A 57,671-nucleotide genomic window follows, 5' to 3' on the forward strand; every position below is an offset into this window, starting at 1 on the left:
TGGGATTTTTGATTTGTTTATTGGTTGCCCAAATCTCTTTCCAGCGCCATGGGCTGTCTAAATAACGCCCTGATATATCCCATAACGTATCGCCTTTTTTTACCGTATAACGGTTGGGAGCATCTGCCTTGATGGTTGGCGGTGGATTATTAGCGTGTGCAGTAGTCATCAGCAGCACACTACTAAAGGCGGTCATTAGCAGCGCTTTCGCCATGACATTTAAGCTTATTTTCATTATCATATCCATAACGGGTAAGGGTTGGCGCTGGCATTGTTGTCGTTAGTTACTTACAGAACATATTAGGTATACTGAAGCTTATGCCCATAACAATGTTTGAATTATAGTGACCAGCTACTACTTTCAGACTTTATAAAGATATGAACCATAGCACAATATTAAACACTTTTTTACAAAAGCGTAACCTTTATTAGAGCCAAATTAGTTAACGGAATAACTATCGACCCGTTATTTATTTTGCTGAGATTTCTGTCACTAAAAAAGGGCCTTGTTTCACGTGAAACAAGGCCCTTTATATAAAATAAACTTCTAAAATTTAAGCTACATTTGCTTTTACATGCTGACGGATTTGTTCCGCGACTAGTTCAGCATCATTATCTAGAATGACGACATGCTGCGCTAAATCCTCTAAGCCTTCAGTATGAGCGGGACGTTCAATTTCTATCTGACCAATCGCTTCAACGATAGTCTCAGAAAACTTCACCGGCAGCGCGGTTTCAGCACAAATAATAATCTCGCCTGCTTGCTGTAATTCTTTTGCCACTTTAATCCCATCAGCAGTATGCGGATCGACGAGTTCACCATATTGCTCATAGAGCGCTTTTATAGTTTGCAAACGATCGCTATGAGTTGACTTACCCGACGCAAAGCCGTAGCGCGAATTCACTGCTTCCATCAAATCAGGTAAGTCGAAACCTTGACCTGACTTCACCCCTTCAAACAACTCATGTACGCGGACGCTATCTTTATCTAGCAACATATATACAAAACGCTCAAAGTTAGAGGCTTTGGAGATGTCCATTGAGGGACTGGAGGTAATGTAGGTTTTAGCAGTTGGACGTGGCTGATAAGCGCCTTTATTAAAGAAGTCATTAAGTACATCATTTTCATTGGTGGCAACGATTAAACGCCCAATCGGCAAGCCCATTTCACGCGCAATGTGTCCGGCACAAATATTACCAAAATTACCTGATGGAATGCTAAAGCTCACTTGCTCGTCATTGCTGCTGGTCACGGCAAAATAGGCTTTAAAGTAATAAACAATTTGCGCCAAAATACGACCCCAGTTAATGGAGTTGACGGTGCCTAGATTATAGGCTGCTTTAAATTCAGCATCTTGTTGTAAGGCTTTGACGATATCTTGGCAATCATCAAACATACCATCAATGGCGATATTATGAATATTGGCATCAGTTAGGCTATACATTTGCGCGCGTTGAAATTCGCTCATTTTGCCATGCGGTGATAGCATAAACACTTCGATATTATCCTTACCGCGCAGCGCATATTCAGCTGCACTGCCGGTATCACCACTGGTTGCGCCAATGATAGTAATGCGAGCGTCTTTACGCTTGAGCACATATTCAAAAGCATTACCTAAGAACTGCATGGCCACATCTTTAAAGGCTAAGGTCGGCCCGTTTGATAATCCTAAAATATATAAATTATCTTCAAGCTTACGTACTGGAACAATATCAGCATGACCGAAAACGTCAGTGGTATAAGTACGCTCAACAATATCTTGTAGGTCAGCATAAGGAATATCAGTGGCGAAACGTTGCATAACTGCCAACGCTAGCTGTGGATAGCTAAGACTGCGCCACTCAGTGAGGGTTGCCTCGTCAATCTGCGGATAATACTCTGGCAGCATCAAGCCACCGTCTGGCGCAAGCCCCATTAATAGCACATCGCTAAAGTCCATCGGCGCGGTTTGTCCACGGGTACTGATATATTTCATAGTGTCCTCTTATACATTCTGCTGATTACTTGTTAGCTTAGTTAATTTAAATTATCTAGTAAAGATTAAAAAATCTGTTTATCGCTCATGAAAAATTATATCAATACACGATAAAAATAATATAAATGGGTGAACTAATACATTACTTGCTCATCTATTTCATTTATGTATTTTTTCCACCATATAATAGCTTCAGCTAAAATGTCTCGACAATCTTCCCCTGCATACACACCATCCTGAAAAGGTATATATATGCAACTAACCATCGTAGATGCTACAAAAACTGAATCTACATTTTCAACCACTAAATCAGTAGGTGAAAATAGCATTCCAAATTCATATTCTTTTAGGATTTGATTTCTTCCATTCTCAATAAAGTTAAAAAATATTTTATTTTCTTCTCTATTCTTATTTTCTTTAAGTTTTTTCCATTTTTGCTCAATAACAATTTTCATTGAGGCAGACTGTCTAGAGTCAACTTTATCTAGCATATGACCTACTGCTCTTGCAAGAGTAATAGCAGCCACCCACAGTACCCGAAATTTTATATAATCTTTTTCGATTTCTAGCATTGCATGTGATTGCTGTAAGTCATTTAAAACCTTCTTAGCTTGAGTCGTCACTATTTTTGCTTATGCAACAACGCATAGTAAAAACCGTCACCACTTTCGCTGTCTATTGGCAAGCACTGACGACCGACTTCTTGAGCGATACCCCAGCTACAGGCTTCAGTAAATTCAATAGCGGTAGCATTGGTATGATGGTTTAAAAAGGCTTGCATCTGCTCAACATTTTCTTGCTTCAATATCGAGCAAGTGACATATAACAAATAGCCGCCAACTTTTACTTGAGGCCATAGATTGTCTAAGATTTCTGCTTGCAATGAGGCGGTTTGCTCCACATCTTCTTCAGCACGTAACAGACTGATATCAGGATGGCGACGGATTACACCAGTGGCGGTACAAGGCGAATCCAATAATATAGCATCAAAAACAGGGGCGTTCTTATCAGCTTTTTGCTTTTTAGACTGAGCCATGCCTTGCCATCTTGTCGCATCGGTACAAACGATATTGAGATTAATTTGCTCAGATTTCTCTAAATTTAAACGCTCTAAATTCTCATGAATGCGGGTAATACGCGGTGCTTCATTATCAATAGCCGTTAACTGAATCGCACGACTATCTATCTCTTTACTAGCAGCAGCATTTTTATCATCAGTGCTGTCTTTTTGTTTCACATGAAACAATGCAGATTGCTTATCTGCATTTAACAGTTCTAACCAATGGGCAAGCTTACCGCCAGGAGCCGCACAAGCATCTAAAATATGCAGCTCAGCAGTGTTAGCATCGTCATTTTTAAGCGCATCAGCATTCCCTTTATTAATAAGCGCTTGATGAATTAACGGTGCAGCAAGCTGGGCATGCATGTCTTGCACACTGGCAGCGCCCTCTGCAAATGACGGTAAACCCGCAACCGCTGTCGTTTGCTCTAAACGTAACGATTGGGTGATTATGCTAGTAATTATATTGGCAGTTTCATTATCGGCTAGATTTGGCAGTTGTAACTCACTGACTAATTCAACCAAGTCAGCGCTAACATCGGCCTCAACTAGAGATTTTTGATAAGCATCCACTGAATTAATAGTGCTATTCACGCGTAAAAACATTGGTGCCGGCTGACGTAAGCCTTTAGTCAGGGCTGGATATTCTTCACTCCAATCTTGCTTCAGCTGATAGGCCAACCAATTGGGCAAGCTATGGTTTTTATCACATTTTTTACGGAACTTGTTGGTGTTCTTAACCACTTTACGCAAAATCGCATTAACGAGACCAGAGGCATGTGCAAAATCAATTTCTTTAACCGCTTCGACGGTTTCATGAATGGCAGCATGGTCAGCCACTTCTAAATATAATAACTGAGTTAACCCCACTTGAATGGTGGTACGCACCTCAACTTCATCGATATTATTATCTGCTAAGGTATCGAGTAGACGCTCAAGCGCATACCATTGACGCAAAGTGGTCAATAATAGCGCATGGGCAAAGCCTTTATCACCCTCATGCAGACTGTTTAATAAAGGGTCAAGCACACTAGATAATGACTGACCGTTTTGAATCGCCAGTAAGGTACGAATGACGCGCGCGCGTACACTACCCACCATCTTTAAGTTACTTGATGGCTTATTCTTATTATTTCTAGGACTGTTGGACGCGTTTGCGGGTTGTCTCATATTACTTAATTTCCTATGCCTGTTAAGGCGTTTGCGTTAGCTGATTAACTTGAAAAATTTATTTGAGTTATAGGTTTGAATCGTTAATTTAAATCATTGACTTAAATATTAGTAAATTGGTCGCCGTCATTAAGCTGGTTACCATGACAGATTTGCTCTGCTGTCACTGGCTTGCTACCAGCGAATTGCAAAGTAGTTATCGCTAACGTACTGGCTTGCTGGTCATTATTATCAGGTTTGTCATTTTTATTATAGTCAACGCCGCAAGCAACTAAAATAGCTTTACGCCCAACACTAATAACCGTACCAGCAGGCTTGTCAGTATGCTGGGTGTGATTAACAGGCAAGCTGGCTAAAATTTTAACCCGTTGACCGTCTAAAAAAGTATAAGCACCAGGCCATGGGGTTAAGCCGCGAATTTGTCTTTCAATAACGACAGCAGATTGCGCCCAATCGATAGCGCCTTCAGTTTTGACAAGTTTTTCAGCATAATTAGCAGCGCTGTCATCTTGTATGCTAGCTTGGGCTTGGTAGCTGGCCAAGTCTTGCAGCACGGTACTAATAGCAGACGCGCCTAGGTCTGCCAGCTTATCATGGAGGCTAGCAGCGCTATCATCAGCTTTAATCGCACAGCTAACTTTATAGAGCATATCACCCGTGTCTAACCCTTTATCCATCTGCATAATCGTAATGCCAGTGTTACTATCTCCAGCTAATAGCGCCCGATGAATAGGGGCTGCACCGCGCCAGCGTGGCAATAGCGAGCCATGAATATTCAGGCAGCCATAAGTTGGAATCGTTAAGACACCAATCGGCAAAATTAGCCCATAAGCAGCAACAACCATCACATCAGGATGATAAGTGCGTAAGGTTTCTCTAGCAGCAATACCTTCAGTCACTAACTTTTTAAAGGTCTCCGGTTGCTCAACGGGAATATCATGCGCCAAGGCCACTGCTTTGACGGCAGAGGTAGACAATTTTTGCCCGCGCCCTGCCTTGCGATCCGGCTGGCTATATACTGCAACTATTTCTATATTGAGCGCATCTTGCTGAGCGATAAGTGCCTGAAGGCTTATCGCTGCAAACTCAGGTGTGCCCGCAAATACGACGCGTAAAGGACGCAATCCATTAGTAGTCAAATGATTGTATAAAGGAGCGGTTGGCATAGTTAAATCAGAAGTCATTGTAGTTATAGCACCATACTAGATATTGTTGATATGTTTTCAGTATATTAGGGGTTAGCAATCGATACATTATAGGTAAATTTGTGCAGCTGTGCCATGCCAGCAATATAGCATAATAAGCTGGGCTAATAACGTTTGGCTTTATTTGAGCTTACTATCGGCGGGTGTCATTAAAAACAACCTATAAAGTTTAGTTTAAACCACATTCTAGCAGACGTCGGTGTAAAGCTGTGCTACTTTTAGACCGCGACTGTAGAAAGCAGATGCTAATGTGATGAGTAGATAACTGGTAGGCAGATACAGGATTGTGTTCTATGCAACAATTTCAGTCATTAAAACGTTTGCTTGCCTTTTATACCCTGACCTTGTTAATTATGTTGGTTTTGTATTATGCCATGATATTTTTAACGCTCAACACGAATAGACAAGAACACAGTCAAGCGGTCTTTGCTGATATAAAGCACGAACTATCTGAACATGTAGACACAACAGAGAATACTATTGAGGATATACTGACCAAGCCTTTTTTTCAAAACATCAGTTATCAGCTGATTTTGATGCAGCCCTCTGGCCAAACTTACGTATATCGTTATACGCAGCCGGGTGAACATAAATTTACCACGGTCGCGTTTCCTAACATCGAGCCACAGAATACTGATAGAACTAGACCCTATAAGCTGACCGCTCACAACTTGACGGGTATGCTCAAACTCGAAAATGGTCAACAACTCTATATTGTTCTACGTCATCAGCCGATTGATATTAACTGGGTCTCATACCAATATTGGCTCCCTTTAATAATAGCGATTATGCTATTTATTATTGCCCTGCTATATATGCTAAAGCGCCGTGCTAATTGGGAACAATTGCTGCAGTATACCGATAACTTAATGGCAACGGCTAAAGACGCTTATACCCCGCCACCGTTCGATGAAGCAACAAGCACGCCAGAGTTTTTACGCCTAGGCCATTCGTTGGGACGAATCAGCTACCAGCTCCATAATAAGCATCGGCGCATTAAGAGGCTTAGTCATCGCCTCGAGCGCTTGGTTGAACATGCCCCACTACCCATGCTGATGATTATGCGCCAAGGACACATCAGTTTTTTTAATCCTCGTTTTGAGCAAGTTTTTACCACTTCTTTCCAGCGCGATACCATTTATATGCTCACTGATTTTGTCAGCGGGAGCGACAAAGCAACCCAGCAGCAATTGCAAAAGCTAGACGCGCAGCGAGTCACCCGCACTTTGTTGGTGTATGGTTTGGAAGACAAACAAGCCTATCAGCTGCATATTACCCCATGGTTCGGTGAACATGATCAAATTCACGGTTTTACAGCGCTGTTTAATAACATTGACAAGCTGGTTTCCCAAAACACGGAACTACAGCAACAAAACCAGCAGCTGGATAAGCAAGTTCTAGAGCTAACCCAACTCAAAGCTATCATCGGACACGAGCTGCGTACCCCCTTAAATGCTATTATTGGTACGCTTGACTTAATAGAACCTCGAACTTTATCTGCTAAACAACAAGAAGTGCTTACCACTTTGACGCAATCGAGCCAGTCTATGCTGGCAATGCTCAATGATATGCTAGATATGGCAAAAATCGGGGCCGGCAAGCTAGATATTGTTCATGTACCCGTCGATATTTTTAAGGTAAGTCAACACGTCAGTGATTTGATGGTCGGTAGTGCTCGCCGCCAAGGTCTTGAGCTCTTATACTTTTTTATGCCTGATTGTCCGCGCTATATCAGCACTGACGGCAACCGCTTACGGCAAATCCTTCTAAACCTACTCGACAATGCAGTAAAATTTACCACTTCAGGCTATGTCGCCCTCATCGTCGAGCCCATTAGTTATGAGCAAATGCAGCAGGTTATTAAGAACAGCAAAGCTACCACATTAAATGCTAAGGCTAATTTACAGTTAGCACCTCAGCCCAATACTCAAGGTCTGGATAATACCAATAATAAACAGCCTTGGTTACACTTTAGTATACAAGATACCGGCATCGGAATTAACTCAGCAGAACATCGCCAACTGTTTGCCTATTTTAATCAAGCCAATCCTCAAATTAGTCAGCAGTTTGGCGGTACTGGTCTCGGTCTGGCTATCTCCAGTAGTTTTGCGCAGCTATTGGGCGGCTTTATTCAGCTGACCAGTGAAAAAGGGCTAGGCAGCACCTTTCATCTTTATTTACCTAGCTTATCGCCCACTTATCAGCCGGTTTATCATTTTCATGCCAACCTAAAGCATATCCACCTCATTGCTATCGTCAATCAATCCATTAGCGCCATTTATTTACAGCGCTTATGTCAGCATTTATCCATTCGTGCCAGTATTTATAGCAGTTTTGATGAGAATATATTGCAGCAACTCACCGATCAGCTTGCGCAACAACCGCAAACCCATGCGCCAGTATTACTGCTCGACTATGAGTACTACATTGCTAATATTCTTGAAGCCACAAACAATCGTTATCCTGACCAACTAAACTCGGTATATCCTATAGAGCTTAACGGTATGGATACCGCCCTTTATGACTTAGTACAATCAGCGACGCTACCAAAGATATTGCTGAGCATGAAGCCTGAGCGCGGCATCTCCTCTACTTTACTCGATAAATTCGATGGTTTTTTGAGCAAGCCGCTAGATATTGCTAGGTTATTGTCAGAGCTGATACGCTTAACCCAACCGACACTCAAAGCCTTAAAAATTGAGCTCGCTACTGACGATATTAAAAATAGTGGCGTAGACAATAAAATTAATAGTGGTGATAATAAAAAACAACCTGTAACTGATAAGAGCGCAGATGCCACTCCTTTGCCGCCAATAGACGCCGCGCCCAAACCACTTATTTTAGTAGTAGAAGACAATTTGACCAACCAAAAAATTACCTGCAAGCTATTGAGCAAGTTGGGGTATGACAGTGTAGTCGCAGCAGATGGCCTGCAAGCTTTGGATAAACTATCTGAGCAGCGGCAGGCGTTTGCGCTGATTTTAATGGATTGCCGCATGCCGGTTATGGATGGTTTGCAAGCGACGCAGGCTATCCGTAGCCAAGGCGACGATATCGCTATCATCGCCCTAACCGCTAATAACAGTAACGAAGACCGCGAGGCTTGCCTTGCTGCTGGGATGGATGAGTTTTTAACCAAGCCCATTAACAAAAACAAGCTCCAAGCGCTATTACAACAATTTATAAGCACAGAATAGCTTATGGTTGTTTGGCATAGAACATCAATAATTTAGCACTAAAAAAAAGTCTAAACTTTAAGATTAAGTAAACTGGCTTTTACTTCATAAAGCCATTATCTGCTAAGAAAGCTTCGGTAAGTTGACTGTGCGGATTAGTCATAGTATCTGCATTCATGGTGCCATTTTGAGTCTTATTAAGTAGACGCTCCAAATAGCGTGCCACAATATCGACCTCGACATTAACCTTGTCACCTACTAGCCAATGCTTAGCAATATTAGTAATTTTCGCGGTATGTGGAATAATATTAAGACAAACAATATTATCACGCACTAAATTGGTAGTCAGACTAATGCCGTCAAGCGTAATCGAGCCTTTAGTTGCAGTATAGTGCGCCAGCTCATGCGGAATCTCAATTTCAATATAAATAGAGCGCGCGTCTTGCTGTAATTTACGCACAATACCGACCCCATCAACGTGTCCAGCGACAATATGCCCACCGAAACGAGTGGTTGGTAGCATAGCTTTTTCTAAATTGACCATATGCCCCGCTTTTAAATCTTCTAGAGCCGTACGAGCGATAGTTTCACGTGAAACATCAACCGCGTAATAATTACTGCCCATATCGACTACCGTTAAGCAAATACCATTAGAGGCAATCGAGTCGCCTAGTGATACATCGCTAAAATCCAGACTATCTGATTCGATAGTTAGACGGATATCACCACCAACTGGCTGCATGGCCTTAACTTTGCCTACGCTTTCAATAATTCCTGTGAACATACAAACCTCTTATGATTATTCGATAGTGGTAAAGGGCGCCTTTAAATTTAATATTCCTAGCATAGCATTACCTAGATATATCAATAACAAAATCTATCAATCATTAGTATTGGTTATTCTAGCAATATAGACAGTGAATAGCGGGGATAAGTTGTGGATAACTAAGCTCTATCTATTCTATTTCAACCTAAAACTCTTATTATTAGGGAGTTATCCACAAGCTTTTTAGTTTTTAATTTATATAAGAATTAGCGTACTCAAATATAGCTAAACTACTGATATAATTATAGTTATCTTATAATTAATTTAAAGAATGCTTATCTATATGTTCCATGTGAAACATAATTATAAAAAGTTATACACAGTTTCATGTGAAACCTATTATTGAATAGCTTACTTATCCACATTCTAGTGGCTATATCTACTGTTGTGGATATCCCATCACTTATGCACAGTAATTTATACACAAGCAATTGTGAATGGCTATTTATGAAAAGAAGGTTTACGGAAATCAGGAAAAATTAGATAGGTAGTAAGGTTAGCTTGATATCAGTACCAACTTTTTCCAAGCTATGATAGTCAAAGCGCAGCTGCTGCGCTAACGATAACGGATTAAAATCAACCATAGCGCGCGCTTGTGACCCCAGCACACAAGGTGCTTGATAGACAATCAGCTCATCTACTAACTGCTGACTTAAAAAACTACCGGCGACGCTGGCACCTGCTTCTACCAATACTTCATGACACTGATGCTTACTGACTAACATTTTTAGTAGCTCATGCAGATTATCTTCACGCCAATAAATCGTATCAGCATGGCGGCATAAGTGATAATCAGACTGCAAATCGTGGCTTAAGCGCTCACGCCTATCGAGCACTATTATCATAGGGGTGGGAATTTGCTCCAGTACTACTCCCAACTGTGTTGAGCGTACATTTAACTGGGGATTATCGGAAATAACGGTGGCGCTGCCGGTAATGATAGCGCCGCTTTTCGCGCGTAGCTGTTGTACATCCTCGCGTGCCGCTGGCGATGTAATCCATTTTGATTCCCCTGTCGCCATGGCAGTGCGCCCATCTAAGCTAGTCGCTATTTTAAGGCGTACATACGGCATTTGGGTGCGCATCGCCTTTAAAAACCCACGATTGAGCGCTTCTGCTTGCGCCGTTAATATACCAACGCTAACCTCAATACCTGCCTCTTGTAACAGGCTAACCCCGCTTCCTGCCACTTGCGGATTGGGGTCAAGTCCGGCAATAACCACTCGTTTGACTCCGGCATTGATTAAAGCAAGGGCACAAGGCGGCGTACGTCCGGTGTGGCTACAAGGCTCCAAAGTCACATAAGCAGTGGCGCCTACTGCTTGCGCGCCAGCATCTTTTAGTGCAAATACTTCAGCGTGCGGCTGTCCTGCTTGTGGGTGAAACCCTTCTCCAACCACCTCGCTACCTTGTACCAACACACAACCTACTGCTGGATTGGGCCTAGCCGTGTACTGACCACGTTTGGCCTGCTCGATAGCAAGCATCATAAAATAGCTGTCTTGGGCAGCTTGGGCATGATTTGGAGTTGGCATAAGAGTCACACTTAATAGAGGAGTAACAGAGAATAGATAGGAAAGTAATAAGCAAAAACTTTACTTTGGACACTTATCGTCCAGTTTAAAGTTAAGGCAAGTTTTTATCAGTTGGGCGAATATTAGCGATTTCTTGATGAAAAGCGTCTATGTCTTGAAAGTCGCGATAGACACTGGCAAAGCGCACATAAGCAACATCGTCAAGGGTCTTAAGCTCACTCATGATAATCTCACCTAACACTTTGCTACTGATTTCGCGCTCACCCATTTGCCGAACCCGCTTCTCAACGCGGCTAATCATCGCTTCTTGCTCATCGATAGTAATCGGGCGTTTTTGTAGCGGTAGCTGAATAGAGCGCCGTAGTTTTTCATTATCATACGGCTCAATTTTTCCGCTAGACTTAATAATACGCGGCATCACCACTTCGACCATCTCAAAGGTAGTAAAGCGCTCTTGGCAACCACTGCACACGCGGCGGCGGCGTACTTGCGCCCCTTCTGCTGCAAGCCGTGAGTCAATTACTTTAGTCTCTGAGGCATTACAATATGGACAGTGCATTCCCTCTTCCTTTTTTTGATGGTAAATGTTTTATATAGTCAATTCACTTTAGAACAGATACAGTGCTACTGAGATAATTTTTTTGCAGCCTCTGTCACGCCTGCGAACAGCAAGCTAGAAAAATTTATCTCAGTAGCACGTTGTTATATCAGTTTAAACGTTAAATTGACGCTATTAATAAGTAAAGCGATTTTGTATAGCTCTGATTATTTACCAATACAAAAGCTACCAAATATTTTCCCTAGCAAGTCATCAGCACTGAATTCACCCGTGATTTCACCTAAGCTACGCTGTGCTTGCCGTAAACTCTCAGCGACCAGCTCCCCTGCTTGAAACACCACTAATTGTTCATGGGCCTCCACCAGATAATCGGCGGTACGTCTTAGTGCATCTAGATGGCGAGTACGCGCGATTAAGCTATTTTCAGGCGGATGAAAGCCCACTTTAGCACATAAAGCTTCTATTAAATTTTCTATACCAGCCCCTGTTTCACATGAAACATTCACTTGCTCATAGCCTAATTGTTGCATAGTACTTAGATTACTTATGATAGTTGCAGCATTAGAATCTATAGCATTACTCAATGAATCGCTTTCGTTCAACAAGTCACTTTTATTGGCAATAATCAATAAACGCTTAGCCGCAGGTAGCTCATCAAACAGCTGCTCAGCCAGCTTTAACGGCGTGCCATTGTCTTCAATATCACGCGTGACATCATAGACCATTAATAAGATATCAGCCTGCTTAATCGCTGTGCGCGCACGGGCAATACCGATACGCTCTACTGTATCTTCGGTGTCACGTAAGCCTGCAGTATCAGTTAAATGTAGCGTTAAGCCATTGAGAACTACCGTTTCTTGGAGGGTGTCACGAGTCGTTCCAGCCACTTCAGTGACAATGGCGCGCTCTTGACCAGCAAGACGGTTCAACAAACTAGATTTGCCCGCATTGGGTCTACCTGCCAATACCACATGAATGCCGTCACGTAGGAGCTGGCCTTGTTTAGCAGTTGCCAATACTTGCTGTATTTGTTCTTGAGTTTGCTCAAGCTTATTTTGAATAACACCATCAGATAAGAAATCAACATCCTCTTCATCTGGAAAATCAATTGCCGCCTCAACATGCAGACGCAAATGAATCAGTTGTTCTAGTAGCTGGTTAATCTTGTTTGAGAATTCACCGCTCAGCGAGCGGATGGCACTACTGGCCGCCGCGGCACTAGTGGCATCAATCGCATCAGCAATGGCTTCGGCTTGCACTAAATCTAACTTATCATTATCAAAAGCGCGATAAGAGAACTCCCCAGCACTTGCTTGCTTAGCACCAAGCTCGAACACGCGCGCTAACAGCTGATTCTGTAATATTATGCCGCCATGACCTTGCAGCTCAATCACATCTTCACCTGTAAATGAATGCGGCCCTTTAAAATATAACACTAAACCTTCATCGATAACGCCGCCAGCCGTTTGATAAAAACGGCAAAAGCTGGCCAATCTTGGCGTAAAGGCAGATTTGCCAGTTAATTGACAGGCAATTGCATAGGCTTTGGCACCTGAGAGGCGTATTATCCCCACCCCACCACGACCAAGTGGTGTGGCAATAGCAGCAATCGTGGTCTGTCCTGAGCTAACAGGCAGCTTAGATGAATCAGTTGGCGTTGCAGCCGCTTCGATAGAATCCACAGACATTGGCACTCTCAATCTTAATTTCGATAGCTAAAAATATCATTATAGACGGCTTAGTGACGACTAACAAAACAAACTTGATAGCGTCTTTTACAGTTTCATAAGCAACACTTATTTATTTAGCTTTAACAGATTATCTCTAGAGTCAACTTACCATAAAAAAACCACCGCAAGCGCGATGGTTTTTTTACTTAAAGACTTAATTTAGTATTAAGAAATAAGCACTAATCAAGAACTTTTACGGTACGCAATTTCTGTTCTTCTTGCACTTTTTTATTAACAATATACTGATGCGACATACTGAATAGGTTATTCACTGTCCAGTACAACACTAAACCTGCTGGGAAGAACAGCATGAAAGCAGTAAAGATAATGGGTAAAAACTTCATTACTTTCGCTTGCATAGGGTCAGTTGGCTGCGGATTTAATTGCTGCTGTACGAACATCGACCCACCCATCAATAGCGGTAGAATAAACCAAGGATCCATCGCTGATAAATCATGAATCCATAATATCCACGGTGCATGACGCAGCTCAACACTCTCAACCAATACCCAGTATAGCGCTAGGAAGATAGGCATTTGCATTAAGATGGGCAAACAACCGGCCATCGGATTTACTTTCTCTTCTTTATAGATGCCCATCATTTCTTGCGACATCTTCATACGATCGTCGCCATGCTCTTCTTTTAACGCGGCCAGACGTGGGGCAATAGCACGCATCTTCGCCATTGAGTAGTAGCTCTTGTTAGAGAACCACATCAACGCAATCTTAACCAAAACCGTCAATAGAATAATTGACCAACCCCAGTTACCAATAATTTTATGAATACCATCAAGGATCGCAAATAGAACTTTAGATATTGGCCATAATAGACCGTAATCAACGGTTTTATTAAGACCAACTGCCACGTCTTTCAGCTCAGACTGAACCTTTGGACCGGCATATAGAGTTGCCGTTAAAGTCACTTGCTTATTGGTTGCCACATTAATAGGCTGGCTGTTAAAACCAATAAAGTACTCATCGTCAGTTTCACGGCTAAAGAACTTACCCGTGAAGTTCTCAGGCGTCCATGCGGATACAAAGTAATGCTGAACGATGCCAACCCAACCTTTATCACTGGTAGTAGTCAGAGCACCATCATTAAACTTACCAAATTTCAGCTTATTATAAGGGTCATCAGGTGTTCCCCAAGCGCCGCCTAGATAAGTCGCCATACTTAGCGCCCCTTTATCTGACATGCCTGGATCTTTACTGCTATCACGCTTTAGCTGTGCAAACAGTTGACCTTGCCATGGTTGTGCTGAGGCGTTCTGAATTTGATAGCTAACATCAATAGGATACTTATCATGAGTAAAAGTAAAGGTTTTAGTAACCGTAACGCCGTCCTTTTTATAAGTCAGCGGTACTGATAATGTTTGCTGCCCATCTTGCATCTCATAACTATTAGCGCTATGACTATAATTAGCACGACCTTCTGCAGTATCAATACCATTTTGACCAATTAAACCAGACTGCGCAATATAGACACGATTGCTGTTGTTCTCAAGTAATACGAAAGGCGTCTCACTATCAAGGGTCGCATCATATTGTTTGAGCGCGGCATAAACGATATCCCCGCCTTCTGGATTGATTTTAATATCGTAGCGATCAGTGGTAACCGTGATGAGTCCTGCATCTTTAGCCGGCGCAGTGCCTACTGTTGCTGGCACATTGCTATCAGTCGGTAGCGTCTGTACCGGAATATCACTGGCAGTACCTGTAGTAGAGGGAATATCACCTCCTACTGAAATTGCTGATTCTGACACCGTGTCAACAACTGGCGCATCAGCATAATCATCTCGCCATGCCAAAATCAGCAGATAAGCGGTGATTAGCATCGCAATGATGATCATCACCCGAAATATCTTTTGCATAAACCTATCCTAGAGTGAAAAATTAGAGCGTGAGTCATGACAACAAGATTGCAGCGGTCCAAAGACTTACCACAATGTCAGTAATCATTTACATAAATTGTGCATCATTTTACTAAAAAAACACTTCAAATGATACCAACAGTGTGGATAACCTGTGGGTAACTTATAGCAGTGATAATTAAAGGCTTGTACTACGATCTCATTAAATAATTTAAGAGAGCAACATAACTTATATCATCACGATAGACGCCTAATCCTAAACCATTACATTTAGTAATAGATGGCATATTTATAGCAAGAGACGTAGAAGCAAGCACAGGAATTGGCAAGTAATAATAAATATAAGAAGCTAAAGGTAACGGCACAAAGTCAATACCGTGTCCCCCTAAAGGATGGCAGCTACCGATACGTTTTAATAATAACCAGCCACCTGCCCAGACGCCATGCCACTCTAAAGCTTGTTTGCCATAGTTTGAGCACGTAGGGTAATATCTGCAACGAGCAGGTATTATTGGACTGATTATTCTTTGATAGAATAGAATGATATATATAAAAAATTCATAAAAAATATAATTTAATTTATTTTTAACTAATCCATCTTTAAAAAATTTCATTTTATTTTTTTTCTATTTTCTTAAAAATTTTATTTATCTCATTTTTCAATTCTTTATTACTTAAACCTTTTACAGAATTTTTAACAATGAAAACGATATCTTTATTTTCTAATTTAGAAGCTTGTACACGAAAGTTTTCGCGTATTAAGCGCTTAATCAAATTACGGGTGACTGCAGTAGGTACTTTGCGTTTAGTAATAGCCATGCCCACCCGTGGTTGGTCGCACGCATTGCTATGTACAAAGGCCATCAGATGGCTTTGATGCAACTTACGGTCAGGGGCATCAAAAACCTCACGAAAAGCCACTGGCGTTAGCAGACGCTGTGCTTTAGTGAAACGTGCAGTAGGTATAGGTGCGGTAGAGTTAGACATAATACAACCTGGATTAGAATAGAAACTGGTTAGAAAAGATATGTTAGGCTCAACAAAATTTAGCAACAAAAAAAGCGCCGATGTGGGCGCTTTTGATATATAGCTAGGTGACGGTTGTGGTCAATGCTTCATAAATATAGATAACTGGGTTCCATAGATAATAGACGCACAACATGCACTACAGGCCATAGATATCGTATGTTACCGATAAATAAAACTATACGGTAAGACGATGACGACCTTTAGCGCGGCGACGTGCTAAAACTTGGCGGCCTTTTTTTGTTGCCATACGAGCACGGAAACCGTGAGTACGCTTGCGTTTGATGACGCTTGGTTGGAATGTACGTTTCATAACTCACCTATCAAATAATGGACTAAATTCGTAATAACGCAGGATTATATCATCGCAACTGGTTTTGGTCAATAAACTAATTTAGCGTTGTCTGTGCTGCTGATAATTATTTCTTTTGCTTGGCTAAGTTTCTTGCCGTTTGGTTATCTAATTTTAATATTGAAAATGGCATAGTCTTGTTCAGCAATATTATTTTTGAGAAACTCACTATGAAATATAGATTATTTACTCTATTTTTTAGCTGCTGTGGATTAATTTTATTGAAAATAGATTAAGTATCGGTAGTGTTTGCCAAAGTTATCCACAGAAATTGGCGAATTCAATAATAATAATTATTAATGTATATATATATATTGTTGTTGTTGGGGGCTCTGATATCTGTGGTTAAGTCAAATTTATTTAATTAAATCAAAGTTTTGGACTATGGGTAAGCCTGTGGATAACCTGTGCACAGAATATGGATAACTTTTTATTTGAACTTATCCCCATAACTATCCACAGGGTTATCCCCAAAAAATAGGATGTTATCCACAGGGTATTGTGATAAATTAGCGCCCAGTTCAAAGTAAAGTTTATATTATCTTTATTTGTAGGCAAAGTAGGTCTTAAAGCTTTTGCTTGCTGCCTAAATATAAACGTTACGATAGATTAATCACTTTAGATTATGAGGTCATAATTCTCCATGATAGATACAGCTACGCTTTGGGACAAATGCTTAGAAGATTTGCGTTACAGCGTTAAAGACAACGTCTTTACCATGTGGTTGAGACCGTTATCAGCGCATCAAGAAGCGCAAACTTTGATTGTGCGCGCCCCCAATGATTATTTTGTCTCATATATAAAAAAGAATCACTTAAATGACATTGAGCAGCTGGTAGCCAAACACAGCCAAGGTAGTATCGAAGAAGTTGTAGTGCATGTTGATAATGCCAGCCATAGTGCTCATCTTGATCTTGAAATAGACGCTAAAAACGTTATTGATCAAGCGTCTAACTCTTTATTTTGTGAAAGCCTATTCCCCGAAGATAGTATCAATCCCTCCCCTACCCCAGGGTCACAAAGGTCTCAAATCAGCAGTACCATTGCCAATAGTATCAGCGTTGATAGTGAAGCTCAGAAAGCTGCTTTTGCCGATGCGGCTGATGCTAGATCATTAAGCTATTTGAACCCAGACTTTACTTTTGAGACTTTTGTTACTGGAAAATCGAATAACTTGGCCTACAAAGCCTGTTATGAGCTTAGTAAACCGCAATCAAAAAATCGTCACAATCCTTTATTTATATATGGTCCTTCAGGTTTGGGGAAAACTCATTTAATGCATTCGGTAGCAAGTCGCTATTTAAAAAACAATAGAAGTTTTTATTATTTCACTTCTGAAAAATTTATTAACCAATTAGTTTACTCATTAAGAAATAATAAAATAGAAGATTTCAAAAAGAAAATAAAAAAAGTTGATTTATTAATTGTAGATGATATTCATGTATTAGCGGGCAAAACCAAAAGTAGTAATGAGTTCCTAACTTTATTTGCTGATTTTACTAGCGGGGATAAGCAACTTATTTTGGCATCGGATCGTCATCCATCGCAAATGACTGAATTCGATGAACGCTTTCGCTCACGCTTCTCTTGGGGTCTGACCGTCGCTGTTGAACCGCCTGAGATTGATACCCGTGTGCAAATCTTACAAAAGAAAGCAGCTTGGTTTGGCATGACGCTACCCAAAGACTGTGCGCTATTTATCGCTCAGAATGTAGTTTCTAACGTCAGGCGATTGGAGGGTGCGTTAAATCAAGTATTTGCTAATGCCAACTTAACGGGTGCGCCTATTACACTTGAGATGGTGCAATACGCGTTAAAAGATATCGTAGCTATGCGCGTGCAAGCCGTTAATATGGATAATATCCGTAAAATAGTCGCAGAATATTATGATGTGTCGGTTAAAGATATTATGGGACGTAAGCGGACGCGCAGTATTGCTAGACCACGCCAGATAGCGATGGCATTATCAAGAGAGTTAACCGGTGATAGCTTTCCCAATATTGGTCAGTCATTTGGCGGCCGCGATCATACGACAGTGATGCATGCTTGTGATAAAGTGGCACAGCTGCGGGCAGCAGATCCGGCCTTTGATAAGGATTACAAATCCCTGTCGATGATGTTGCAAGCAGCTTAGTGGATAGCCGCCATAAAGTGTCTTAGTAGGCAAATATGGTTTATAATGCTTTATAATGAAATAGGGCTAAATAGTGACTATTGGTTTCCTAACTACCGATATAAGTTAATTTTTTTTATAAAAATACTATGTTAGCACCAAGATACTGCGTTAATACCAAGATACTGAAATAATAGTCATTTAAATAAGAGTAACCCAGCATGCAATTATCGCTTAGTCGAGAGTCGTTATTAAAAGCCATTAACTTAATCGCCAAGGCCGCTGACAAGCGCCATAATATGGTGATTTTAGGTAATATTAAGCTGCAGCTGACTGAGTCTGAGCTGATTTTGACTGCATCTGACTTAGAAGTAGAGCTAACTTCGACCTTAAAATTGCCAGCTGGTGCTTGCATAGAAGCCGGTTCGCTGACTTTACCGGCGATAAAATTAAAAGATATTTGCAAATCATTACCAGTGCAAGCACAAGTGAACCTTGCCAGCCAAGAAAATGAGCGTTGTCTGCTCACCAGTGGTAAGAGCCGTTTTACCTTAGGAACCCTGCCAAGCGAGGACTATCCAAGCTTAGGTAATCCTGAGAATGTCACTGCCTTGACTATTCAACGTAGCCGTCTAATAGATTTAATTCACAAAACCCAGTTCGCTATGGCGATTCAAGATGTGCGCTATTATTTAACGGGTATGTTGTTTGATGTGTCACAACAGCAGTTAACTACCGTCGCTACCGATGGTCATAGATTGGCCTTAGCCCGTAGTGTGATTGACGTTAGCGCTGATTTAAACATGCAGGCTATTCTGCCGCGCAAAGCGGTGATTGAGCTTGAGCGTTTAGCCACTGAGCTGGGAAAAATGCTTGGCGACCAAGACAATATGGTGACTCTAAGCTTTGGCCGCGAATTTTTACAGGTCAGCCTACCGTTTGGTGAGGTTGATAGTACAGGGCAAGTGAGCCAAGATTTAATGGTGACGTTTACTGCACGTCTTATCGATGGTAAGTTCCCTGATTACCGCCGCGTTATGCCCAGTAATACTGATAAATTAGCGCTGTTTAACCAAGAAAAAATGACTGATGTGCTGCGCCGTGTGGCTATTTTAAGTAATGAGAAGTCGCGCGGCGTGGTGTTTAATTTTGCCAGTGATGGCATGGTTGAAGTACGCGCCAATAACGCGGAGCAAGATGAAGCCGTTGAGATGATTCAAGCCAAATATCAAGGCGAACCGATGGAGCTGTCTTTTAATGCGGCCTATCTGCAAGACGTGCTAGGTGTTATCCAAGGCGACTTACAAATGCACATGAGTCAGTCCAATGCTTCAGTACTGGTGAATCAGCTTAATGATGAATTTCATCAATATGTCATTATGCCCATGCGTATATAGTGGTTAGTATTTATCACCAAAGTTAAGTCACTGAGTTGTTTGATTAGCATCATTTGACTCATTGATTTAATGGGTTTTATTTAAGCGCAGTAATCTAATCACAGCAAATTATCCATGCGATGACAGGCACTATAAACGGGTGGTTATAAGTATTATGATTGAACGTCTACAAGTCTCGTATCTGCGCAATCTTAGCCAAGTTAATATGCAAGCTGCTGCCTGTAACGTCATTATTGGGGCGAATGGTAGTGGCAAAACTTCATTGCTAGAGGCGATATTCTTATTATCGCGGGGTAAAAGCTTTCGCCATAGCCAGCCTAAACGCTATGTACAGCACCATCAGCCAGCAGCAACGGCACACGCTAAACTTAGCGATGGCAGTACTTTAGCCATCCAAAAACAAGCAGATGCCACGACTGTTCTACGTCTCAATCAAAGCACCGTTTATAATCAAAGTATCCTCACCGAACAGCTACCTACCTTACTTATCGACCCCTCTACCATGGATATGCTCGAGCAGGGTAGTGCCAGTCGTCGTCAATTGTTAGATTGGTTAGTGTTTCACATGAAACAAGGCTTTCATCCACAATGGGTGGCGTATCAACGTCTGTTGAAACAACGTAACAGTCTACTGAAGCAAACCAAGCATCTATCGCAAAGCCAGCAAGCTGAGCTAAAGTCATGGGATAAGGGCTTGGCCAATCATGCCGCCTTAATTCATCATTATCGCGCTAGTATCTTTGAAGCTTGGCAACCTTATTTTGCCCAAAGTATCGCTCAGTTATTACCTACTTATGCGCAGCAATTGAGTCTAAGTTATAGTCCGGGCTACGATGTCAGCTTGCCTTTTGATGAACAACTACAAGAGCGATTACCTCAAGATTTGCAGTTGGGTTATACCCGTATCGGCAGCCACCGCGCTGATGTGCATGTACATTGGCGCTCTGATAGCGCTGATATTGATACTAAGCTACCAGCACTAAAAGAGCAGGCAGCCAATATACTGTCGCGTGGTGAAAAGAAGCTGTTAATTACCGCCTTACGGTTATCACAATTGCCTTTATTGCTTAATAGCTTAGAGACAGCCGATACATTACAGCCTACTAATCAGACGCATGCTACGCCGGTAGTGTTACTGGACGATATCACCGCCGAGCTGGATGAGAGGGCGTTAGAGATTCTATTGGCCACCTTATCAAGGCTGCCTTGTCAGGTATTTATAACTAGTTTAACTGATGATATCGTGCCTTTAATCAATAAGTATTGGTCAGCACCGAATATGTTTCACATGAAACAGGGGGTACTTTCTGCTTATTAGTCCAATACTTCTTACTGACATAGACTTTTTTATTAAAATTCAATCTCTTGTAGCCAAACTTTATCTTTTTTAAACAATTCTAACTCTCTGTTTATTTTTCTTTCTTTGCCTTTTGAGCTTTTTACTACCTGTCTGCTAAGCCTATATTTTTTACCATTCTACTGATATTTTCTTTCTTCTAATTAACCGCTCTAGTCTGCCTAAACCCACTACTAAACAGTGACTTATAGGCGAAAAAATGCTAAAATAAGGCTTTGTTTTTGTCCTATTTCCAGTAAGTTATCTAATTGCTTTGTAGCTATTTTTGTTCACAGTTATAAAGTGCCAAGTGGTTGATAACGCATTGTTTTATGCGATAGTCATTTAGTCTAAAACATCTACATCAAAATAATGGCTATGATTAGTTTGCTAAGACAATAACGTTCATTTTTTAATATGTCTCCATTAGGTTTCAATTATAGATATTAACCCTGATAAGTTAAGTCTAAGATAACGTCATTGTGCCGCGCTGTAGTGGTGTGCGCCTGATAAATAGCCGATTATGGCTTGATTAAGGAATACCTATGAGTGATTCACTACCTATCGACAACGAGCAGCTGATAGCAGATAGCACGGCTCAGACGCTTGCCCCTGATGTGGTTACTGAAAGTAATCAGTCCGATTATAGCTCCAAAGATATTCGCGTCTTGCGTGGACTTGAGGCGGTGCGCGTGCGCCCAGGGATGTATATTGGTGATACCGATGATGGTACCGGTTTGCATCATATGGTGTTTGAGGTGGTGGATAACTCTATCGATGAGGCGCTTGCTGGTCACTGTGACCGCATTGATATCGTTATTCATGACGATGAGTCCGTAAGTGTCAGCGATAATGGTCGTGGCGTGCCGGTAGATATTCATCCGGAGGAAGGAGTTTCTGCCGCGCAGGTCATCATGACCGTATTGCATGCTGGCGGTAAGTTCGATGATAACAGCTATAAAGTATCAGGCGGTTTGCATGGCGTCGGCGTATCGGTCGTTAATGCCTTGTCTAAAAAGCTTGAGATGAACATTTGGCGTGAAGGCTATCATTATCAGCAGACTTATACTGATGGTGTGCCTGACGGTGATATTCAGCCGATAGAAGCAACCGATAGAACGGGTACGCAAATTCGCTTTTATCCCAGCACGGATGTGTTCACCGGTACTATTTTTGAATATGATATTTTAGCCAAACGGCTACGTGAGCTATCGTTTCTCAATTCCGGTGTGCGCATTATCTTGACCGATGAGCGTATTGATAAGCGTCACGAGTTTGAACATAAAGGCGGTCTGTCAGAGTTCGTTAGCTACATTAATGCCGGTAAAGATGGCGTCAATGAAGTATTTCACTTCGTCAGTGAACAAGCCGATGGTATTAGTGTCGAAGTAGCCTTGCAATGGACAGATACTTATAACGAAAAAGTGTTGTGCTTTACCAATAATATACCGCAAAGAGACGGTGGTACGCATTTATCAGGCTTTCGCTCCGCATTAACGCGTTGCTTAAATACTTATATGGACCGCGAAAATTTATTCAAAAAAGAAAAGATCGTCGCAACCGGTGACGATGCTCGTGAAGGCTTAACTGCAATTGTTTCGGTTAAAGTGCCTGATCCGAAGTTCTCTAGCCAAACCAAAGATAAATTAGTATCAAGCGAAGTAAAATCCGCGGTTGAATCAGCGATGCATGATAAGTTCAATGATTATCTGCAAGAGAATCCCGGCGCTGGTAAATTAATTGCCGGTAAGATTATTGATGCGGCTCGTGCGCGTGATGCGGCTCGTAAAGCGCGTGAGATGACCCGTCGTAAGACCACATTAGATATTGCAGGTTTACCAGGTAAGCTTGCTGATTGCCAAGAAAAAGACCCCGCTTTATCAGAGCTCTATATTGTGGAAGGGGACTCTGCTGGCGGTTCGGCCAAGCAAGGTCGTAGCCGTAAAACCCAAGCTATTTTGCCGCTAAAAGGTAAAATTCTTAACGTTGAGCGCGCGCGTTTTGACAAGATGTTATCGTCTGCTGAAGTCGGTAACCTAATTACGGCGCTTGGCTGTGGTATCGGTCCGGATGAATATAATCCTGATAAAGTCCGTTATCATAAAATCATTATCATGACCGATGCGGATGTTGATGGATCGCACATTAGAACGTTGCTATTGACCTTTTTCTTCCGTCAAACGCCTGAGTTGATTGAGCGTGGCTATATTTATATCGCTCAGCCACCACTTTATAAAGTGAAAAAAGGTCGTCAAGAACTGTATCTAAAAGACGATGAAGCGCTAAAAGCTTACTTATTATCGTCAACGATTGATAATACCAAGCTGCACGTTAGTGCTGCTGCCCCTGCAATAACAGGTCAAGCGCTTGAGACTTTGCTGAATGATTATAACCAAACTCAGCTGATTAAAGCTCGTTTGCAGATTCGTTATCCGGCAGTGTTGTTGGACGCGTTGACCCATACGCCGAAGCTGACGACTGACATGACTTATGATTTGTCAGCGATGCAAGCTTGGAAAGATACCTTACAAACTCAACTTGAGCATTTCGGCAGTGACTTGCATCCTGAGATTGAACTGGTTAATATTCATGCGCCTACGCCGAAGGTTATTGATGCGGTAACCGCAGATTTGATGGGTATGAAACCGCAACCTGAACCAGAGTTAACCATTGAGGGCGAAACCGAAACCTCAAATAGCGATATGTTATCGACTAAAGCGCAATGGCTACCACGCATAACCGTTTATGTACATCAATTGGCGCATAACTATTTGCTTGATGCCAGCTTTATCAATTCCGGTGAATACGCGCGCCTGTTGCGTCTGTCAAGCGAATGGAATACTTTGTTAGCCGACAGTGCCTTTATCCGCCGCGATAGTACTAGCGCTACTAAAGACATTCCAATCCGTGATTTTGACTTCTTGTGGCAGCAAATGATGTTGGAAGCGCGTCGTGGTTTAGCCGTTCAGCGCTATAAAGGTCTGGGTGAGATGAACGCCGATCAGCTTTGGGATACCACTATGGATCCTGAAAACCGTCGCATGCTGCGAGTGACTATTGAAGATGCCATCGCCGCTGACCACATGTTCACTTGCTTAATGGGTGATGATGTGGAACCGCGCCGTATCTTTATTGAAGAGAACGCGCTGACGGTTTCTAATTTAGACATCTAACTTAGACGACTAACAATCAAATTTTTCCAATTAAAAAAACCGCTTTGATTATCAAAGCGGTTTTTTTGTTTCACGTGAAACTTAAAGAAGTATTGTATTCTTTGAATACTACTGATTGTAAATATTACTCGTCATCACTATTAAAACGCCATGCCAAAATACGAGTGTTCTTTTGACCTTGACTCATCTCAATGATACGCATTTGTGCCACATCCAGCTGTTGTAATAACAGTTGTAATGGTTTCACGTTTTCAGACTTTGACACTAAAGTAGTAAACCAACCAACATGCTCAGCAAAGTCTTGACTCTCTTTTGCCATCTTGGTCAAAAAGGCAATTTCGCCGCCTTCACTCCACAACTCTTTATGTTGACCACCAAAGTTTAGATTCTGTGCGGCATTGCCAGACTTGGTTGAGCTACGGCTGATTTGTTCGTTTTCATTCTTACCGCGATGTCGTTGCAAATTATGCTGCTTACGGCTATTGGCTTCCATCGCTTCCTCTAGTGAGGCATGGAATGGCGGGTTACAGACCACCACATCAAAGTAATCTTGGCGACCGATGATATTTTTAAAAATAAACTTGGGTTCAGGTTGCAGCTTCACTTTAACCGCGTTCTTTAGCTTGGGATTGGTTTCACAAATAAGCGCTGCGGTATTGACCGATATCGGATCAATGTCTGAAGCCGTAAAGCGCCAGCCATAGCTTTGACTACCGACAATGGGATAAATCGCACTGGCACCGGTACCAATGTCGAGGGCATGGATTTCTTTGCCAGTCGGCGGCGTATTGTCTTTATTAACATGCGTGGTTTGCGCGAGCAGGTCGGCAATATAATGAATATAATCGGCACGACCCGGAATCGGTGGACATAGATAGCCCTCCGAAATATCCCAAAATTTAACCCCATAATAATGCGCCAGTAACGCCTGATTAAGTACGCGCACGGCGGCACTGTCTGAGAAATTAATCGTCGGCTCGCCATTAGGATTGGTAATCGTATGCTTGGCAAGCTCAGGCAAAGCGCGGGTCAATATGGGAAAGTCATAGCGACCTTGGTGCGGATTGCGCGGATGTAGCTGTCCTAACTTCTTGGCAGTTTCAGGCGAGCGATTGCGGTGACTAGTGGTGGTTGGACGACGGTTCATAGGCTTACTTGTCATGGTTTTGGGCTGCGATATGTGGATATAACCGGTAAGTGTAGCAGATTTCACGCGCGACTATTTAGATATCATTTTAGAAGTTATGGGGTAAAAATAGTAAGGATAAAAGGCTGAACGAGAGGGACAGTAAAGCACCTTGCGTTAGGCTACTTGGCTGGCTATATTAAAAAGCGGCTACGCTGTTTAACAGACTATGTTTAAAAGAAAATAGCGACTTATAAAATAACAACCAACAAGGACAACGTTATGAATACTGCCATGGATCGCATCACCTATGACACTCAAGATACTATCTGTCTGATTGGGCTCAATCGCGCTGGTAAACGCAACGCCTTTGACAGTCATATGATAGCGCAGTTATCTGAGGCGCTTACCCGTTATGAAAATGACGCCTATTTACGCTGTGCGTTAATTTTCGCCCATGGTGAGCATTTCACAGCCGGTTTAGACCTCATGGAATTAAAGGATAAATGGGATAAAGGCGCGTTTGAATTTGACGCTAATCAAATCGACCCGTGGGGCATTGGTGGTAAGTTACGCACTAAACCCGTCGTCGTTGCGGTACAAGGAACGTGCTTTACCGCTGGCATTGAGCTCATGTTAAATGCCGATGTGGTCATCGCAAGTGACAACTGCAACTTTGCGCAAATGGAAGTACAGCGCGGTATCATGCCGTTTGGTGGCGCGACGGTACGCTTTGTGCAAGCAGCAGGTTGGCAAAAAGCCATGCCCTATCTATTAACGGGTAAAAACTTCGATGCGCAAACGGCTGATAGATTAAATTTAATCAGTGAAGTCGTGCCAAATGGGGAAGAATACGAGCGCGCATTGACTATTGCGCAAGAGATTTGCACAGCAGCTCCGCTTGGGGTGCAAGCACTGCTATCTTCAGCACAAGATGCCAGTCGTAATGGTGCAAAAGTAGCCTTAGCTAACATTCATAGCTATTTGCCGCCTTTATTTCATTCAGAAGATGCGAAAGAGGGCGCGATGGCGATGGTTGAGAGAAGAGAAGCTGAATTTGTGGGAAGATAGTTTTAGAGAAAATAATAAAAATTATTAATTTATAGGAATAAAGCATGCAGCAGATTGTTGTTAAAAGTGATGATTATAATTCTGAGTCGCAAGTAACTAAGGATGAGTGGTTAAAGATATTATCTGACGATAATTTTATGACAAATAACTATAGATATGCGCTGAGTATTTTCTTCTTAGAGCCAGAACATAAAGCTACCTGTAAATTTCTAGCTGAGAAATACAATACTTCTCCTTTTTCAATCAGTGGGTTTATCACTGGGTTTAGTAGGGCTGTTCAGGAGCGTTTAAATAGGTTTGAAATAACTACCGAAGAAGGTGGTAAAACTTATTGGCTAGTTACAATGCTTGGAACTAAGGTATCGGGAAAACTATTTGAATGGACAATGCGTGAAGAGCTTGCTGAAGCAATGACTGAACTTAACTATATGAATTCAACTTCGCTTTATATTGATAATTTAGGTACCTTGATCAAACACATCAACAAAGATATGGGTAAGTTTAAAAAAGATTTTGCTGAAGCCAGAAAGAAATTGGCTAATATGAAAATTATGCCTAACTCGCAAAATCTGTTTAAATATGACGACCCAAGTAGAGATTGGGCAATTAACGTAGGCGGTGGAACAGAGATTCAATATCATATCAATTTAGGAAATAATAATATTGGCTATGGATTAGGTTTTAATGCTCAGTACGTCCCCTTCAACAATGAAAAGACCTCACTTGAACTTGTAAAACCTTTTGTAGATACGTTTTTATCTCTGCAAAATAGTGAGGAAGTTGAAACACTTATAAATAGAGATTTTTCGATTGATTTAGTGTCTTTGAGAACTATGGGAGAAGGTGGATATAATTTATTTGGTCGTAATGTTCAACTAGTCGGTAACGAACTACCATTAATAGACTACTACAGTATTATCAACGATTTAAAAGGTGATGTTTTTAAGTTGTACAAAAAAATATTTGAAAATGCTAATAAATTGACTATTAACAGCCAACCAGATGATCAAGATACTCAGCAATCTATTACCAATCCTTTACTACAAGAAATTAGCGAGCTACTGCTTGCCAATAAAAACCTTATACTAACCGGCGCACCGGGCACCGGTAAAACCTATTTAGCTAAAACGCTGGCTGAAGCATGGGGAGCAGAGCACAAGCTCATACAGTTTCATCCTTCATACGATTACACCGATTTTGTCGAAGGCTTACGACCCATTCAAAATGAAGATGGTGAAGTTGGTTTTGAGCTGCGAGATGGGAGCTTTAAGAAGTTCTGTAAACAAGCGTTAAAATACCAGAACAATCAACAGTTGAGTAACTTTGATGAGGTCTATAAAAAGTTTACCGATGAGGTTGCTGAAGAAAAAATAAAATTAAAAACCCGGATACGGAAAAATCCCTTTAAAATCAGTATCAGTCCAAACGGTCATATAATTATTAAAGCTGATACTGAAGATCCAACTCCTATAACCTTAAGTAAAGAAAAGATTCAAACCTATTTTGAGACTGGTAAAATATTGGATTGGAAGTCTTATCTAATCCCAATATGCGAGTATATCGAAGAAAACTATGATCTAAGAATGGCCAATACGGAAGACAAAGGTAAAAAATTCATTCTTATACTTGATGAAATCAACCGTGCTGAAATCTCCAAAGTCTTAGGCGAGCTTTTCTTCTCCATTGACCCTGGCTATCGGGGCGAGAGTGGCAGAGTCACTACCCAATATTCCAATCTGCAAACCGAAGAAGACGTCTTTAAAGAAGGCTTTTATATCCCAGATAACGTCTATATTATCGGTACGATGAATGATATTGACCGTAGTGTTGAATCGTTTGATTTTGCTATGCGTCGTCGTTTTGCATGGAAAGAGATTAAATCAGAAGACCGTCTATCTATGTGGGACGGTCAAATTGACAAATGGTCAGACGAAGCAAAACAGCGCTTAATCGCTTTAAACAAAGCTATCGAGTCTGTGCAAGGGTTGAGTGCAGCTTATCATGTTGGCCCAGCGTATTTCTTAAAGCTTGCCAACTATGATGGTAATTTCGATAAGCTGTGGACATACCATTTAGAGTCGCTACTTTTTGAATATCTACGTGGTTATCCTGATGCTGAGCAACAGCTCCAAGGTTTGAAAGATGCCTATAATCTAATAGTAGGGTTTGACGATGCTCGTAACGACGGATAACACTTCGTTGGCTTTAGACTCTAATACGCCAAACGTTAGTAAAGCCATAGCCGACTTATCGTTACTCGCCAATCAAAGTATTGGTGAGTTGATACACGCAAATCCTGACCTGTTGATATTCCCTGAGTGCTTTAAGAACAATGAAGATAGTATTGCCAGCAACCCTATTTTTGAGTTAAGTATTCAAAACTCTAAGACGTTTTTGAATACAGGGAATGTCATGGGTTTTATTGGCGTGCAAGATACGCAATTAAAAATCCAATCCCGTTTTGCTCAGGCCTCTGTTATTGATAATGATGACCAAGGCAATCAAGAAGAAGGAAGCCAAGAAGATTACTTTTTACACTATATGCTGCAAAAGGTATTGTGCGTTAATCTGTTTGATTTAAAACACAGTCGTAATCAGACTAACGTATTTGATTTTTTGGTCTACTTGTTTCCTTACTTTCATAAAAAAGCCCTATCTCAAGGCTTATATAAAGAGTATCAAAAGAAAACCTATAACGACAGCAATCTCAAAGGTGCTATCGACATCAAAACGCATCTGCAACGAAACTTACCGTTTCGAGGTAACGTCGCCTACCGTGTGCGAGAGCACAGTTTTGATAATCCGATAACCCAACTCATCCGCCACACTATCGAGCTTATCAAACAAAAACCTAATCTAAGAGACGTCTTGCATAGTGACAGCGAAACATTTGATTTGGTCAATCTAATTGTCCAGCACACTCCGTCATATCATGCACGAGACAGACATACCGTTATCAATGCTAACCGTAAGCCTTTTGTACATCCTTACTTTACGGAATATAGTGGCCTACAAAAAATCTGCCTACAAATTCTGCGTCATGAAGGTCTTAAATACGCTAACAACGATGACAAAGCTCACGGTATTTTGTTCGATGGGGCTTGGTTGTGGGAAGAGTATCTGAACACGCTACTGCGTCCTCTCGGATATGATCATCCCACTAATAATACCCAACAAGGTGGTATCAAAGTGTATGCGCAGAAATTTTCGGGCAATAACGTGCGTCGTTATCCTGATTTTGTCAAAAATAACGATATTATTTTAGACGCCAAATATAAGCGTATGAAAGACAATGAAATCAGTCGAGATGACCTAAACCAAGTTCTCTCGTATTTGTTTTTATACAAAGCGAATATTGGTGGTTATATTGCCCCTACAGTAGATGGTAATTTGGCTTTAAATATGGGATTACTTAATGGTTTCGGCGGTAGTATTCACAAGTTTAAATTAGCAATACCGCAACAGGTCGCAAGTTACCAAAAATTTAAAAAGGCTGTTGCTGAAAATGAGGTGAAGTTGATTGAGATTATTAAAGGGCTATCAATAGAGCAAAATGATAGCGGATGGCAGGATTAGCTACCATACCCTAAACCATTATTTTGCCCGATTGATCTAACCTATAAACCTTCTTAAATTCCCATTTATAATAAGCCAAAGCCACCCTTTAAGAGATCACCTATGTTGTACAATTTTGATGAAATAATCGACAGACGTCATACCGGTTCGCTTAAATGGCATTATACCGACGATACCATTGCGCTTTGGGTGGCAGATATGGATTTTAGAGCGGCACAGCCTATCCTAAATACGATTGAACGCGTGCTGCATCATGGCGTATTGGGATACACCAAACCCACCGAGGCTCTGCACGAGGCGGTTATTAATTGGCATGGTAGTCGTTATGGGTTAGCACTGGATAAACAACACATCCTGTTTTCCCACGGCGTGATACCAAGTTTGGCGCTGATGCTGAGGATATTCACTGAGGTAGGGGACGCAGTGCTAGTCAATGATCCCATCTATACGCCTTTTATGACTAAAGTTCGGGATAACGGGCGACGACTTATCCTCTCGCCATTAACAGAAGCTAAAGGACGCTATCATCTAGATTTGGTCGATATCGAAGCTAAGATAGTCGAGCATGATGTGAAGCTTTATTTGCTATGTAATCCGCACAACCCGGGCGGACGGGTGTGGACGGCAGATGAGCTTGAGGCTTTGCTTATGATTTGTAAAAAGCACGATGTAGCGATTATGAGTGATGAGATTCATCAAGATTTAACCTTGAGCGGTCATAATTTTATTCCTTTTTTAAGCCTCGCAACAGGCTATGAGCACAAAGTAGTGAGCATCACCTCAATGACCAAAGCCTTCAATGTGGCGGGCATTAAAGGCTCGATGATTTTTGCTAAAGATGAAGTATTGATCCAAAAAATTAGCCAACAGCAGCGCTTAAGTGACGAGCATGATCTCAACTTATTTGCTTATGAAGTGATGGCTAGTGCTTATGAGCAAGGCGGTGAGTGGTTGGCGCAGGCGTTAACTTATATTGAAGCCAATATCGACTTAGTCTGTGATTTTTTAGAGCAGCACTTGCCTAATATCAAAGTTATGCGCCCAGAGGCGTCGTATTTGATATGGCTTGATTGCTCAGCGTATGGACAAGATAACCAAATGTTTTATGACCAGCTTAGAGAGGCTAAAGTTGAGCTAAGCGCGGGTATTCAATATGGTGATGAGGGGCATCTTAAAATGCGCCTTAACGTCGCCTGTCCGAAAGCAGTACTGATGGAAGGGTTAAACCGTATTTACTTAGCGTTCAGTGAGGTTATCTAGTCATCATAAAGCTAGAAAAATCCATTTCATTGGTATTATTTGCTTTTTAAAATAGAATAACTAGCAAGCTTAAAACAGCAAAAAGGCTGGATTTATATCGAATCCAGCCTTTTAATTTATTACTTTAGAACGAGCTTAATGACAGCTACTTCTCATTCTTAGCGTTTTCATCATTATCATTTTCAATATTGTCATTTTCGGCATTTTCAGTATCTTCGCGCATCTGCTCCCATTCCTCATGTTGTTGTAAGACTGACCCTTCAGGCGCTTCTGAAGTTTTACCTTCCTCCCACGGTGCATTATTAGCCAACTCTTCAATATGAATGGTTTTTAGATCATAATCAGACTGATAGTACAGATCATAGCGAGCCGCTTTAATCACTGAGATCATCATCATGGTTAAGATAATAATAAGTGGAGCACCTGCGATGATAGAGGCGGTCTGTAAGGTCTGTAAATCCCCTAAGAACATCAAAATAGCCGGTAATAAGCACAAAGTGAAGGCCCAAAATAGGCGATTCCAACGATGCGGCTCGTCATCGACTTCTACTTGTACCACGGATGCTAAGATATAAGAGATAGAGTCAAAGGTGGTTGCGGTAAAAATAACGGCTAAAAAGGTAAAGACAGCGACTACTAAATAAGACATCGGTAAGCTATTCAATATCGCAAAGATTGCCGCAGTCGGCGACTCATTATTTAATACTGCAACCACATCTACCGTGCCAGTCAATTGCAGATATAGGCCATAATTACCCAAGATGATCATAAACATCGCACAGCCGAGTGAGCCATAGAACATCGAGCCGATGACCATATTACGGATAGTACGTCCTCTAGATATTTTGGCAATAAACAGTCCAATAGTCGGGGCGAATACTAGCCACCACGCCCAATAAAACACTGTCCAATCTTGTGGAAAAGTAGTATGGGCAAAGCCGAAATCTTGGAAGTCTTTAAAGGGTTCGACGTAGGTCATCATGCGCGGCATTGCGGTAATAGAACGCCCGAGTGCCTCTAAACCGGTATTCAAGATAAATACAGTAGGTCCGACAATCAAAATAAATAGTAAGAAGGCCATGGCCAAATAAAAATTAATATTTGACAGTTTTTGGATACCGCCTTTTAGTCCTTGATAGGCGCTATAAGCAAAGATTATGGTGGTAACTAATAACACCACGATCTGCATAGTGATATTACGAGGTAAGCCAAACAGGTTATACAAGCCTTCATTGATAAGTGGCGAGGCAAGACCTAAGGTAGTGGCGCCGCCGCCGACCATACCAAAGATAAACAGCACATCGAGCATTTTTGCCCAATTGCTGCTGGCCAGCTTTTCGCCTAGTAAAGGCATCAAGGTTTGGCTGACTTTGAGTACTGGGGTCTCACGCACATAGTAGAAATAAGCAATAGGCACAGCCGGTACTAAGTAAATCGCCCAAGCAACAGGTCCCCAATGAAAAATACCGTAAGTGGTTGCCCAGCGAATGGCGTCGGGTGATCCGCCTGCTATATTAAAAGGGGGGCTTTGATAATAATACGCCCACTCGATCAGCCCCCAATACAGAATACTGGCTCCAATACCGCCGCAAAATAACATCGATGCCCAAGAAGCATCGGGGAATTCGGCCGTTTCTTCTGGACGACCTAGTTTTATTTTACCGATATCTGAGAACACGATGTAGATGACGAACATCATGGCGAGGACGCCAAACGCTAAGTAGGCAAAACCAAAGTTATCTCCTACAAAAGTGCGAGCAGTTCCCACCCAAGCTTTGCCCTCATCGGGAAACAGTATCAAAGGGATAGCGATGCTAAAGAGTATTAGTAAAACCATACCAAAGGTAAATTTATCTATACGGGTATCAGGGACGTAGTCAGGCTTGCGTTGAGAGACTTGCATACCAACATCAAAGGTACCTAGACGCGGCGGCCTATGGTGCTCTGAATTAGTTTTTGTATAATCTGGCAATGGTTTTTTTGAGAATGACCTCACACTTTTAGTGGTCTTTTGGTCATCTCGGTTGTTACCAGAATTATTCATTTTACTATCCTGTTTTAGAGTTTAAATCTGAATTTACAGCAATAAATAGGCGAGAATAAGCGGTCCTATAGTGTCTCCATAGATTCTTAATTAATAATAGCCGTTTGCTAAGTAGCCGATTGAGCCGGCACTATGACATTTGGCTAGCGGCCTAAAAAGGTTGTTAGAGTGGTAGACGTTGCTATTTTTAACAAGGTTATTTGCAGGTATTTGCTAACCCTACCTTCATAGAAGTTAGAGAGTAAGTCAATAACACAAGCTATGGTGTCAGCTATAGAGTCCGTTTGTTTTAAACAGAAATATAGGATAATAAGGGCATCATTTCATGGAAGGTATCAGTACAAAAGCACTGAAAGCTAGCCTAGGAGCAAGTATTGCAAGGTTATATAGAGTTATGATTTCTTATAAGTTTGTTGTTATGGTTAGAGTAAATGGTCGATTGTCTATTATTTAATCAGGGAGGGTAGTTTACTATTTTTTAGTACAAATTATTGAGTTTTAGCCCGCTATCTTTATTTAAACTAAAATAAGCACCAATAATCATCAAGCGAACCGCCATTACTATCCCAAAACTTGTTAAAATAGGCCACCAATTTTATCTATTGATGGACATCGATTTATGACCACTGCCACTAACGTTCCTACTATGCCTGTTATAAAAGCAGACCGCATCTTAATACTCGATTTTGGCTCGCAGTACAGCCAGCTTATCGCCCGCCGTGTACGTGATTCAGGTGTATTCTGTGAGATGTTCCCTTACGATATCGACACCCAGCGCATCATCGATTTTGGTGCAAAAGGCATCATTTTATCCGGTGGTCCTGAGAGCGTCCACGCGGAAAACAGCCCGCGCATTAACGATGCCGTATTTGACTTAGGCGTACCCGTACTAGGTATTTGCTACGGTATGCAAGCGATGGCAGAGCGTTTCGGTGGACAAGTCCATGCCAGTGATATCCATGAATTCGGTGCAGTGACCATTAATGTTGATGGTAACTCTACGCTTACCGATGGCATCGAAGACGCTGCTGGCAAGCTGAATGTTTGGATGAGTCATGGCGATAAAGTCATTGATGCGCCACAAGGCTTCGATATCGTCGCCAGTACGCCGAGCTGTCCAATTGCTATCATGGCGGATGAGTCGCGCCATTATTATGGTCTACAATTCCATCCTGAAGTGACTCATACTGCGCAAGGTTCTGCGTTACTGGGTCGTTTTGTCCATGATATCTGTGGCTGTGCCGGTAGTTGGACGTCCGATAACATCATCGATATGCGTATTGCACAACTCAAAAAACAAATCGGTGATAAACAAGTATTGCTAGGTCTTTCAGGTGGTGTAGACAGCTCAGTCGTTGCGGCACTCTTGCATAAAGCCATTGGAGACCAATTAACTTGTGTGTTCGTCGATACTGGTCTTCTGCGTCTGCATGAAGGCGACCAAGTGATGCAGGTATTCGCTGAAAACATGGGTGTCAAAGTCATTCGTGTTGATGCCGAAGAGTTATTCTTAACGGCATTGGCTGGCGAGTCTGACCCTGAAGCCAAACGCAAAATCATCGGCAAAACCTTCATTGATGTCTTCGCTGAAAGTGCCCGTCAAGTCAGTGAGCAAGGCGATGGTAAAGTCGTTGAGTTCTTAGCGCAAGGAACAATTTATCCGGACGTAATTGAATCAGCCAAGTCGCAACAAGGCAAAGCCCACGTCATTAAGAGCCATCATAATGTGGGCGGTTTGCCAGATGATTTGGCATTTAAATTGGTTGAGCCGTTACGTGATTTGTTTAAAGATGAAGTGCGTAAATTGGGTATTACCCTTGGTCTACCGGCAAAAATGATTAACCGTCATCCGTTCCCAGGACCGGGTTTGGGCGTGCGTATCTTAGGCGAAGTGACCAAAGAATTTGCTGATATCTTGCGCTCTGCTGATGCGATATTTATGGAAGAGCTAGAAAAATCAGGCTGGTATGAAAAGACTGCGCAAGCGTTTGCGGTATTCCAACCGATTAAGTCGGTCGGCGTGGTTGGTGATGGTCGTCGTTATGCGTGGGTGATTGCGCTACGTGCGGTTGAGACTGTGGACTTTATGACGGCGCGCTTTGCTCATCTGCCGTACGATTTGATTGAGATTGTGTCTAATCGCATTATGAATGAGATTGCTGAGGTTTCACGCGTGACTTATGATGTGTCGAGTAAGCCACCGGCTACGATTGAGTGGGAATAATTTTTTACTTAGTATTTAGCTAAAATAAAAAAGCACTCAACTTGGTTGGGTGCTTTTTTTGTAGAAATTTTTGGAGCAAATCTCGCTTTTCGCTATTATTTTGTCTGCCCACTAGAGCGGCGACTTAGCCCGCCGTGGTCAAACAAGGATAACCGCTGCAATCAAGGCTAAAACGCTATAAACATCGAAGATTAGCTTTCAAGTAGCAAGCAAATATAAAGCCATCACCCCATTTTTTATCAATTCTTTGCGAATTCAATTCCACTACTATAAATCAAATGATATACAATTCATCTAATATTAATTGAGACGAAACTATGTCAGGCTATCTAACCAAAATTAAAACGAAGATTCCTTATACTGATAAAGAAGTGGATATCGACGTCAACGGTAGAACATTGATCTTAACTGGCGGGAATGGCTGCGGTAAAACTCAACTACTGAATTTTGTTTATAACAATTTAATTGATCGTATAGTTGACAGAAAAAACTCTACTATCCAACAACTTAAGCAAACGATTGACGCCTTTGAACAAACTATGAACAGGGAAGGACAGACAGGTAGGAATTACGAATATTATGTGAGTGAAATAGAAGACGCGAAGAAGCAAATAGAGGAGTTGGAAAATTCTTTGATTGAGATATCTGACCTTGAAAGCTTTATTATAAAGCACAAAGATTTTCAGGCCGTTCTTCTCCAATTCGAGGCAGGTAGGAAGTCAGATATTCTAAAACCAAATTCTGTCGCCCCAATCGACAGTCTCAGAGATAGAGACCAAAAAACAGTTTCTAATCGACATCAAAAAACTACCACTTCTTCGATTTTTGAAGAGTTCCTGCTAACAAGTATCGCTAATCAAGCATTTTCCGAGTCGGAGAAAATTAACAATAACCCTCAAGAAGCCGCTCGAATTGATAAATGGTTCACGAAGTTAGAGGCTGACTTACAGAATCTTTTTGAAGATGATGAACTTAAGCTAGTTTTTAAGTCTGATTCATTCTCTTTTGAGCTCCATCAGCCAAATAAAAAACCTTATACATTCCAAACATTATCATCTGGCTTTTCATCCATCATGGCAGTTTATGCTGATTTAATTACTAAGGTGTCATTACGTTCTATTGATCCACAAGAGTTAACTGGCGTCGTTATGATTGATGAGATAGACGCCCACCTTCATGTTTCACTACAAAAGAAGATATTGTCGTTTTTAACAAGTGCTTTTCCTAAAGTTCAGTTTATTGTTACTACTCATTCACCATTTGTTGTTTCATCGATTAAAGACGCTGTCATTTATGACTTGTCAAAGCTAGAGCAGGTTGAAGATCTATCTATGTACTCGTATGAAGCAGTACTTGAAGGTTTGTTTGGCGTACTTCCAATTTCTAACTTGCTTCAACAAAACATCGAAGCACTTGCTAAGCTTTTGGAAAGGCAGCCGATTGATCCTCAGGAAGTTCAAGCACTTTTAGATACATTACCTCAAGATGAAGATTCTTTGGATTCTGAATCGCTCTACTTTGTTAATTCGGCAAAACTAGCAATTAATAAAGCAAAGGGGTAGTAGTATGTTTAATGTAGTAAGGAATGAATCGACCCCCGCATCGCTAGCCGGTAGACGAAGGTATGACTCTGAAGACGTGTTGGAAGCACTAAACAAAGTATTTCACAAGAAGTGCTATATCTGTGAAACTAGTGAACCTCTAGACATTAATGTTGAACACTTCGTTGCACATGAAGGTGATGAAGACTTAAAGTTCGATTGGAATAACCTGTACTTCTCGTGTGGACGTTGCAACAACATAAAACTTGCTAAGTATAATGGTCTTCTTGACTGCTGTGATCCAGATACTGATGTAGTTCGAACTGTTAAACATTTACCACCATCAACACCATATGCAAAACATCTTCAAATTGAAGCTCAAAGTGATGACGATAAAACTCAACTAACGGCGGAACTCTTAGACAAAGTCTTTAATAGTGAACATACCCCTAATAAAGCGATTTCAGCTTCGTTCCTAAGAAAGAGAGTGTTTGATCAATACAATCTGCTCTTCAAGGAATTAAACAATTACTATGCCCCAATGGCTTTACCAGAAGAAAAAGCAATTGCTATTGAGCGAATCAAGCTACTTCTCAAAGCTACGTCTCCATACAGTGCATTTATAAGTTGGTGCATCATTGAAGACAAAGAGTTAGGACCTATGCTGCAAGATTTTATTGGCATAGTTGAATAGCGTTTTACTGTAAATTAGCGAAAGTAAGGTTGATAACTAGTTTATTTCTGCTTTAAATAAATTATTTATAGACAAAACTGTTTTAAAAATTTACTTTGTAATTGCAAATGAACGCAAAAATGGCAACGCTTATAACGTTGCCATTTTTTGTTTTAATCAGCTTTTAATATACTAAGGCTTCAATAATATCTTGCCTTTCTTCTCAGACTGCATTTTCCCATCGACCGCTTTAAGAATATCTGCCAAATCAAAAGTTGCTTCAGTCGGCAGTTTTAATTGACCACTAACCGCTCTATCAATCAGCTCTTCAACCAAGCGCCACTTATTTTCCACACTCATTTCTTGACTGAGTTTACTGCCCCAAAAGCCTTTTAGGACCGCTTGTTTAAAAATCATATCGGTAGGATTGAGCATCATCGGCTTACCTGACATTGCCCCAAATACTGCAAAGGTACCGCCATGACCGAGTAGCGATAATAAATCGCCACTGGCTTCGCCGCCAACAGAATCAACGGCGGCGCTGATTTTCTCATCACCGATAATTGACTTTACTTGCTCTTTCCAATCATCGTCTGAAGTATTGATATTATTGTTAATATCTAGTGCTTTTAACTCTTCTAGCGCATCGCTACTGCGTACTAAATTGATAGTTTTTACGCCGCGCGCCGCCGCTAGCATCGCCAGTGATTTACCGACCGCTCCATTAGCTGCGTTATGGATAACCCATTGACCACTTTGGGTCTCTAGGAATTCAAGCAACATCAAGGCACTGAGTGGCATGGCAATTAATTGTGCTGCCATCTCATCTTCTAAGCTGTCTGGTATGGCAAAAACCATATTTTCGGGAGCAGTGAAAAATTCCGCCCAAGTCGCTTGCACACTGGCTGCCACCACCCGTTGACCCACTTTTAAGTCTGTGACGTCGCTGCCCACTGCATCAATGATACCCACCGCCTCAGAACCACCGATGGCGGGCATTTCAGGCTTAAAGCCATACTTGCCGCGAATGGTGAGCAAGTCATGATTATGGATAGAGGCTAAGATGGTTTTGACTCGAACTTCATTAGCTTTGGGCTCTGGAGTAGGGCGGTCACCCAAGCTGAGGACTTCAGTAGGTTTGCCGAAATGGTCATAAGTGGCGCTACGCATGATAAATTCCTTTATTTATTTTTGATTGCATACTTAAAAACGGTAATCAACAGTAACAAGGCGCGCGCCGCTAGCGCAATATCAATTTAGTTAATGAACGTTGTGCGTTACGCGCATTGCCAGATTTAGGAATTAAAGTAGGAATTAAATGTCACCATTAAATTTAGTCATTTAATATAGCCATTAAGGTTAGCAATTAACCCCGCAGCCTTTTACTTTGATGCTTCCTCACCTTGATTGCTCGTACCTTCAATTACCTTAAACTTCTCATCTACCATCTCTGTTAATAGCGGCTCGCCTTGTTCATTAACACGGAATAGACCATATTTGGCAGTTTCAAAAGACTCTGCATGTCCTTCTTGAAAGAAAAACGCATTGGTCGCCAGTTGCACACTACTATTACGGATACGGTAATAAATAGGCAGCTCGTTTGCAGCCAACTTATTACGGTTATCACGTTCAATCTTGTCCGCTAAGCGCACGAAATGTCCAACATTATTACTATCGACTCTGACAATTACATAACCGTCGCTGGGTTTATAAGTACGAAATTCTGTCTCAAATGCTTCTGCTTTTATGACCTTATTTTCTGACGCTAGAGTATCTGCTCTTTGCACAAATTTGTCATATTCTGGTTGCAGCGCATCGAATATCTCACGCTCTAGCGCATAACTGAGCGCCATATAATCACCCTGCATAAAGCCGCGCGGGTCAACCGGTGCCAGCTCTAATAACACAGTATTGCCAGTAGCCAGATGCTGCTCGTACTTAACGATACTCATATTTATCAGTATTAATATCGCCACTAAACCCAATAGCACAATCACGATAGTAAGTTTGCGTTTCTGCCACCAAGGTATGGAGGTTGCCGAGGTGACTGAATTTTTTTTAATCCCCAGTTTATCATTCATGATTGGAGCCCCTTATTATCGGTAGCATTTATCCGCTGTTTATCATCAGTAAAATAGCGGCTGACCAGTAACCAACGCATGAGTAGCATGACGATGCCAATGATTAGCATAGAGCCAGACTTCACTAATAATGAGGTATCAAGCTGATAGTAATACCAAAATATATAGCCAACCAATGCAAGCACGCCAAGCCCTAATAACAGACGTTGGCTATTGGTCATCGCGATAACGATGATGAGGCAGGTTGCCAACAATCCTGCGGCATAGACCGATATAACGCCTAAGACGATGATTGCACCCATTATGATTAAGCTGGGTTTTGAGAATAGGGCGATGTTATAACGTTTGAGAATAAGATAGGCGGCGTATAGGCTGGCAAGCATTAGCAGCCCTTGCGCGAGGATATAGTTATAGACAAATACATTGCTGACAAAGTCACGAGTGTATTCAGCATTGACAATATAAACTGAGAAGATAATCAGTAATAAAGCACTGGCATAAGTGAGCGCACGACTGATATCTATTGCTGCTGCGCGCCATTTAGCAGGCAGGCGTTGTAATATCGCGGTGCGTTGCAGGTTTGCCACAACCATAACCAACGCCAATAATCCTAGGTTAATCTCAAATATTTGGTAATGGCCTAATATATATATAATACAGCCTAACGCGACGGTGCTACTGAGCAGCCGATAAATAAAGTTAGGTATAATAACCGTCATCACCAGCTGCACAAGCAATAGTAGCCCAGTATCTAGCGGCGTCTTTATGTCGCTACCGAACAGCGCAAATGCCACATATAGCTGACCTGCAATACTGATGGCAAAGGCCAAGCTGTTCCAAAAAGTATTATCCCGAGATTTCTTGTTTTTAAATAAAGCAAAAGCTGCCGTACTTAGTATGATGCCAATCACTAACTGCAAAATTGAGCTGTCGAAAATATCTGCTTGATACAAGATCAGAGTCAAAGACCCAACCAAAAATATACTCGATAAGACCCCACTAAAACCGAAAAATAGATGGATAAACCAAGGTGTCCTGTTGTGATTATCCACTTCACTAACAATGTTTAAGCTATCTATAGCAGAGCTAGGTGAAATCAATCCAAGCTCCTGCAACTGCGCAATGGTCTGGTTTGGGTTACTGTTATTCATAGTCACCTCGCGTTTGCGCCAGTAGCTCAGACTCGTGACCCCTCCTATCGAAGCGAGCAATGCGCCGTAGCCAGACTACTGTCGCTGAACTCATGGCGATCAGTAATAGTGCCAATAATAAGAACCCGCCAGCCTCCCAATCATCCAGCAGCAACTTGCCTGCCCAAACCATAACCACGGCAATCACAGAGCCGCATAGATAAGTCAGCATTAATAGATCAGTGTGCCGTCTATAAAAACGCCAAAGCATAAAGCCACACCAGCTTGCCCATAGCGACAAAGTGATAAGGAGCGGTAGTATTTTCACCTCGTCAAAGACAGTGATAATGGCAAGGTAGGTGATGAAATAAGTACTGAGTAAGCCGACAACATAAGTGCTCCAGTGCAAGCTAGACTTGGTTGGTAGTGCTGTTTGATAAGCAGCTGATTTAGAGAGGGCTGTTTTAGAAGAAGTCGTTTTTACAAGGCTGGTTCTAGAAAGGAGTGTTTTGGAAAATATTGTTTTATAAAAGCTTGAGTGAGGGTTGTGTTTATTTTCAATATTAAACAGCCATAAAATTAGCGCCACTAAATTTAAGATAGCGAGGGTAGCCACTTGCAAGATATCTTGATAAATATAATCGGTAAATAGAATATCTACGACATCGATATAAAGTATTAGACTGGCATTTACCAGTCCAAGCCATACTAGCCAAAGTGCTGGCAGGCGAGCGATGAGCACCCACGGAATAATCAAGAGCGCCCAACCAAAAAACAGCTGCCACGTATCGGCACCTGTTTGATAAACTTGTCCAAACACAGCCAATAAGCTGCCAGTGATGATACTGGCAACAAGTAAAAGTAATTGCTGTGCTAGCTGAAAGCGCCGTCTAAAATATAGGATTACGTGAAGGGCTATGGTCAGGACTAAAGCGCCCTCAACTAACGCAAACTTACCTATCTTACCCATATTGAGCCAGTTATAGGCAATAAAGAATACTAACGATAGTACTAGCGCGATCGTCCCGATAATGAGCGCAGCCTTATCAAAGAATGACAGCCATGTGCGTTTGGTGGGGTACATCTCTAGTTCTAAAGCTGCAGTATCAGCATGCTCTAGAGGGAGCACACCCTGCTGCACTAGATTCTCAATGGTACGCCGTGATTGCGTCATAGCGTCCTCTCATTAACAACAGTTTGTAGCTTATCTTAGCTGTTTTTATGAGGTAGAGGTAATGAAAGATTAGAAGCTACTTTAATAAAACTCAATTCGACTCAAGACATGTACCTGCACAAAGTAGGCGCACACATAGGCACTTGGCCATGCAAATACAAATGCCAATCCCCATGAATGCATCAGCGTCATAAAAAACCCATCCGTTATGCCAACTTTCACGATAATAAGCGCGGCTGAAATGATGAGTGACATCATCATCGCCATAAGCCCCGTGAAGATAAGCCGATAGTATCTTTGGCGAGTACGTATTTTAAAGGTAGGAGTTTCAGTCATTGGTAAGCTCAGTTTGGTATGAGAGTAATTGTATTTAGGCAAGTTTTAGATAGGTAATTCAGCGTGATATTAATATTATCCAAGCCCTAGGAACAGAACGCTATATTTTAGTATTTGACAGGTGAAAAGCCCCGTATTTAATGCAGTAATCATTGCCATTGTATCGCGCGTCACAGATAGGATAACTCACATTAAGCTATAGTTAGTCTTAATGTTGAATACTTTACCCTTAAATGAACTTAGCTGATATCAGCAGGCTTTGCTACGATAAAGATCGTAACGTTAATAGCAAACGTAAGCTTCATCACTGGAAAAAATTAAATCATAACTTAATAATAGGAAGTATGATGTCAACTTATCAGCAGAGTCTGAAGCAAGAACAAACACCTAAGCAAAAGACGTTAGGCATCATCGGTGGTATGAGTTGGGAAAGTACGCAAAGCTATTACCGCTTGATTAACCAAGGTGTCAAAGCAAAATTGGGTGGTCTGCATTCAGCCGATTTATTGATTCATAGTGTCGATTTGGCACCGGTTGCAATCTCATAAGCACAAGGCGAATGGGATGAATTGGGTAGCATGATGGCATGCAGTGCCAAACGCTTACAAGCAGCAGACGCGCAAGGTTTGCTCATCGCGACCAATACCATGCATAAAGTCGTGGATTACGTCCAAGCAGCGACTGACTTACCGATTATTCATATTGCTGATGCGACCGCAGACGCGATTAAGCAGCAAGGTTTAACCAAGATTGCGTTACTCGGTACACAGTTCACTATGACTGAGGATTTTTATAAACAGCGCCTTAAATCGGCTGGCTTGCAAGTGCTCATACCGGATACTGAAGCACGGGCTGAGGTGCATCGTATTATCTATGCTGAGTTATGCCAAGGATAATTGCTTGATAGCTCTCGCCAGTATTATATGCAAGTGATTGAAGGTTTAGCTCAGCAAGGATGTGAGGGCGTGATATTAGGCTGTACCGAGATTGGACTACTCATCAGCCAAGCAGACAGTCCTATTCCAGTATTTGATACCACCGCTATTCATGCGGCAGCAGCGGTGGAGTTTTTATTAGGTAATGAAAAGTCTAGTTAAAGGTAAAACTAGTTGCGGTACTTGCCGTAGCAGGTAAGTATTAATAATATACTTACCATACCAATGAGTAAAAGCCGCACTGCTAAGCGTGTATATAGGAACAAGGTTGTTGAGGCTATTATCGTTTATTCTTCTTTATCATATGGCGTCTATGCAGTCGTTTACGAAGTCGTCGATGCAATCTTGTAATACGGCGTAAAGGTAATCGCTTCCATACCGTCGTCGGTAAAATATCACGAAACGACGCACTGGTGCCTGTCTGCGCGCGGAACTCTTCAGACCTTTGCGCCGCCTCTTCTGCAGGCATGTTTTTACCCTGACGCCAGCCGCCGTACCAATATAGTCCCGCACCCATCACGGCAGTTGCCACCATGCCGGCTGGAAATGACAACCAAAGCGCATCTTCTCCAAGTAGCGGATAAAGCCCAAAAGCAAAGCCAAGACGCACCGGATACATCGAAATGACCATCGCAATCAGTGGCCAAATGACATAGCCGTTTGCCCGCATGGTACCAAAAAAGATCTGCGCTATCCCAAAAAAGATAAAGCCCCATGTCGCTATTAACTGAATATGACGTCCGATCGGCACTGCTTCACTGTCACTGCCGAGGAAAAGTCCTAGAACGGTTTCATCAAAAATGGTCAGCAGCACGATAATAAGGCCCGTCAATACTAGGTTAAAAATAAGACCCCAGCGTGTGATTCCTGCAATTCTATGCCATTGGTTGGCACCGATGTTCTGTGCGACCATCGCACTAGCCGCGGCACTTAGTGCCATTGCAGGCATCTGCACGTACGTCCAAAGCTGTTGGGTCGCGCTGTAAGCGGCTGTCGTCTGCACCCCTTCGCGGTTAATCAGCGACAGCATCGTCAACGCCGCTGATGAGATGACGATCATCTGTAGACCCATCGGCAACCCTTTTGAGAACATCGACTTCAAGATTTTTCGATCTGCGCGCAAAAAGCGCAGCTCCGGCAATCTAAGAGCCAGCACTGAGCCACGCAAATACATGGTGACGAGCATACCAATAAGCGCTACCGTGTTGGCGACGGCTGTTGCAAATGCCGAGCCAAATATGCCCCATTCTGGGAAGGGTCCTAGACCCAAAATCAGCGTTGGCGTCAAAACGAGGTCAATAACAACCGATATAATAATAAACCAAAGCGGCGTCGTAGAATCGCCCGTCCCGCGCAGTGCCATCATTATCAACGTAAACGTCAGTGTAGTGGGCATCGCAATAAAAATCATGCGCAGATAGGTTAAGGCAAGCTCTGCTGCACTTGCTGGCGTACCCAGCAGATCAAGTAGGGTCGGCGCAAATAGCCATCCTACTGCCGACACCACTATACTGATCGGAATAATGCTACCCAGCGCCGTTCCCATGGTTTGCTTGACCATGCTATCGTTGCGCTGTCCCATTGCCTGACCAATCAAAATGGTAGACGCCATACCGAAACCAAACACGAAGGAAATCAGTATAAACATGAGAATGTTGCCGTTCGCCGTCGCTGCTAACGCTTCCTCACCCAAAAATCGACCTACCCAGACCGCATTGATCGAGCCATTTAGCGACTGTAGCGCGGATGATCCTAGGGTTGGTAATGCAAATAGGAGCATGGTTTTAGGGATTGACCCTGTGGTGAGGTCACGCCGTTTATCAGTGGAAGCAGCTGTTTTACTCAATGTTTTTCCTTTTGTGCCATCCAAGTTGGCTTTAGTTGGTTAGCTTTGTTTGATTGTAAAAAAGCGTCCTACGAAAGATACCAGATGGTTAACTTAAGATTGATTAAATAAAAATACGTATTATAAATGAGAATGCTTGTACCATCTTTATTAGAACGGTAATCAGATCAGCGGTAACGAACCCTTCGCACTCATTAGTAACTCAACCACATAAAATGCAACGCCTTACCTTACCCATTGTGACAGCTGTTCTACATCGTTATTTTTCCCAGTCATGATGCGAGAGATTGGTCATGTAACGATGATAGAGGCTGTGGAGCGAACCGCTGAGGATTATAAAGCGTTTTGTGAAGGGCTAAAGAAACAGTCATTTACACATAATGTGTTAAGGGGTTATTGATCCCACTCTTGATTGGGTATGAGCTATTGTAAGCTGGGTTAAAAACTCAGCCTACATCCATCAAACTAACTCTCTTTTACCAAGCGCTCTAGTAATTCAATCGTCTGTTCTTGCCTGACCAACGCAACACATTGTCCTGCCCATAACGAGAGATGTTCCGCGTCTTCATTTCTCCCAGCATTAGCACGCATAGTATTGGTCATAGCATTTAACTGCGGATATGGTGGTAGTCTCTCTTCTTTATCAAAAATATTGGCATTATCAAATTGTGAAAAATCACGTAGATAACCGTTCACCAAACCGCGTGCTTGCTTCCCAGAAAATAGCCGAGTCAAACGAGTTTCAGTGCTACGCGTACCAGTGCTCGCATCAAGTAACGCTTGCTTATAAGTGGCATTAATACCTGATTGATCGGTCGTTAAAAATGCCGTACCTATTTGCGCCAATTGTGCACCTGCGGCTTGTACGGCTTTAATATCTTGTCCGCTCATAATACCACCAGCGGCAATTAACGGAATATTGGTACAAGCTCGGGTTTGGCCAATTAAGGTCAGTAGTCCTAACGGATCAGATTCGCTTTGGGGTAACCAACCGCCACGATGTCCACCCGCTTCCATACCTTGTACACATACCGCATCGGCACCACTATCTGCCCATGCTTTTGCCTCAAGCGGATGGTTTGCTGTACCAATAACCCGAGTGCCCAGCTGTTGCAAGCGTTGAACCTGCTCAGCGCTCAGGATACCAAAGGTAAAGCTAGCAACTGGTACTGGATTATCATAGAGCACTTGTAGCTGCTGAGCGAAGCTATGCGCTGGTCTATCAGGCAGTACCGCATCAATTTGCTGCTGTTGATAATACTGCGTCAGCCATGCTGGCATTGAAGTATCAAAAGTGCGGGCATCATGCTCTGATAACACCATTAGATTAACCATAAAAGGTTTGTCAGTAAGCACTCTAATGGCATTAATCTGCTCATTTAACGCGGCTGGACTGGTTGCACCGCCACCTAATGAGCCAAGGCCACCAAAATTACTGACCGTCGCAATCAGCTCAGGGGTGGTCGCACCGCCTGCCATTGGGGCTTGAATGATAGGATAGTTTATTCCGAGCTGCGCTAATAATGTCATTGGATACACGTCCTATGATTGATATCTGGTTTTCTATAACTAACTGTAGTGTAGTTTTGAGAGCAGGGCAATTGCTAATATTGCTTAAGCTCAAAATTAGTTAGCTTGTGCTAAAATTATGGCTTTTAATTAATTTTGCCAGTTATTGATAGGACAGTTTGATGACATTAATGCGCACAAGTATTGCAGCTCTACTGACTCTTTCTATAGTGGGCTGTACCACGCCCAACACCTTTACGGTTGCTACGACTCAAAAGCTGGTACAGCATGAGCGCTTTAAATCAAGCCTACAGACGAAGGCCTTTATGCTGGCGTCCGGCGATGAAATCACTTATCTAGAAGGTGGCAATTTAGCTGGCGAGCCGTTATTGCTGATTCACGGTTTTGGCGGTAATAAAGATAACTTTACCCGTATCGCGGATAAATTAAATGGCTATCACTTGATTATCCCAGACCTGCTGGGTTTTGGTAACTCTAGTAAACCAGACGACGCAGACTATCGCGCCGATGCGCAAGCGCAGCGTTTGCATGAGCTGCTACAAGCGAAAGGTATGGCATCCGCTATTCATATCGGCGGCAATTCGATGGGTGGCAGTATCAGTGTCGCCTATGCCGCCATGCATCCTGACAATGTTAAAAGCTTATGGCTACTGGATAGCGCCGGCTTTTGGTCAGCAGGGCTATATGACCGATACCAAAACGCTACTGCGGATAATAACCCACTCGTCATCGCCACTACTCAAGAGTATTTTAAACTGTATAAATTGGTGATGAATAAGCCGCCCTTTATTCCTAAAACGGTGCAAGCGGTTTTTGCACAAGAAAACATCGCCAATCGTGACCTACAAGCCAAAATCATCGAGCAAATCGTTGAAGACAACGTAGAGGCGCGCGCTAAAGTCGTAGCCCAATATAATATTCCCACGCTGATTGTTTGGGGCGCTGAGGACAAAGTAATAAAGACTGAGACTGCCGAATTGATGAGTGAGTTGATGCCGCAAGCGCAAGTTATCATCATGCCCAATGTTGGTCATGTGCCGATGATAGAGGCGGTAAAAGAGACGGCGGATGATTATAAAATGTTTCGGGCGGGTTTGGAGTAGGGATTTTGACTACGGATTGGTAGTTAAAATATTTGACTATAGATTTGTAGTTAAGTATATCTGATTCAATCGGAGCTAAACCACTCCTTCATGGAAAGGTTTGCGGTAATAATTAAAATATAATCTTATCAGCTAGATTTTATGACTTCAATAAATTGAATACGGAAGTTCCACTTCACTATACCTGCACCATAACGCTATAGAAAAATCAATCAAACTTCATGATAGAACTATACTAATATAGTTATCTACTTAAAATTAGGTGTGAAATGGATAGAAATTGGCAAGATTTCAAAGAGTTGAAAGGTGGTATAGAAGGTGCAAGAGCAGCTTTCGAGACTGCTTGTGAAACATTATTCCGAAAAATTCACTCTGATCAAGACGTAAGTCAAATTGAAGTAAAACAGGGTGACGGTGGAATTGACATCTTCATTGGTAGTCTTGGAGTTGAGCCAATAACAGTAATTCAATGTAAGTTTTTTCTATACGATTTTGGAGACTCACAGAAAGATCAAATAAGAAAATCCTTCAAAACCGCCATTGAATCAGAAAAATATGAGTTAGAGAGGTGGATATTATGTATCCCTAGCGTTATGGATATAGATTCTACTAGTTGGTGGTTTAAGTGGCGTAAAAAAACCACCGACAATCTAGGAAAAAATGAGAATTTTATATCATTGAAAAATGGTAACGAATTAATAGACCTAATGAAAGAATACGGTTTATATAATCAAGTATTTCAAACAGTAGAACCAAACAATCTTTCAAAACAGCTGCTACTCGAAATCGGTGAGAAAAGTCTATCAAATCTTAATTTTGATGCTGAATTATTTATTGAACGAAATTTTAAACCTATTCATCAAAATACGTTAATTGTAGGTGTTTCAGGGTCAGGTAAAACTACTTACTGCATTAATGTACTAAAAAGACATTTAGCACTTCAAAAACCTGTATTAGTGCTTGACGATAATACAGTCAACCAAGCTCTATCTATTGAGGAAGCTATCGATATTGAGTTACGTCGATATGCCAACGAATTAGTATCTCAATCAGGTCATCAAGCATTAGAGTTTTGTTCAATCGATGAACCTTTAATAATCTTAGTAGAAGATATTAATCGCTCATCAGATAGCGCAAGACTGCTGAGAAAGTTGATAGATTGGTCAAAGAATGGTGCTAATTTTATTTTACTTTGCCCAGTATGGCATAGGTTAATAGCTGGCTTAAGCTACGAGGAAAAGAAAAGTTTGGAAGCCTGTTTCAAACTCGAGTATTTAGAAAGCTATAATGAAAATGAAGCGAAAAGAGCAATAATTGCGAGAGTAACAAAAGAAAAAATCAGAATTGATGAGCTGTCCGCAGCAAATATTGCACAACAACTAGGTTATGACCCACTGTTAATTTCACTAGCAAACTTAGCGGAATTTCATGAAAACTCTAATGTTATTGAAGAGTATGTGCATAACACCGTTCAGTCTATTGCTACTAGGGACAATTTGTTGGTTTATGAAATAGAAGATGCAATCGATGAATATGGATTATATCTATTTCAGAACAAAAAGGTGCAAGGAGAATCTCGAGACTTAAGAGGGTTATCTCAAGAGTCTCAAAAAGTATTGAAGCAAGTTCTAAATGATGGTCGTTTATTTAGACAAGCTTTTGAAAGTCCAAATTACACTATTCTGTCACGGCATGACCGCCTTAATTATTACATTATCGCAAAATCCATAATTAGTTATCTAGAAGATGATAACTTTGATTTAACAGACCCTTATTTTTCAGAGATTATTGGTATCTCATGTGCCTTAGCAAGTCTCGATAAAAATAAGCTGTATCAAATTAGTATCCAAAATAGTCTTGTGGCATTTCATTGCTACGCATTCTCTACAAAAACTAATTCATCATACCTAAACACTGCAGTCAATAACGTCAAAACATGGTTAGAAACCCCTGAGCATCAGTTTGATGTCTACGATTCTCAACAATATCAATCGTTAATAATTTTAAATGACGTGTTTCATACTTCAGTACCTGAAATTTTAAATTTATATAGTGATAGATATCATAACCCCTTTTTTTACCAAATTAGCTTCAAGCAGGGAAACTTAAGCAATGGATTACAATGGATATCGACCCATCATTTTGATACAAATGTAACTGGTGAAAAACAAATTATTGATCATGTTTTTAATAAATATGGAGAAGGTTTAGTAAAGCAGATTTGTGAGAATTTGATAGATGAAAGTATTAATTATGAAGCAAAGCATCAGTTATTACGTTTAATTGGCTATACCGAAAATACTAGTTTTGCAAATGCTGTTAGGACAGCATGGCATTTAATACCCAATGACGAAAAAGACTATCGTATGTTTTTTTGGGCTGCTGCTAGAGTATGTGATGATGACCCGCATTCATTATTAGAACCCATATTTGACTATTGGGAAAGCTTGTCAGATGAAGAAAATGAGTATCATTCTACGGATAGAGCAGGTTTCGCGGCACATGGTTTAAAGTGGAAATTTAGCGAGTATGTACCTCATAAGTCAATTGCTTTCATACTTCAAGAAGCAGAAAAGAGAGATAGCTTGAATTTCTATATTTTGTACATGCTTAGTGATGTTGATAATGCTGATGTCTTAGAAGCGCAAGCAACGCGCTTAGCTAATAGTAGACGGCAAGGTAATTCTATGCCAAGTGCGGTATTAGATAATTTGCGTAGAAATTCTGAAGGTGGAAAAATACTTTCAATTGAAAGTAAGGAAAGGTTGTTATCTATTTCTGAAAGCTTAGAGAATGACGAATTTCTAAGAAAGAGTGCTTTTAATTTATGGGAAATGAGTCCATATCATGATGATTTAGTAGTTCTACAAAAAATAACTAATAGCGATATTCGCTTTGAAACCGCATTGATGGGTCGAGCAAAACGTAAGGATATGACAGCTATTGATGAGCTAGTAGAGAAAATAAATGACGACTCTAGTTATTGGTGGCAAGCTACACGTTATATTTGGCACGAAAAATTCGAGCAAATATTTGAAGAGAAAATTGCAAATGTTAGTGAGTCCTCAGACTCATACTCAAATGAATTATGGATGGTAGCTGAGTTATACGAAAAGCTTGAAATTCAAAAAGCAGAGGAAATCCTAATCAAATATTGGAACAACCTTTCTTATCATTATAGATTTATCCAAATAGCTTTAATGATTGCAACGCCCAAACTACAGGAATTGGTAGCGAGCACACTTGAAAATGAGAAGAACATTAAAGAGGTTTTTAAGTTATCTAAATTTACTTTAGGAATAAGAACTGAAGGTAGAAAAGGTGTTTATCGTTATGAGCAAATGAAGGCTCTACAGCCATATTTTAAATATCATGATGAAAGATATCTATCTGGTTATAGTGAAATTTGTTTGAAGCAAGGATGGGAAGATATTTCTCAAGTACTAGAACCCCTGTTAATAGATAAAGGTCTCAGGAGGTTTGTTGAAGTTGATACCTCAAGATTAAATGACTCTTTAGAAAATAATAGCAATTTTGTGCATTGGTGGATATCTGATCGAAAGAAAGAAGGTTGGGCGCATCAAAGAGTAGTAGAAGCTTTATTCAATTGGTTCAATCAGCATCAATCTGAGTACGCACTTGATGTTATCTTTAAACCATTATCTGAAAGCGGAAAGCGCACAGACTATTTGCGTTTGGAAAATATCATAAGAAATATAGATAATCTTTCGAACAAAGAAGAAGTTTTAAGTAAGCTATTTTTTAATATTTATTCACGGAGCTTAGAGTAAATGAAATTCTAGATATTTTACGGAGCTTATACATCACAAAATTAAATCATTTTTATATGTTTTGGGCGAGGCTGATTCCTAGTCAATCTAAAAATATTATAAATATTAGGTTTTTGTGGTTTAGGTAAAGAGTCGGATTAAAAAATATTTTAGTCACGGGTTTTCAACGATGAATTTTATCAGCCTCTATCCAATCTGGCACACAAGGCGCAGCGCTAACTGCTAGTTTGACTTACCTAAAGTAATAAGCTAATAGAGTGGACTTAGTTATCTAAACTCATACGCTCTAAATAAAAAAAAGGGAAATCCTATCTAAAGAATTTCCCTTATAAGCCTAATGTCTTCTATTGGCTCTCTATTACACTAGCCTAATTATTTATCAGTTCAACTGCAACGAGCCTTTTGCACTCATAAGCAGCTCAACCACGTCATCGCCACTAATGATACTGAAGCGCGGATCGATCGCTGATTCTTCAACATTATTATGCACCATGCAGGCTTTACAGACCAATACTTGCCCGCCTTTCTCCATAAAAGCCGCCAGCAATTTAGCAGCAGGCTCAAACGGTGCACCGATATTAATGCTATCTAGTGCCTTAGGTGGCGCTAAATGTACCGCATCCATCATCAAAATAACCGTTGCAGAATGGCCTTTTTCTAGCGCTTTGACTGCCATGGTAAAGGCTAAAGTAATTTTGTTTGGGTTGCTGTCATTATCAAATAAAGTACCGACATAATCTGTAGTGGTAAGCATGTTGCTCTCCTTATAGGTTCGTATTTAATCAAATAATCATAAGCTAGTAACTATATTATCATTTAATATACTTTTTAGTATAATGTATTGTTATAAAATAGTAGTGTTAAAGTTAATTGAATGTGACAAAATTTTGAGGGAACATTGGGGTACACGTCACCTGACTTACGGATTTAGATAACGTGACAAGCTTTTGCAAACTACTCCATCGGCGGCCAGCGATGGTCTTTATCACCATCTATCCATTCTTGTACCCAAGGCTCAGGTGCTAAGTGCCAATCTGACTTATCCAAAGCTGCAAGTACCCGTGCAGTCTCTACCACTTTACCGCCTTCAGTGACGCCAGTTCGTAATAAAGCTGATGAGCACGGTTTACCTTTAACCCACATCGACTGTTCAACGTATATCCAGCGCGCATCGAAGCCCACTATTTGGGTTTTCATCGTGACTTTTTGAAAGGCGCGAATACGCTTACGATATTGAATGGTACTACCTGCAACGACCAAGCCCCAACGCTGCTTCAGGAGTTGTTTCCCAAGTCCAGTACGTACTGCAAAATCTGTGCGACCTAAGTCATAAAGGGTTAAGACGCGGCCGTTATTCATCTCTAAGAAGTTATCAATATCTGTCAAACGACAACGTAAAGTAATTTCGCTGACGTCATCAAAGCCTAAGGTATTGCCTTTTTTAACTTGTAACGCAGCATGGGCAATAGTGGTGGCATAACGAATAAACGGATACATAAAAGCACTCTTTTTATGAATAAGTTAAAAGTCTTAATTTATAGTTTGGGGACACTTAATGGTGGTTATTTTTAAAGGCGTGAACCCACATCTTTAAAGAAGCGAATGGCAGTTTCTGGTAACCAGTCTAAATTAAACTTACGATCTTGATAATCTAAAAAGCCGATATGCCCACCATGTTTGGTATCGAGCAGCGTCACGTTTTTAGATACATCGCCACCCGTAGCCGTCGCGCCCAAGAAAGGGTCATCTTTGGCGCTAATGACTAAGGTTGGCTTAGCAATATGAATCAGGTGCGGTAGTGCAGAGGCTTTATTGTAATAGTCGTTTTTGGAGCGATAGCCGTGACGCGGTGCGGTAAAAATATTATCAAACTCACTGATGAGATTGGTTGCCTTGATGGCTTTAATTTCATCTTCTGATAAATTGTTATCAATGGCTTTTTGGATAATCGGGTGTAGTAGATAAGGGGTGTAAATGCGGCGACTGACAAAGCGTTCCATCGCCAATGACGAGGACAGTAAATCTACGGGAGCAGAAGCCACTACCGCTGCGACGCAAATCGCTTTTTCGTTATAGTCGCTCATATACTTAGCGAGCGCATTGCCGCCTAACGAGACCCCAACCCCATATATCGTACTGTATTTACGTGCCAAATATTGCAAAGCGTGTTCAATCTCTTTGGTGTCACCAGCATCATAAAATACCGACCCTTTTACCGGTACACCGCCACAACTGCGGAAGTGCGCCACTACAAAATGCCAGCCTTGACGGTGCGCCGCATACGCGAGCGTGCGCGCATAATGGCTGTCGCTACTGCCTTCCATCCCATGAAACAATACGACTAACGGCTTATGATACTTAGCATCAGATAATATAATATCGTTAGTATCATAAAAGTCATAGGCTACTTCGCTCTCATCCAGCGAGTCTTTGACCAGCTCGCGCCGATAGATAGGCACGTTGGGGGCAACAAACTTTGGTAAAATAGTTTGCAAATGCGCATTTGCTAGCCAAAATGGTGGTTTAAATTCGGTGTAGGTAAAAGTACTCATAAAAGGGCATCAAATGTGGTTTAGTAATAAGAGATGGGAGCAATTTAGTTAGTTAACAAGTATATTGATTATTTAAAAGTTATAAATTATAAGTTTCACGTGAAACCTAAGGAATGGTTACTGAAATAAATAGCCAGTAAATCTTTGACTATCTATCAAACTGAGCTATAAAGAATGAGCCGATAAAGCGGATAAGAAGACGGTTAATCCTTTGGAAGTAATACTTTGCCTGCCATTGCTAACTCTGTTTTCAATGTTTCAATATCAGCCTCAGCAATGGTCACCGTTAGCAAGACTTGCTTACTATAAGCAACGTCGTTAATAGTTCCATATAAGCTATCAACCACATAGCGACATTGAGCTTCAGTAGCAAACTCTGCTTGAATTTCTACTTGGCTCATGAGCACATAAGGGCATAAAACCATCTCATCAACGGCGGCTTGTGCTGAACCCGCATAAGCACGCGTTAGTCCACCAGCACCTAGCTTAATACCGCCAAAATAACGCACCACGACAATGATAATATTACCAATCGACTTATACTGGAGCACATTTAATATTGGTCGTCCTGCCGTTCCATTGGGCTCACCGTCATCATCAAAGCCTGCGCTGGTTGTATTATTAGGGTCTCCAATAATATAGGCCCAGCAGTGATGACGGGCATCAGCATATTGCGTACGTAGTTGTTCCACGTGAAACATAGCATCCTCACGCGACGTCACCGGATACGCATAAGCGATGAATTCAGATTTCTTAATCTCAAGACGGGCATTCACCGCTTTTTGTAGGGTTTGATAACTCATAGTTCATTTAGGATCTAGTAATTCATTTAGGGTCTAGGGTGAATATGCTAAACTTGCACTATTATCACTGCTAGCCGTATTTGGCGCAGTGTTCATTTTATTCCCCACTATATAACTGATGGTAGCAAATAGCATGCGTTTAGATAAATTTATTAGTAAAGCCACCGAGCTGTCACGCAAAGAATCCAAAAAAATCCTACACGCCGGTGAAATCACGGTCAATGATAAGGTGACGAAAGACGTCGGCTTACACATTGATATCGCCGATGACGAAATCATGTGGGCAGGCGAGCCATTATCGGTCGCGACAGGCAATCGTTATATTTTATTGCACAAGCCTGAAGGCTTTGAATGTACGCTGAAAGTGAAAGAACACCCTATTGTCACTGAACTAATTGCCGTACCTGAAATCGGTAGCTTGCGTATTGCGGGACGCTTAGACGTTGATACTACAGGCGCATTATTAATTAGTGATGATGGCAAATGGTTGCACCGTGTCACCAGTCCTAAGCACGAACATGCTAAAATCTATGAGCTGACCTTGGCTGATCCTATGGATGCCGCGAAGCAAGCCAATGCCGTAGAAGAAGTTGCTCAAGGTATTTTATTAGAAGGCGACCATGAAGAAACCAAGCCTGCTGTTCTTGAATTCATCGATGAGACCCATGCACGCTTGACCTTAGAGCAAGGTAAATACCATCAGGTGAAACGTATGATGGGCTACTTTGGTAATAAAGTGGTCGAGCTACATCGTGCCAGTGTTGGTCATATTACGTTAGAAGGCTTAGAGAAAGGCGACAGTCGCTTTTTAACGGCTGAGGAAGTGGCCAAGTTTTAAATAATAATATTTTAGATATTTATTGATTTAGAACACAATAACGGCAGCCGTTCTCTAATAAGGGTAACGAGCTGCCATTATTTTTTTGCGCTTTACCATCTTATTTTATTCAGCCCTTATCTGCCGACTCTGTTACCTGTCTCTTAAACATAAGTAGCAGTTTTGCAAAATAAACGTCATAACCCTTATCAAAAGGAGTTGATGTGATACAGTCTGTGCAAATTAGTTTAATATACCTTTACGTATATTAAACTCAATTTAATAACATGATGAATGATAATAAGATAGCCAAAAATAAATTGCTATCGCCGTCGTGTTTTTGAGTTAGATATCACTAATATCTCTATATAAATTCTGATAGGACTTACCCTGTGAAACGACCTGTATTTAAATCTGCCAGTATTATCTCTGCCATATTATTCGCAACGACCGCTTGCGCTCAGCCAAGTAGCACTCAAACTATCACCAGAAGTGTGAGTCAAAATGCACCTGCAACTGGCCAAAGTACGCCTATAAAAAACCCTGCTGTAAAAAGTACGGCGACAACTGCTAATGTCACTATCGCTATCGACAGCCGTTTGCGCCAAACCTTGACCCAAGCGGGTATCAAAGCACAGATTATCTCTATTGCGCCATCGAATTTGCCAAATTTATATCAAGTGAGCCTGGTAGGTCAGCCGCCGTTACATATCACCGCCGATGGTAAATACGTCATCCAAGGTGAGCTACAAAAGAACCCAAGCAAGCGCCAAGTGACTAAAACCCCAACACGCAGTAATAGTGCGCAAATTGGTATGCCTGTCAGCGCTGCGGTCAAGTCAGCCATGCTTGCCAATATGAGTGAGCTCAAAAATATGAGCGCCAAGACCCCATTTTTTTATACGGCCGTACCGGGTGTCATTTGGGGTGCAACGTTAGAGGGCGTGCCGTTTTTAATAGCGGATGATGCGCAATATGTGACCGATGGCGAAATATCGGTGATTGAAAATGGTCAGTTTACCGGACTTGATGAGAACTTTGAAAAACGTAAAAATCAATCCGTATTCAAAAGTTTAGATCAGTCACAACTGATTACGTATCCTGCGACGGGTACCGAAAAAGCAGTTGTTTACGTGGCAACCGATGTGAATTGTCCCTATTGCCGCATGCTGCATAAGCAAATGGGTAGTTTGAATAAAAAAGGCGTGACGGTTAAAACCATCGGCTATCCAATATATGAGCAATCACCTGAGCAAATGCGTGGTATCTGGTGTCAAGCTGATGCAACCAGCCGTCGTAAAGCTCTAGATAAAGCGATGCTAAAAGGGCAGATGACCCCTGCACCAGCAAACTGTAAAGTTAATTATGTGACGCCTAACCGTGAAAAAGCAGCTGGGCTTGCAGTGGTCGCTACGCCTGCCATTTACCGTGATGACGGTGTCTTATTCCAAGCGAGTTTTGAGAGTCCAGAGTTTTTAGAATTTTTGGGCGTAGAATAAACGATTGCATTAATAAAGTGACAAACTAAAAAAAACCTTATGACCTAGCAGTCA

The 57,671-nt window shown here is 41.5% G+C and carries 43 protein-coding genes and 1 pseudogene (2 of these 44 cut by a window edge); 17 read left to right on the forward strand and 27 right to left on the reverse strand.

What is annotated here, in order from left to right; genetic code table 11:
* The 5 genes from ES754_RS06840 to fmt all read right to left on the reverse strand — a co-directional run.
* On the reverse strand, positions 1–235 hold the start of the coding sequence (locus ES754_RS06840) for a LysM peptidoglycan-binding domain-containing protein (RefSeq protein ID WP_201538807.1). The gene continues 863 nt to the left of window position 1, outside the view; the window shows 235 of its 1,098 coding nt (coding positions 1–235); its start codon is at positions 233–235; its stop codon lies beyond the left edge, outside the window.
* Between the two features lie 319 nt (positions 236–554).
* Positions 555–1,976: a threonine synthase gene (thrC, locus tag ES754_RS06845; RefSeq protein ID WP_147223451.1), complete on the reverse strand. Its 1,422-nt coding sequence runs from the start codon at positions 1,974–1,976 to the stop codon at positions 555–557.
* 134 nt (positions 1,977–2,110) lie between these two features.
* Positions 2,111–2,599 (reverse strand): hypothetical protein, encoded by a 489-nt coding sequence (locus ES754_RS06850; RefSeq protein WP_147223452.1) that lies wholly within the window; start codon positions 2,597–2,599, stop codon positions 2,111–2,113.
* Complete coding sequence (locus tag ES754_RS06855) at positions 2,599–4,206, reverse strand: transcription antitermination factor NusB (RefSeq protein WP_147223454.1); 1,608 nt, start codon at positions 4,204–4,206, stop codon at positions 2,599–2,601. Before ES754_RS06855 ends, ES754_RS06850 begins: the two co-directional genes overlap by 1 nt.
* A gap of 101 nt (positions 4,207–4,307) precedes the next feature.
* Positions 4,308–5,372 carry a methionyl-tRNA formyltransferase gene (fmt, locus tag ES754_RS06860; RefSeq protein ID WP_147223867.1) on the reverse strand — a complete coding sequence of 355 codons (1,065 nt, stop codon included), beginning with the start codon at positions 5,370–5,372 and terminating at the stop codon, positions 4,308–4,310.
* 332 nt (positions 5,373–5,704) lie between these two features.
* Between fmt and ES754_RS06865 the strand changes: the two genes are divergently transcribed.
* Positions 5,705–8,608 (forward strand): response regulator, encoded by a 2,904-nt coding sequence (locus ES754_RS06865; protein ID WP_147223456.1) that lies wholly within the window; start codon positions 5,705–5,707, stop codon positions 8,606–8,608.
* Between the two features lie 79 nt (positions 8,609–8,687).
* On the opposite strand, the gene ES754_RS06870 is transcribed toward ES754_RS06865, so the two are convergent.
* The 8 genes from ES754_RS06870 to rpmH form a co-directional block, all read right to left on the reverse strand.
* Positions 8,688–9,371 (reverse strand): riboflavin synthase, encoded by a 684-nt coding sequence (locus tag ES754_RS06870; RefSeq protein WP_147223458.1) that lies wholly within the window; start codon positions 9,369–9,371, stop codon positions 8,688–8,690.
* A gap of 521 nt (positions 9,372–9,892) precedes the next feature.
* Complete coding sequence (gene ribD / locus ES754_RS06875) at positions 9,893–10,948, reverse strand: bifunctional diaminohydroxyphosphoribosylaminopyrimidine deaminase/5-amino-6-(5-phosphoribosylamino)uracil reductase RibD (RefSeq protein WP_147223460.1); 1,056 nt, start codon at positions 10,946–10,948, stop codon at positions 9,893–9,895.
* A gap of 91 nt (positions 10,949–11,039) precedes the next feature.
* Positions 11,040–11,507 carry a transcriptional regulator NrdR gene (gene nrdR, locus ES754_RS06880; RefSeq protein WP_147223462.1) on the reverse strand — a complete coding sequence of 156 codons (468 nt, stop codon included), beginning with the start codon at positions 11,505–11,507 and terminating at the stop codon, positions 11,040–11,042.
* Between the two features lie 206 nt (positions 11,508–11,713).
* Positions 11,714–13,195, reverse strand: a complete 1,482-nt coding sequence (mnmE, locus tag ES754_RS06885; RefSeq protein WP_147223463.1) for a tRNA uridine-5-carboxymethylaminomethyl(34) synthesis GTPase MnmE — start codon at positions 13,193–13,195, stop codon at positions 11,714–11,716.
* Between the two features lie 221 nt (positions 13,196–13,416).
* The gene (gene yidC, locus ES754_RS06890) at positions 13,417–15,108 is read right to left on the reverse strand and encodes a membrane protein insertase YidC (protein ID WP_147223465.1); all 1,692 of its coding nucleotides are present in this window, start codon (positions 15,106–15,108) and stop codon (positions 13,417–13,419) included.
* 191 nt (positions 15,109–15,299) lie between these two features.
* The gene (gene yidD / locus ES754_RS06895) at positions 15,300–15,722 is read right to left on the reverse strand and encodes a membrane protein insertion efficiency factor YidD (protein WP_147223467.1); all 423 of its coding nucleotides are present in this window, start codon (positions 15,720–15,722) and stop codon (positions 15,300–15,302) included.
* 1 nt (position 15,723) lies between these two features.
* Entirely contained in the window at positions 15,724–16,095 is a 372-nt protein-coding gene (gene rnpA, locus ES754_RS06900; RefSeq protein WP_147223469.1) for a ribonuclease P protein component, read from the reverse strand.
* Positions 16,096–16,312: 217 nt separating this feature from the next.
* Positions 16,313–16,447 carry a 50S ribosomal protein L34 gene (rpmH, locus tag ES754_RS06905; protein ID WP_007394757.1) on the reverse strand — a complete coding sequence of 45 codons (135 nt, stop codon included), beginning with the start codon at positions 16,445–16,447 and terminating at the stop codon, positions 16,313–16,315.
* A 682-nt stretch (positions 16,448–17,129) separates the two neighbouring features.
* Between rpmH and dnaA the strand changes: the two genes are divergently transcribed.
* From dnaA to gyrB, 4 genes are all read left to right on the forward strand, one after another.
* A complete protein-coding gene (dnaA, locus tag ES754_RS06910) occupies positions 17,130–18,620 on the forward strand; it encodes a chromosomal replication initiator protein DnaA (RefSeq protein ID WP_147223471.1) in 1,491 nt (496 codons plus the stop codon).
* Positions 18,621–18,820: 200 nt separating this feature from the next.
* On the forward strand, positions 18,821–19,996 hold the full coding sequence (gene dnaN / locus ES754_RS06915; protein ID WP_147223473.1) for a DNA polymerase III subunit beta: 1,176 nt from the start codon (positions 18,821–18,823) through the stop codon (positions 19,994–19,996).
* A 154-nt stretch (positions 19,997–20,150) separates the two neighbouring features.
* Positions 20,151–21,314, forward strand: a complete 1,164-nt coding sequence (gene recF, locus ES754_RS06920) for a DNA replication/repair protein RecF (RefSeq protein WP_147223475.1) — start codon at positions 20,151–20,153, stop codon at positions 21,312–21,314.
* Positions 21,315–21,895: 581 nt separating this feature from the next.
* Complete coding sequence (gyrB, locus tag ES754_RS06925; protein WP_420825353.1) at positions 21,896–24,505, forward strand: DNA topoisomerase (ATP-hydrolyzing) subunit B; 2,610 nt, start codon at positions 21,896–21,898, stop codon at positions 24,503–24,505.
* A 124-nt stretch (positions 24,506–24,629) separates the two neighbouring features.
* On the opposite strand, the gene rlmF is transcribed toward gyrB, so the two are convergent.
* Positions 24,630–25,667, reverse strand: coding sequence for a 23S rRNA (adenine(1618)-N(6))-methyltransferase RlmF (gene rlmF / locus ES754_RS06930; protein ID WP_147223479.1), 1,038 nt, complete (start codon positions 25,665–25,667; stop codon positions 24,630–24,632).
* 246 nt (positions 25,668–25,913) lie between these two features.
* Here rlmF and ES754_RS06935 point away from each other — a divergent pair, with 246 nt between their 5' ends.
* The 4 genes from ES754_RS06935 (at position 25,914) to ES754_RS06950 (ending at position 31,538) form a co-directional block, all read left to right on the forward strand.
* Entirely contained in the window at positions 25,914–26,702 is a 789-nt protein-coding gene (locus ES754_RS06935; RefSeq protein ID WP_147223480.1) for a crotonase/enoyl-CoA hydratase family protein, read from the forward strand.
* 44 nt (positions 26,703–26,746) lie between these two features.
* Positions 26,747–28,894, forward strand: coding sequence for an McrB family protein (locus tag ES754_RS06940; protein ID WP_147223481.1), 2,148 nt, complete (start codon positions 26,747–26,749; stop codon positions 28,892–28,894).
* Positions 28,875–30,278: an McrC family protein gene (locus ES754_RS06945; protein WP_147223482.1), complete on the forward strand. Its 1,404-nt coding sequence runs from the start codon at positions 28,875–28,877 to the stop codon at positions 30,276–30,278. Before ES754_RS06940 ends, ES754_RS06945 begins: the two co-directional genes overlap by 20 nt.
* A gap of 102 nt (positions 30,279–30,380) precedes the next feature.
* Positions 30,381–31,538, forward strand: coding sequence for a MalY/PatB family protein (locus tag ES754_RS06950; protein ID WP_147223483.1), 1,158 nt, complete (start codon positions 30,381–30,383; stop codon positions 31,536–31,538).
* A gap of 145 nt (positions 31,539–31,683) precedes the next feature.
* On the opposite strand, the gene ES754_RS06955 is transcribed toward ES754_RS06950, so the two are convergent.
* Positions 31,684–33,582 carry a BCCT family transporter gene (locus tag ES754_RS06955; protein ID WP_228267769.1) on the reverse strand — a complete coding sequence of 633 codons (1,899 nt, stop codon included), beginning with the start codon at positions 33,580–33,582 and terminating at the stop codon, positions 31,684–31,686.
* A 646-nt stretch (positions 33,583–34,228) separates the two neighbouring features.
* On the opposite strand from ES754_RS06955, the gene guaA reads away from it, so the two are divergent.
* The 3 genes from guaA (at position 34,229) to ES754_RS06970 (ending at position 38,041) form a co-directional block, all read left to right on the forward strand.
* On the forward strand, positions 34,229–35,806 hold the full coding sequence (guaA, locus tag ES754_RS06960; RefSeq protein ID WP_227678016.1) for a glutamine-hydrolyzing GMP synthase: 1,578 nt from the start codon (positions 34,229–34,231) through the stop codon (positions 35,804–35,806).
* Positions 35,807–36,123: 317 nt separating this feature from the next.
* On the forward strand, positions 36,124–37,368 hold the full coding sequence (locus ES754_RS06965) for an AAA family ATPase (protein WP_147223485.1): 1,245 nt from the start codon (positions 36,124–36,126) through the stop codon (positions 37,366–37,368).
* 4 nt (positions 37,369–37,372) lie between these two features.
* Positions 37,373–38,041, forward strand: coding sequence for an HNH endonuclease family protein (locus ES754_RS06970; protein WP_147223486.1), 669 nt, complete (start codon positions 37,373–37,375; stop codon positions 38,039–38,041).
* A 171-nt stretch (positions 38,042–38,212) separates the two neighbouring features.
* Here ES754_RS06970 and ES754_RS06975 read toward each other — a convergent pair whose 3' ends face one another.
* From ES754_RS06975 to ES754_RS06995, 5 genes are all read right to left on the reverse strand, one after another.
* Complete coding sequence (locus ES754_RS06975) at positions 38,213–39,190, reverse strand: zinc-binding dehydrogenase (protein WP_147223487.1); 978 nt, start codon at positions 39,188–39,190, stop codon at positions 38,213–38,215.
* A 212-nt stretch (positions 39,191–39,402) separates the two neighbouring features.
* Entirely contained in the window at positions 39,403–40,101 is a 699-nt protein-coding gene (locus tag ES754_RS06980) for a GDYXXLXY domain-containing protein (RefSeq protein WP_147223488.1), read from the reverse strand.
* Entirely contained in the window at positions 40,098–41,252 is a 1,155-nt protein-coding gene (locus ES754_RS06985; RefSeq protein WP_147223489.1) for a DUF4401 domain-containing protein, read from the reverse strand. The genes ES754_RS06980 and ES754_RS06985 overlap by 4 nt, the downstream gene beginning before the upstream one ends.
* A complete protein-coding gene (locus ES754_RS06990; RefSeq protein WP_147223490.1) occupies positions 41,245–42,405 on the reverse strand; it encodes a DUF2157 domain-containing protein in 1,161 nt (386 codons plus the stop codon). The genes ES754_RS06985 and ES754_RS06990 overlap by 8 nt, the downstream gene beginning before the upstream one ends.
* Before the next feature lie 81 nt (positions 42,406–42,486).
* On the reverse strand, positions 42,487–42,741 hold the full coding sequence (locus ES754_RS06995; protein ID WP_147223491.1) for a DUF2798 domain-containing protein: 255 nt from the start codon (positions 42,739–42,741) through the stop codon (positions 42,487–42,489).
* A 347-nt stretch (positions 42,742–43,088) separates the two neighbouring features.
* Here ES754_RS06995 and ES754_RS07000 point away from each other — a divergent pair.
* A pseudogene (locus tag ES754_RS07000) lies at positions 43,089–43,838 on the forward strand (aspartate/glutamate racemase family protein).
* 118 nt (positions 43,839–43,956) lie between these two features.
* Here the strand turns inward: ES754_RS07000 and ES754_RS07005 are convergent.
* Positions 43,957–45,522, reverse strand: a complete 1,566-nt coding sequence (locus tag ES754_RS07005; RefSeq protein ID WP_147223492.1) for an MATE family efflux transporter — start codon at positions 45,520–45,522, stop codon at positions 43,957–43,959.
* Between the two features lie 465 nt (positions 45,523–45,987).
* Positions 45,988–47,052 carry an NAD(P)H-dependent flavin oxidoreductase gene (locus ES754_RS07010; RefSeq protein ID WP_147223493.1) on the reverse strand — a complete coding sequence of 355 codons (1,065 nt, stop codon included), beginning with the start codon at positions 47,050–47,052 and terminating at the stop codon, positions 45,988–45,990.
* A gap of 161 nt (positions 47,053–47,213) precedes the next feature.
* Here ES754_RS07010 and ES754_RS07015 point away from each other — a divergent pair, with 161 nt between their 5' ends.
* Together ES754_RS07015 and ES754_RS07020 are read left to right on the forward strand one after the other, a co-directional pair.
* Positions 47,214–48,155 (forward strand): alpha/beta fold hydrolase, encoded by a 942-nt coding sequence (locus tag ES754_RS07015; RefSeq protein WP_147223494.1) that lies wholly within the window; start codon positions 47,214–47,216, stop codon positions 48,153–48,155.
* 269 nt (positions 48,156–48,424) lie between these two features.
* On the forward strand, positions 48,425–51,946 hold the full coding sequence (locus tag ES754_RS07020; RefSeq protein WP_147223495.1) for an ATP-binding protein: 3,522 nt from the start codon (positions 48,425–48,427) through the stop codon (positions 51,944–51,946).
* A 379-nt stretch (positions 51,947–52,325) separates the two neighbouring features.
* Here the strand turns inward: ES754_RS07020 and ES754_RS07025 are convergent, their stop codons facing one another.
* The 4 genes from ES754_RS07025 to ES754_RS07040 all read right to left on the reverse strand — a co-directional run bounded on the left by ES754_RS07025 (position 52,326) and on the right by ES754_RS07040 (position 55,301).
* Entirely contained in the window at positions 52,326–52,700 is a 375-nt protein-coding gene (locus tag ES754_RS07025) for a DsrE family protein (RefSeq protein ID WP_147223496.1), read from the reverse strand.
* Positions 52,701–52,900: 200 nt separating this feature from the next.
* Positions 52,901–53,443: an acyl-CoA thioesterase gene (locus ES754_RS07030; protein WP_147223497.1), complete on the reverse strand. Its 543-nt coding sequence runs from the start codon at positions 53,441–53,443 to the stop codon at positions 52,901–52,903.
* Between the two features lie 71 nt (positions 53,444–53,514).
* Positions 53,515–54,498 carry a YheT family hydrolase gene (locus ES754_RS07035; protein WP_147223498.1) on the reverse strand — a complete coding sequence of 328 codons (984 nt, stop codon included), beginning with the start codon at positions 54,496–54,498 and terminating at the stop codon, positions 53,515–53,517.
* 203 nt (positions 54,499–54,701) lie between these two features.
* Positions 54,702–55,301, reverse strand: a complete 600-nt coding sequence (locus tag ES754_RS07040) for a YigZ family protein (protein ID WP_147223499.1) — start codon at positions 55,299–55,301, stop codon at positions 54,702–54,704.
* Between the two features lie 133 nt (positions 55,302–55,434).
* Between ES754_RS07040 and ES754_RS07045 the strand changes: the two genes are divergently transcribed.
* Positions 55,435–56,139 carry a pseudouridine synthase gene (locus tag ES754_RS07045; RefSeq protein WP_147223500.1) on the forward strand — a complete coding sequence of 235 codons (705 nt, stop codon included), beginning with the start codon at positions 55,435–55,437 and terminating at the stop codon, positions 56,137–56,139.
* A 371-nt stretch (positions 56,140–56,510) separates the two neighbouring features.
* A complete protein-coding gene (locus ES754_RS07050) occupies positions 56,511–57,617 on the forward strand; it encodes a disulfide isomerase DsbC N-terminal domain-containing protein (RefSeq protein ID WP_147223501.1) in 1,107 nt (368 codons plus the stop codon).
* 37 nt (positions 57,618–57,654) lie between these two features.
* Here the strand turns inward: ES754_RS07050 and ES754_RS07055 are convergent, their stop codons facing one another.
* On the reverse strand, positions 57,655–57,671 hold the 3' portion of the coding sequence (locus ES754_RS07055; protein ID WP_201538846.1) for a homocysteine S-methyltransferase family protein. The gene runs 946 nt beyond the window's last position; 17 of the gene's 963 nt are visible here — the last part of the coding sequence; its start codon lies off the right edge, out of view — the gene reads right to left on this strand; it ends in the stop codon at positions 57,655–57,657.

This window comes from Psychrobacter frigidicola (genome assembly GCF_007997305.1).
In the GTDB taxonomy this organism is placed as follows: domain Bacteria; phylum Pseudomonadota; class Gammaproteobacteria; order Pseudomonadales; family Moraxellaceae; genus Psychrobacter; species Psychrobacter frigidicola.

Bases quoted from the DNA above. Each gene is read 5' to 3' on its own strand.
- ES754_RS06855 (WP_147223454.1), bottom strand. From the start codon at position 4,206: ATGAGACAACCCGCAAACGCGTCCAACAGTCCTAGAAATAATAAGAAT.
- rlmF (WP_147223479.1), bottom strand. From the start codon at position 25,667: ATGACAAGTAAGCCTATGAACCGTCGTCCAACCACCACTAGTCACCGC.
- rpmH (WP_007394757.1), bottom strand. From the start codon at position 16,447: ATGAAACGTACATTCCAACCAAGCGTCATCAAACGCAAGCGTACTCAC.
- ES754_RS07020 (WP_147223495.1), top strand. From the start codon at position 48,425: ATGGATAGAAATTGGCAAGATTTCAAAGAGTTGAAAGGTGGTATAGAA.
- ES754_RS07035 (WP_147223498.1), bottom strand. From the start codon at position 54,498: ATGAGTACTTTTACCTACACCGAATTTAAACCACCATTTTGGCTAGCA.
- dnaN (WP_147223473.1), top strand. From the start codon at position 18,821: ATGCAATTATCGCTTAGTCGAGAGTCGTTATTAAAAGCCATTAACTTA.
- ES754_RS06865 (WP_147223456.1), top strand. From the start codon at position 5,705: ATGCAACAATTTCAGTCATTAAAACGTTTGCTTGCCTTTTATACCCTG.
- ES754_RS06945 (WP_147223482.1), top strand. From the start codon at position 28,875: ATGCTCGTAACGACGGATAACACTTCGTTGGCTTTAGACTCTAATACG.
- dnaA (WP_147223471.1), top strand. From the start codon at position 17,130: ATGATAGATACAGCTACGCTTTGGGACAAATGCTTAGAAGATTTGCGT.
- nrdR (WP_147223462.1), bottom strand. From the start codon at position 11,507: ATGCACTGTCCATATTGTAATGCCTCAGAGACTAAAGTAATTGACTCA.
- ES754_RS06980 (WP_147223488.1), bottom strand. From the start codon at position 40,101: ATGAATGATAAACTGGGGATTAAAAAAAATTCAGTCACCTCGGCAACC.
- recF (WP_147223475.1), top strand. From the start codon at position 20,151: ATGATTGAACGTCTACAAGTCTCGTATCTGCGCAATCTTAGCCAAGTT.
- ES754_RS06995 (WP_147223491.1), bottom strand. From the start codon at position 42,741: ATGACTGAAACTCCTACCTTTAAAATACGTACTCGCCAAAGATACTAT.
- ES754_RS06985 (WP_147223489.1), bottom strand. From the start codon at position 41,252: ATGAATAACAGTAACCCAAACCAGACCATTGCGCAGTTGCAGGAGCTT.
- ES754_RS07040 (WP_147223499.1), bottom strand. From the start codon at position 55,301: ATGAGTTATCAAACCCTACAAAAAGCGGTGAATGCCCGTCTTGAGATT.
- yidC (WP_147223465.1), bottom strand. From the start codon at position 15,108: ATGCAAAAGATATTTCGGGTGATGATCATCATTGCGATGCTAATCACC.
- ES754_RS06965 (WP_147223485.1), top strand. From the start codon at position 36,124: ATGTCAGGCTATCTAACCAAAATTAAAACGAAGATTCCTTATACTGAT.
- fmt (WP_147223867.1), bottom strand. From the start codon at position 5,372: ATGCCAACCGCTCCTTTATACAATCATTTGACTACTAATGGATTGCGT.
- ES754_RS07015 (WP_147223494.1), top strand. From the start codon at position 47,214: ATGACATTAATGCGCACAAGTATTGCAGCTCTACTGACTCTTTCTATA.
- ES754_RS07045 (WP_147223500.1), top strand. From the start codon at position 55,435: ATGCGTTTAGATAAATTTATTAGTAAAGCCACCGAGCTGTCACGCAAA.
- thrC (WP_147223451.1), bottom strand. From the start codon at position 1,976: ATGAAATATATCAGTACCCGTGGACAAACCGCGCCGATGGACTTTAGC.
- ES754_RS07010 (WP_147223493.1), bottom strand. From the start codon at position 47,052: ATGACATTATTAGCGCAGCTCGGAATAAACTATCCTATCATTCAAGCC.
- ES754_RS06955 (WP_228267769.1), bottom strand. From the start codon at position 33,582: ATGAATAATTCTGGTAACAACCGAGATGACCAAAAGACCACTAAAAGT.
- ribD (WP_147223460.1), bottom strand. From the start codon at position 10,948: ATGCCAACTCCAAATCATGCCCAAGCTGCCCAAGACAGCTATTTTATG.
- ES754_RS07025 (WP_147223496.1), bottom strand. From the start codon at position 52,700: ATGCTTACCACTACAGATTATGTCGGTACTTTATTTGATAATGACAGC.
- ES754_RS06940 (WP_147223481.1), top strand. From the start codon at position 26,747: ATGCAGCAGATTGTTGTTAAAAGTGATGATTATAATTCTGAGTCGCAA.
- ES754_RS07030 (WP_147223497.1), bottom strand. From the start codon at position 53,443: ATGTATCCGTTTATTCGTTATGCCACCACTATTGCCCATGCTGCGTTA.
- rnpA (WP_147223469.1), bottom strand. From the start codon at position 16,095: ATGTCTAACTCTACCGCACCTATACCTACTGCACGTTTCACTAAAGCA.
- ES754_RS06975 (WP_147223487.1), bottom strand. From the start codon at position 39,190: ATGCGTAGCGCCACTTATGACCATTTCGGCAAACCTACTGAAGTCCTC.
- ES754_RS06990 (WP_147223490.1), bottom strand. From the start codon at position 42,405: ATGACGCAATCACGGCGTACCATTGAGAATCTAGTGCAGCAGGGTGTG.
- ES754_RS06950 (WP_147223483.1), top strand. From the start codon at position 30,381: ATGTTGTACAATTTTGATGAAATAATCGACAGACGTCATACCGGTTCG.
- ES754_RS06970 (WP_147223486.1), top strand. From the start codon at position 37,373: ATGTTTAATGTAGTAAGGAATGAATCGACCCCCGCATCGCTAGCCGGT.
- mnmE (WP_147223463.1), bottom strand. From the start codon at position 13,195: ATGTCTGTGGATTCTATCGAAGCGGCTGCAACGCCAACTGATTCATCT.
- ES754_RS06870 (WP_147223458.1), bottom strand. From the start codon at position 9,371: ATGTTCACAGGAATTATTGAAAGCGTAGGCAAAGTTAAGGCCATGCAG.
- yidD (WP_147223467.1), bottom strand. From the start codon at position 15,722: ATGAAATTTTTTAAAGATGGATTAGTTAAAAATAAATTAAATTATATT.
- ES754_RS06935 (WP_147223480.1), top strand. From the start codon at position 25,914: ATGAATACTGCCATGGATCGCATCACCTATGACACTCAAGATACTATC.
- guaA (WP_227678016.1), top strand. From the start codon at position 34,229: ATGCCTGTTATAAAAGCAGACCGCATCTTAATACTCGATTTTGGCTCG.